Origin of the sequence: Thermococcus sp., from assembly GCF_027063845.1 — an archaeon.
In the GTDB taxonomy this organism is placed as follows: domain Archaea; phylum Methanobacteriota_B; class Thermococci; order Thermococcales; family Thermococcaceae; genus Thermococcus.
In genome coordinates, this window is sequence record NZ_JAMOQU010000098.1 from 1 (window position 1) to 56379 (window position 56379).

At 55.2% G+C, this 56379-nt stretch carries 54 protein-coding genes and 1 pseudogene (1 of these 55 only partly in view); 41 read left to right on the plus strand and 14 right to left on the minus strand.

Features of this window, described 5'->3' with window-relative positions; translation table 11 throughout:
• Positions 1–193 precede the first annotated feature (193 nt).
• Positions 194–495, minus strand: a pseudogene (locus MVO87_RS07285) (ferritin-like domain-containing protein).
• Between the two features lie 46 nt (positions 496–541).
• A complete protein-coding gene (locus tag MVO87_RS07290; protein ID WP_297515586.1) occupies positions 542–1018 on the minus strand; it encodes a ferritin-like domain-containing protein in 477 nt (158 codons plus the stop codon).
• Between the two features lie 53 nt (positions 1019–1071).
• Here MVO87_RS07290 and MVO87_RS07295 point away from each other — a divergent pair, with 53 nt between their 5' ends.
• The 15 genes from MVO87_RS07295 to MVO87_RS07365 all read left to right on the plus strand — a co-directional run bounded on the left by MVO87_RS07295 (position 1072) and on the right by MVO87_RS07365 (position 12465).
• Positions 1072–1602: a GNAT family N-acetyltransferase gene (locus MVO87_RS07295; RefSeq protein ID WP_297515584.1), complete on the plus strand. Its 531-nt coding sequence runs from the start codon at positions 1072–1074 to the stop codon at positions 1600–1602.
• 263 nt (positions 1603–1865) lie between these two features.
• Positions 1866–2747, plus strand: a complete 882-nt coding sequence (locus MVO87_RS07300) for an ATP phosphoribosyltransferase regulatory subunit (protein ID WP_297552741.1) — start codon at positions 1866–1868, stop codon at positions 2745–2747.
• Positions 2744–3361, plus strand: coding sequence for an ATP phosphoribosyltransferase (hisG, locus tag MVO87_RS07305; RefSeq protein ID WP_297515579.1), 618 nt, complete (start codon positions 2744–2746; stop codon positions 3359–3361). The genes MVO87_RS07300 and hisG overlap by 4 nt, the downstream gene beginning before the upstream one ends.
• A complete protein-coding gene (gene hisD / locus MVO87_RS07310) occupies positions 3351–4478 on the plus strand; it encodes a histidinol dehydrogenase (RefSeq protein WP_297515574.1) in 1128 nt (375 codons plus the stop codon). The genes hisG and hisD overlap by 11 nt, the downstream gene beginning before the upstream one ends.
• Complete coding sequence (hisB, locus tag MVO87_RS07315; RefSeq protein WP_297515571.1) at positions 4475–5011, plus strand: imidazoleglycerol-phosphate dehydratase HisB; 537 nt, start codon at positions 4475–4477, stop codon at positions 5009–5011. Before hisD ends, hisB begins: the two co-directional genes overlap by 4 nt.
• Complete coding sequence (hisH, locus tag MVO87_RS07320; RefSeq protein WP_297515568.1) at positions 5008–5601, plus strand: imidazole glycerol phosphate synthase subunit HisH; 594 nt, start codon at positions 5008–5010, stop codon at positions 5599–5601. The genes hisB and hisH overlap by 4 nt, the downstream gene beginning before the upstream one ends.
• 1 nt (position 5602) lies before the next feature.
• On the plus strand, positions 5603–6283 hold the full coding sequence (hisA, locus tag MVO87_RS07325; protein ID WP_297515565.1) for a 1-(5-phosphoribosyl)-5-((5-phosphoribosylamino)methylideneamino)imidazole-4-carboxamide isomerase: 681 nt from the start codon (positions 5603–5605) through the stop codon (positions 6281–6283).
• On the plus strand, positions 6283–7041 hold the full coding sequence (hisF, locus tag MVO87_RS07330; protein WP_297552743.1) for an imidazole glycerol phosphate synthase subunit HisF: 759 nt from the start codon (positions 6283–6285) through the stop codon (positions 7039–7041). Before hisA ends, hisF begins: the two co-directional genes overlap by 1 nt.
• A 9-nt stretch (positions 7042–7050) precedes the next feature.
• Entirely contained in the window at positions 7051–7680 is a 630-nt protein-coding gene (gene hisIE, locus MVO87_RS07335; protein WP_297552745.1) for a bifunctional phosphoribosyl-AMP cyclohydrolase/phosphoribosyl-ATP diphosphatase HisIE, read from the plus strand.
• The gene (hisC, locus tag MVO87_RS07340; protein WP_297552747.1) at positions 7677–8699 is read left to right on the plus strand and encodes a histidinol-phosphate transaminase; all 1023 of its coding nucleotides are present in this window, start codon (positions 7677–7679) and stop codon (positions 8697–8699) included. The genes hisIE and hisC overlap by 4 nt, the downstream gene beginning before the upstream one ends.
• Positions 8683–9408, plus strand: a complete 726-nt coding sequence (locus MVO87_RS07345) for an HAD family hydrolase (RefSeq protein ID WP_297516333.1) — start codon at positions 8683–8685, stop codon at positions 9406–9408. The genes hisC and MVO87_RS07345 overlap by 17 nt, the downstream gene beginning before the upstream one ends.
• The gene (proC, locus tag MVO87_RS07350) at positions 9405–10181 is read left to right on the plus strand and encodes a pyrroline-5-carboxylate reductase (RefSeq protein ID WP_297516331.1); all 777 of its coding nucleotides are present in this window, start codon (positions 9405–9407) and stop codon (positions 10179–10181) included. The genes MVO87_RS07345 and proC overlap by 4 nt, the downstream gene beginning before the upstream one ends.
• Positions 10182–10222: 41 nt before the next feature.
• Positions 10223–11218, plus strand: a complete 996-nt coding sequence (locus MVO87_RS07355; RefSeq protein WP_297516329.1) for a TIGR01177 family methyltransferase — start codon at positions 10223–10225, stop codon at positions 11216–11218.
• Positions 11219–11283: 65 nt separating this feature from the next.
• A complete protein-coding gene (locus tag MVO87_RS07360; protein WP_297516327.1) occupies positions 11284–11814 on the plus strand; it encodes a hypothetical protein in 531 nt (176 codons plus the stop codon).
• Between the two features lie 435 nt (positions 11815–12249).
• The gene (locus tag MVO87_RS07365) at positions 12250–12465 is read left to right on the plus strand and encodes a hypothetical protein (protein WP_297516325.1); all 216 of its coding nucleotides are present in this window, start codon (positions 12250–12252) and stop codon (positions 12463–12465) included.
• On the opposite strand, the gene MVO87_RS07370 is transcribed toward MVO87_RS07365, so the two are convergent.
• The 7 genes from MVO87_RS07370 to MVO87_RS07400 all read right to left on the minus strand — a co-directional run bounded on the left by MVO87_RS07370 (position 12462) and on the right by MVO87_RS07400 (position 21557).
• The gene (locus tag MVO87_RS07370) at positions 12462–13103 is read right to left on the minus strand and encodes an alanyl-tRNA editing protein (protein WP_297552749.1); all 642 of its coding nucleotides are present in this window, start codon (positions 13101–13103) and stop codon (positions 12462–12464) included. The genes MVO87_RS07365 and MVO87_RS07370 overlap by 4 nt on opposite strands.
• Before the next feature lie 64 nt (positions 13104–13167).
• On the minus strand, positions 13168–15171 hold the full coding sequence (locus tag MVO87_RS07375; RefSeq protein WP_297552751.1) for a CGP-CTERM sorting domain-containing protein: 2004 nt from the start codon (positions 15169–15171) through the stop codon (positions 13168–13170).
• Positions 15172–15244: 73 nt separating this feature from the next.
• Positions 15245–15823: a DUF447 domain-containing protein gene (locus tag MVO87_RS07380; RefSeq protein WP_297513157.1), complete on the minus strand. Its 579-nt coding sequence runs from the start codon at positions 15821–15823 to the stop codon at positions 15245–15247.
• 31 nt (positions 15824–15854) lie between these two features.
• Positions 15855–16919, minus strand: a complete 1065-nt coding sequence (locus tag MVO87_RS07385) for an ABC transporter ATP-binding protein (protein WP_297513168.1) — start codon at positions 16917–16919, stop codon at positions 15855–15857.
• 13 nt (positions 16920–16932) lie between these two features.
• Positions 16933–18777 carry an ABC transporter permease gene (locus MVO87_RS07390; protein ID WP_297552773.1) on the minus strand — a complete coding sequence of 615 codons (1845 nt, stop codon included), beginning with the start codon at positions 18775–18777 and terminating at the stop codon, positions 16933–16935.
• A 149-nt stretch (positions 18778–18926) separates the two neighbouring features.
• Positions 18927–20378 (minus strand): ABC transporter substrate-binding protein, encoded by a 1452-nt coding sequence (locus MVO87_RS07395; protein ID WP_297513155.1) that lies wholly within the window; start codon positions 20376–20378, stop codon positions 18927–18929.
• A gap of 81 nt (positions 20379–20459) precedes the next feature.
• Complete coding sequence (locus MVO87_RS07400) at positions 20460–21557, minus strand: CGP-CTERM sorting domain-containing protein (protein ID WP_297513153.1); 1098 nt, start codon at positions 21555–21557, stop codon at positions 20460–20462.
• 123 nt (positions 21558–21680) lie between these two features.
• Here MVO87_RS07400 and MVO87_RS07405 point away from each other — a divergent pair, with 123 nt between their 5' ends.
• From MVO87_RS07405 to MVO87_RS07415, 3 genes are read left to right on the plus strand one after another with little or no spacing between them, the layout of a single operon-like run.
• Positions 21681–22808: a tyrosine--tRNA ligase gene (locus MVO87_RS07405; protein ID WP_297513165.1), complete on the plus strand. Its 1128-nt coding sequence runs from the start codon at positions 21681–21683 to the stop codon at positions 22806–22808.
• Between the two features lie 27 nt (positions 22809–22835).
• Positions 22836–23309 (plus strand): Lrp/AsnC family transcriptional regulator, encoded by a 474-nt coding sequence (locus tag MVO87_RS07410; RefSeq protein ID WP_297513151.1) that lies wholly within the window; start codon positions 22836–22838, stop codon positions 23307–23309.
• A 36-nt stretch (positions 23310–23345) separates the two neighbouring features.
• Positions 23346–25949 (plus strand): DEAD/DEAH box helicase, encoded by a 2604-nt coding sequence (locus MVO87_RS07415; RefSeq protein WP_297513162.1) that lies wholly within the window; start codon positions 23346–23348, stop codon positions 25947–25949.
• Here the strand turns inward: MVO87_RS07415 and MVO87_RS07420 are convergent.
• Positions 25837–26631, minus strand: coding sequence for a DUF63 family protein (locus MVO87_RS07420; protein ID WP_297513161.1), 795 nt, complete (start codon positions 26629–26631; stop codon positions 25837–25839). The two genes, MVO87_RS07415 and MVO87_RS07420, sit on opposite strands and share 113 nt — an antisense overlap.
• 94 nt (positions 26632–26725) lie before the next feature.
• Between MVO87_RS07420 and MVO87_RS07425 the strand changes: the two genes are divergently transcribed.
• Together MVO87_RS07425 and MVO87_RS07430 are read left to right on the plus strand one after the other, a co-directional pair.
• A complete protein-coding gene (locus MVO87_RS07425; protein WP_297513149.1) occupies positions 26726–27136 on the plus strand; it encodes a hypothetical protein in 411 nt (136 codons plus the stop codon).
• A 39-nt stretch (positions 27137–27175) separates the two neighbouring features.
• Positions 27176–27814: a hypothetical protein gene (locus tag MVO87_RS07430; RefSeq protein ID WP_297552753.1), complete on the plus strand. Its 639-nt coding sequence runs from the start codon at positions 27176–27178 to the stop codon at positions 27812–27814.
• On the opposite strand, the gene MVO87_RS07435 is transcribed toward MVO87_RS07430, so the two are convergent.
• Both MVO87_RS07435 and MVO87_RS07440 read right to left on the minus strand, forming a co-directional pair.
• A complete protein-coding gene (locus tag MVO87_RS07435; RefSeq protein WP_297552755.1) occupies positions 27801–28562 on the minus strand; it encodes an energy-coupling factor transporter transmembrane component T family protein in 762 nt (253 codons plus the stop codon). The genes MVO87_RS07430 and MVO87_RS07435 overlap by 14 nt on opposite strands.
• The gene (locus tag MVO87_RS07440) at positions 28559–29338 is read right to left on the minus strand and encodes an energy-coupling factor ABC transporter ATP-binding protein (RefSeq protein WP_297513585.1); all 780 of its coding nucleotides are present in this window, start codon (positions 29336–29338) and stop codon (positions 28559–28561) included. The genes MVO87_RS07435 and MVO87_RS07440 overlap by 4 nt, the downstream gene beginning before the upstream one ends.
• Before the next feature lie 53 nt (positions 29339–29391).
• Here MVO87_RS07440 and MVO87_RS07445 point away from each other — a divergent pair, with 53 nt between their 5' ends.
• A complete protein-coding gene (locus MVO87_RS07445) occupies positions 29392–29910 on the plus strand; it encodes a biotin transporter BioY (RefSeq protein ID WP_297513587.1) in 519 nt (172 codons plus the stop codon).
• Here the strand turns inward: MVO87_RS07445 and MVO87_RS07450 are convergent.
• On the minus strand, positions 29885–30493 hold the full coding sequence (locus MVO87_RS07450) for a molybdenum cofactor guanylyltransferase (RefSeq protein WP_297513589.1): 609 nt from the start codon (positions 30491–30493) through the stop codon (positions 29885–29887). The genes MVO87_RS07445 and MVO87_RS07450 overlap by 26 nt on opposite strands.
• Positions 30494–30594: 101 nt before the next feature.
• Here MVO87_RS07450 and MVO87_RS07455 point away from each other — a divergent pair, with 101 nt between their 5' ends.
• The 6 genes from MVO87_RS07455 to MVO87_RS07480 all read left to right on the plus strand — a co-directional run bounded on the left by MVO87_RS07455 (position 30595) and on the right by MVO87_RS07480 (position 35616).
• Positions 30595–31056, plus strand: coding sequence for a DUF1931 family protein (locus tag MVO87_RS07455; RefSeq protein ID WP_297513593.1), 462 nt, complete (start codon positions 30595–30597; stop codon positions 31054–31056).
• 246 nt (positions 31057–31302) lie between these two features.
• Positions 31303–31482, plus strand: a complete 180-nt coding sequence (locus MVO87_RS07460; RefSeq protein ID WP_297513596.1) for a hypothetical protein — start codon at positions 31303–31305, stop codon at positions 31480–31482.
• On the plus strand, positions 31479–32624 hold the full coding sequence (locus tag MVO87_RS07465; RefSeq protein ID WP_297513599.1) for a hypothetical protein: 1146 nt from the start codon (positions 31479–31481) through the stop codon (positions 32622–32624). Before MVO87_RS07460 ends, MVO87_RS07465 begins: the two co-directional genes overlap by 4 nt.
• A gap of 197 nt (positions 32625–32821) precedes the next feature.
• On the plus strand, positions 32822–33712 hold the full coding sequence (locus tag MVO87_RS07470; protein WP_297513602.1) for a hypothetical protein: 891 nt from the start codon (positions 32822–32824) through the stop codon (positions 33710–33712).
• Between the two features lie 3 nt (positions 33713–33715).
• Positions 33716–34399, plus strand: coding sequence for a hypothetical protein (locus tag MVO87_RS07475; protein ID WP_297513606.1), 684 nt, complete (start codon positions 33716–33718; stop codon positions 34397–34399).
• Complete coding sequence (locus tag MVO87_RS07480; protein WP_297513609.1) at positions 34396–35616, plus strand: hypothetical protein; 1221 nt, start codon at positions 34396–34398, stop codon at positions 35614–35616. Before MVO87_RS07475 ends, MVO87_RS07480 begins: the two co-directional genes overlap by 4 nt.
• On the opposite strand, the gene MVO87_RS07485 is transcribed toward MVO87_RS07480, so the two are convergent.
• Positions 35613–37508, minus strand: coding sequence for a dipeptidyl-peptidase 5 (locus tag MVO87_RS07485; RefSeq protein ID WP_297552775.1), 1896 nt, complete (start codon positions 37506–37508; stop codon positions 35613–35615). The two genes, MVO87_RS07480 and MVO87_RS07485, sit on opposite strands and share 4 nt — an antisense overlap.
• A gap of 124 nt (positions 37509–37632) precedes the next feature.
• Here MVO87_RS07485 and MVO87_RS07490 point away from each other — a divergent pair, with 124 nt between their 5' ends.
• The 14 genes from MVO87_RS07490 to MVO87_RS07555 all read left to right on the plus strand — a co-directional run.
• The gene (locus MVO87_RS07490) at positions 37633–40062 is read left to right on the plus strand and encodes a tRNA(Met) cytidine acetyltransferase TmcA (protein WP_297552757.1); all 2430 of its coding nucleotides are present in this window, start codon (positions 37633–37635) and stop codon (positions 40060–40062) included.
• A 68-nt stretch (positions 40063–40130) separates the two neighbouring features.
• The gene (locus MVO87_RS07495) at positions 40131–40652 is read left to right on the plus strand and encodes a TIGR00288 family NYN domain-containing protein (protein WP_297552759.1); all 522 of its coding nucleotides are present in this window, start codon (positions 40131–40133) and stop codon (positions 40650–40652) included.
• Positions 40649–41152, plus strand: coding sequence for a TIGR00288 family NYN domain-containing protein (locus tag MVO87_RS07500; RefSeq protein WP_297514082.1), 504 nt, complete (start codon positions 40649–40651; stop codon positions 41150–41152). Before MVO87_RS07495 ends, MVO87_RS07500 begins: the two co-directional genes overlap by 4 nt.
• A gap of 94 nt (positions 41153–41246) precedes the next feature.
• Positions 41247–42413: a thiamine ABC transporter substrate-binding protein gene (locus MVO87_RS07505; protein ID WP_297514085.1), complete on the plus strand. Its 1167-nt coding sequence runs from the start codon at positions 41247–41249 to the stop codon at positions 42411–42413.
• Positions 42414–42548: 135 nt separating this feature from the next.
• Positions 42549–43073, plus strand: a complete 525-nt coding sequence (locus MVO87_RS07510) for a hypothetical protein (protein ID WP_297514088.1) — start codon at positions 42549–42551, stop codon at positions 43071–43073.
• Positions 43060–44907 carry a hypothetical protein gene (locus MVO87_RS07515; RefSeq protein ID WP_297552761.1) on the plus strand — a complete coding sequence of 616 codons (1848 nt, stop codon included), beginning with the start codon at positions 43060–43062 and terminating at the stop codon, positions 44905–44907. Before MVO87_RS07510 ends, MVO87_RS07515 begins: the two co-directional genes overlap by 14 nt.
• Before the next feature lies 1 nt (position 44908).
• Positions 44909–45493 (plus strand): chromosome assembly protein, encoded by a 585-nt coding sequence (locus MVO87_RS07520; RefSeq protein WP_297514093.1) that lies wholly within the window; start codon positions 44909–44911, stop codon positions 45491–45493.
• A 1-nt stretch (position 45494) separates the two neighbouring features.
• A complete protein-coding gene (locus MVO87_RS07525; protein ID WP_297514096.1) occupies positions 45495–46076 on the plus strand; it encodes a hypothetical protein in 582 nt (193 codons plus the stop codon).
• A complete protein-coding gene (locus tag MVO87_RS07530) occupies positions 46077–47696 on the plus strand; it encodes a serine/threonine-protein kinase (protein ID WP_297514099.1) in 1620 nt (539 codons plus the stop codon).
• A gap of 14 nt (positions 47697–47710) precedes the next feature.
• Positions 47711–48874, plus strand: coding sequence for an ATP-binding protein (locus MVO87_RS07535; RefSeq protein WP_297552763.1), 1164 nt, complete (start codon positions 47711–47713; stop codon positions 48872–48874).
• Positions 48871–51198: a serine/threonine protein kinase gene (locus MVO87_RS07540; protein ID WP_297552765.1), complete on the plus strand. Its 2328-nt coding sequence runs from the start codon at positions 48871–48873 to the stop codon at positions 51196–51198. Before MVO87_RS07535 ends, MVO87_RS07540 begins: the two co-directional genes overlap by 4 nt.
• On the plus strand, positions 51195–51959 hold the full coding sequence (locus MVO87_RS07545; protein WP_297513413.1) for a PP2C family protein-serine/threonine phosphatase: 765 nt from the start codon (positions 51195–51197) through the stop codon (positions 51957–51959). Before MVO87_RS07540 ends, MVO87_RS07545 begins: the two co-directional genes overlap by 4 nt.
• A complete protein-coding gene (locus tag MVO87_RS07550; protein ID WP_297552776.1) occupies positions 51953–56290 on the plus strand; it encodes a PEGA domain-containing protein in 4338 nt (1445 codons plus the stop codon). The genes MVO87_RS07545 and MVO87_RS07550 overlap by 7 nt, the downstream gene beginning before the upstream one ends.
• A 3-nt stretch (positions 56291–56293) precedes the next feature.
• Positions 56294–56379, plus strand: partial view of a hypothetical protein gene (locus MVO87_RS07555; RefSeq protein ID WP_297515946.1) — the 5' portion only. It continues 463 nt past the right edge of the window; only the first 86 of its 549 coding nucleotides appear in the window; it begins with the start codon at positions 56294–56296; the stop codon falls past the right edge of the window.

Below are 56379 nucleotides of genomic sequence, written 5' to 3' on the forward strand. Positions count from 1 at the left end.
TTCTCAAAGCGGAAGGATTTAACACCGTGAAGGTGTATAACGAACTTGGACTGCTTTTAGCGGAGGGATGATGTATGGTTCCGCCGAACTCGACGAGGGCCACTACTACAACCTCAAGGCAGAGTACAAGCTCCTCCTCGACTGGGCGATGTACGACCAGCATGATACACGTTGGGCTATAAAAAGAAGGAGCTCAAAGCTCCACCTTTATCCCCGTTTCTTCTTCAACCTCCTCGAAGCCCTCCTTCATGTACTTCGCGAGCTCCTCGTCAACGGCGAAGAGAACCGCCAGGAACTCCCCGAAGTGCTCCTTCTCCTCGTTTGCTACATCAAGGAAGACGTGCCTTATCTTTTCATCCTCGATGTGCTCCGCCAGCTGCTCATAGAAACTTATCGCGTCAAGCTCGGCCTCGATGGCCCAGCGTAGGGCCTGGGCGATTTCCCTTTTGCTCAACGGCCTACCTTCGGCAGCTCAAACGGGTATTTGGCCAACATGGTATCACCTCACTTCAAATCCTTAAAATCTGCCAAAAAGAAAGCGTCAATCAACCTCAAGGCTGAAGTCCTGGTAGTCCATCCAGATGCCCGTCTTCATGACCGCGTCGTACTGGGCTTTGAGTAGCTCGTAGTGGGCCTTCTCTATCCTCGCCAGCTCCTCGAAGAGCCTCCTAACGGAATCGTGCCTTGCTTCCTTCGCGGCCCTCTCGTAGAACTCCCAGGTGAGCTTTTCCTGTTCCATTCCAATCCTCACGGCATCGACTTCGCTTTCAATCTCCTCAGCCTTGACGAGAAGCTTTTCGAGGAGCTCTTCGCTCACGGCTGGCAACTTGCACTCCTCGGCAACACGCTCAAGGAACCTCTCCTCGAACTGTTCCCAGTGGTCGGCCTCCTCCCTGGCCAGGAAAAGGAACATCTTCTTAGCTTTCTCGTCCTTCGTCTTCCTCGCGAGGTCGAGGTAAAAGCGCATTTCGGCCTTCTCAACCTCCAGGGCTAAAGCTAAAGCCTCAAGCTCGTCCATAAAACCACCACAGTTATTTTAACCCCGACCCTAATAACCTTTGGGGGACGGAGATGGGTATCGAGATGGTCAAGGACCCGCTCGCCCTGAAGGAGGAGCTTTTGAGGTTCGTCTTCGATGTTTACCGCTCAACGAACGGCGCTTATCCAGCCTTGGAGTGGGTTGAGGAGAAGCCATCGCCAGACGACTTCGATGGTTTCAGGCAGGTTTACGAGCCGTTCCTCGAGTTCAGGCTCGGAGAGGAGTTCGACGAGCTCTACCTGCTGAGGGAAGGCGGAAAAATCGCCGGAACCGTGGCGCTCGTCTACAACCTCAAGGGCAAGGAAATCCACTGGGTTCCAGATGAGCTGAAGAACGAGAGGACGAGCCTCATAGAGTTCTTCATGACCGGTCCGGAATACAGGGGGAGGGGATACGGAAAGGCCCTGCTCGATTTCGCGGTGAGGAGGCTCCTTGAGCTTGGAAAGGCACCCTACGTTGTAACGTTTCCCTGGCTCGAGGCCTACGGTTACTACCTCCGGAATGGTTTCGGGAAGGTCATGGACCACGGGGAGTTCGTGGCCCTGAGATACGTCGTTCCGTGAGATTTTCCACGCGCTCCATACCCATTTTTGAACCACTGACAATTTCGCTCGGATTATTCTTCAAACTGTCGAAAAGTCTTCGGATAAGTTTATAACTCTTTTTGAAACACACCAATGCCACAGGTGGTGTGAAAGATGAGAGTGAAGAGCGTTACAACTCCAGGATTTGGGAGAAAATACACCGCTTTTCTAAGGGTTAGCCTTCATCATTGACTATTCTGCTGGACTTGTAGTTAGTCGAAAAATTTTCGGAGGTGTTTTGAGTGGTCCTTAGGGGGATTAGGGAGTACTCTCAACTGGCGCTCGTTTCAAGCTACCTGAGGAGAACCTTCGAGCTCTGGGGCTACGGCGAGGTTGTTTTACCCACAATAGAGCCCTACGATGAAACCGTGAGGAAGGGAACGAAGTTCGCGTACAACAACGGCTTTTACCTGATAAAGCCTGACGTGACGAGCAGACTGCTCAGGAACTACGACATTGACTTTGGCAAGCTTTATTACATAAGTGAAGTGCTCGACGGCGGTGTCGAGGGTAACTGGCAGGCCGGCGTTGAGTTCATCGGCGGTGAGCCGACCTTCATGACGGCCGAGGTTTTGAGCGTCCTCATAACCGCGCTTGAGAGCCTTGGCATTGATGAGTTCTACATAGACCTCGGAAGCCTCGAAGTCTGGAGGCGGGCAACCGAGGGAATCGAGGATTTCCGGGAAACCATCTACAGGGCCCTCGAGAGGAGGAACTTCGGCCTGATTGACGGCCTTCCCATTGACAGAGAAAAGAAGGAGGAGCTCTGGCGCCTCTTCAACTTCCGCGGGAGGAAAACCGACTACGACAAGCTTGCCCAGATTCTCGAGCTGGTCGACGACGAAAGGGTCTTTGTGGACCTCGGCACGGTCAGACCGCTTCCCTACTACCGCGACGTTATCTTCGAGGTGTACTCTCCCGAATTTGGAAGGCCGATAGGTGGAGGCGGGGAGTACTCCTTCAGGGGCAGGCCGGCAGTAGGTTTCGCCCTCGACTTGAGGACCCTCGTCCAGCTGGCGAACGTTGAGGGTAAGAAGAGTAGAAGGTCCCTCAGGGGCATAGGCTCGTTCAGGGAAGCGAGAAAGCTCGTCTCGATGGGAATCCCCGTGGAGGTGAGGAGATGAGGTTCGTTCTGCCGAAGGGTCGCTTGCTCAGAGACTCACTGGAAATCCTCAGAAGGGCAGGCTATAAAATCGACGAGCCGGGGGAGAGGAGGCTCATCCAAAGGTTCAACGGCCACGAGGTTCTGCTCGCGAGGGCCTTCGACGTTCCGGTTTATGTCGAGCACGGCGTTGACGTTGGCATAACAGGGAGCGACGTCGTTGAGGAGCGCGGAAGCGACGTTTTCGTGCCCCTTGACCTTCCCTTCGGGAAGTGCAGGCTGAGCCTTGCGATGCCGAGGGAAAGCGTTACCCCTCCAGAGGACATGGACGGCTACAGGATAGCGACCAAGTACGAGCGGATAACGAGGAACTACTTCTCAAGCCTCGGCGTCGAGGTCGAGGTAATAAAGCTCAGCGGAAGCGTCGAGCTTGCTCCCAAGGTCGGGATAGCAGATGCGATAGTCGACATAGTCGAAACGGGAACGACCCTCAGGGCCAACGGCCTCGTCGAGGTTGATAAGGTGATGGACGTTTCAGCTCAACTGCTCGTCAACAGGATTTCTCAGAAGACCAAGTTCGATGAAATCAACTCCCTCGTTCTGGCAATAAAGGAGGTGGTTAAGGATGGAGCTTGAGGAATACGTTGCGGGCATTTTGAGGGACATCCACGAGAGGGGGATTGAAGCCGTCCGAGAGTACTCGATGAAGTTCGACGGCTACGGTGGCCCCTTCCGCGTGACAGAGGAGGAGTTCGAAGAGGCCGAAAGGCTCGTCCCCGAAAAGGACAGGAAAATCATCGAGAGGGCCATCAAAAGAATCTGGGACTACCACGAGAGGCAAAAGCCGAGAGATGAGCTTTTCGTCAAGAACGGCTCGCTCTACGGCCTAATCTACCGCCCGATAGGGAGGATAGGAATCTACGTCCCCGGCGGGAAGCCACTGCCCTCGACGCTCATGATGGTGGCCGTTCCCGCGAGGATAGCGGGGGTCAAGGAGATAGCCGTGACGACCCCTCCAAAGGACGGCAAGGTGAACCCCTACGTGCTCTACGTGGCGAAACTGCTCGGCATAGAGGAGGTCTACAAGCTGGGTGGAGTTCAGGCGATAGGGGCGATGGCCTACGGCGTCGGCATGAAGAAGGTCGATAAGATATTCGGCCCGGGGAACCGGTTCGTCAACGAGGCCAAGAGGCAGGTGTTTGGTGTCGTCGGCATAGACAGCCTCGCCGGACCGTCCGAGATAGCAGTCATAGCGGACGAAACCGCTGACAAGGAATACGTTTTGGCCGATTTGCTCAGCCAGCTGGAGCACGGAAAGGATAGCAAAGCGTGGCTCCTCACAACCTCGGAGGAGCTGGCAAACTACTGCTCCCGCGACGGGGTGGATGTAATTCTCTGCGAAAGCCTTGCGGAGTGCGCCAAAAAAGCGAACGAGATAGCCCCGGAGCACCTAGAGATAATCACGGAAAATCCGCTCGATTTGGTTGACCTCATCGAGAACGCCGGGGCGATATACCTCGGACCATACACGCCCGTTCCTTCGGCGGATTACTTCCTTGGAGTGAACCACGTCCTCCCTACCGGCGGAGCGGCGAAGTTCAGCGGGGTTTTAACGGTGATGGACTTCCTCAAGCCGATAACCCTCGCTATGGTCTCGCGGGAGGAATTCCTGAGGGAGAGGGAGCTCGGATTAAGGCTTGCCGAGATAGAGGGAATGGAACTCCACAGGAGGAGCATGGAGGTGAGGAAATGAAGCGGGAAACAAGGGAAACCAGCGTTGAGGTAGAGCTCGACGCTCCGTTTGGCGTTGAGACCGGCGACAGAATACTCGACCACATGCTCACAGCTCTGTTCCACTACATGGGCAGGAGCGCGAGGGTTAAAGCGGACTATGACCTCAGGCACCACCTCTGGGAAGATATAGGCATAACCCTCGGCGAGGAGCTCCGCTCGAAGCTCCCCGAGAAGTTCAGGCGCTTTGGAAGCGCGATAACCCCGATGGACGACGCCTTGGTTCTAATCGCGGTGGACATCTCAGGGAGGCCCTACGTGAGCGCTGAGCTGAGCTTTGAGGAGAGCGAAGAAGGCTTTGAGAAGGCCTTGGTCAGGGAGTTCCTCTGGGGGCTGGCGCGCTCGCTGAAAGCTACTATCCACGTGAAAACTCTGAGCGGAACAAACGCGCACCACGTCATCGAGGCAACCTTCAAGGGGCTCGGCATCGCGCTGGCCCAGGCGACTCGGGAGAGCGAGAGGCTGGAGAGCACGAAGGGACTGCTGGAGGTGTGAGCGTGATAGCGGTGGTTGACCTGGGGGTTGGAAACCTCGCCAACGTGAGGAAGGCCCTTGGCGGAGTAATCACGAGCGACCCCTACGAGATTGAAAGGGCCGAGAAACTCGTCCTTCCGGGCGTGGGTAACTTTGGAGCTGTGATGGAGAGGCTCGAACCGCTGAGGAGGGTCATACTCGACGCGATAAACGAGGGGAAGCCCTTCCTCGGGATATGCCTTGGATTACAGCTCCTCTTCGAGGGGAGCGAGGAGAGTCCCGGAAAGCCCGGCCTCCGCGTGTTTAGGGGGCAGGTTGTAAGGTTTCAGGGAGTTCGAACGCCTCACATCGGCTGGAACCAGCTGTGGAAGCGGAAGGACTGTCCGCTCTTCGAGGGAATCAGGGATGGGGCGTACTTCTACTTCGTCCACTCCTACTACGCCGAGCCAGATGAGGACGTCACCGCTGGAGTTACCGACTACGAGTCAAAGGGCAGGAAGGTGGTATTCACCTCGGCCGTTTGGAGGGACAACGTCTACGCCGTCCAGTTCCATCCGGAAAAGAGCGGACGGAACGGTTTAATCCTGATGAGAAACTTCAGGAGGCTCTGAAATGGAAATCTACCCCGCCATAGACCTAATGGGAGGAAAGGCGGTGAGGCTCTACAAGGGAAAGAAAAACACCGTCAAGGTCTACGGTGACCCGGTCGAGATAGCGGGGCGCTTTGCCGAGTTAGTTGACAAAATCCACGTCGTTGACCTCGATGGTGCCTTCCAGGGCTTTCCGAGGAACTTGGACGTAGTTGAGAGGATAATCCGCGAGACCGGTCTGAGGGTTCAGTTCGGCGGCGGTTTGAGGAGCTACGAGGCCATAGAGAGGGCCTATGAAATCGGCGTTGAGAACGCCATAATCGGAACTAAAGCCTTCGATTTGGACTTCCTCAGGAAGGTGACCGAGGACTTCGAGGGGATAACCGTCAGCCTCGACTCGAAGGGCGGGAGAATAGCCGTAAAGGGCTGGCTCGAAAGCGGGATTCCTGTTAGAGATGCCTACGAGATGCTGAAAGCCTACGTGAACCGCTTCGTTTACACATCGGTCGAGAGGGACGGGACTTTGACGGGAATCGAGGAAATCGAACGCTTTTGGAAAAACGAGGAGTTCATCTACGCCGGGGGAGTTTCGAGCGCTGAGGACGTCGTGAGGCTGAAAAGAATAGGCTTCTCGGGAGTCATCGTGGGGAAAGTCCTCTACGAGGAACTTGTTAAGCTCGAAGACCTCCTGGAGGTGGTTTAATGCTTGCGAAGAGGATAATAGCGGCCCTCGACATAAAGGAAGGCCGCGTCGTGAAGGGGATTAAGTTCAAAAACATCCGGGACGCGGGCGACCCGATAGAGCTGGCGAGACGCTACGAGAAGGAGGGGATAGACGAGATAGTCTTCCTCGACATTACGGCATCGTACGAGAAGAGGGGAATCCTGCTCGACCTCGTCAAGAGAATTGCTGAGGAGATATACGTCCCCTTCACGGTTGGTGGGGGCATAAGAACCGTTGAAGAAGCTAGGGAGATAATAAAGCGTGGCGCCGACAAGGTCTTCATAAACACGGCCGCCGTTGACAGGCCAGAACTCGTTAGGGAGATAGCCCAGGTGGTTGGGACGGCGAACCTCGTCGTTGCCATAGACGCCAAGTGGAACGGCTCCTTCTGGGAAGTCTACACCCACGGAGGGAGGAAGGCAAGGGGGATTGACGCCCTTGAGTGGGCGAGAACCGTCGAGAGGCTCGGAGCTGGGGAGATACTCCTCACGAGCATGGACACTGACGGGACGAAGATGGGCTTTGACATACCACTAACCAATGCCGTTGCAGAGGCCGTTGATATTCCCGTCATAGCATCTGGTGGGGCAGGAAGGCCGGAGCACTTCTACGAGGCTTTCAAGGCGGGGGCCGAGGCGGCTCTGGCCGCTTCCATCTTCCACTACGGTGAGTACACGGTGGGGGAGCTGAAGGAGTTTCTGGCCGAGAGGGGAATTCCGGTCAGGCTGGACTACTGAGGTGGTAGTATGGGCACTGATGAGCTAATCGAGAAGGTCGACTGGGAGAAGAACGGCGGAATCGTTCCGGTCGTGGTTCAAGATACCAGGGGAGAGGTTTTAACGCTGGCCTACATGGACAGGGAAGCCCTGAGGAGAACCCTCGAGACCGGCTACGCCCACTACTACTCCCGCTCGCAGAAGAGGGTGAGAATGAAGGGTGAAGTCAGCGGGAACACGCAGAGGGTTGAGGAGATAAGAATCGACTGCGACAACGACGCGCTCCTCCTGATAGTCGAGCAGAAAGGAGTTGCGTGTCACACGGGCAACTACTCCTGCTTCTACCGGAAGCTGGGCGAGCCGGAGAGGGTTCTGCCGATGGACTACTCGCTGACGATACTCAGGGAGCTGGAGGAGCTGATAAGGGAGCGGAAGAAGAAGCCCGTCGAGGGCTCCTACACCTCGGAGCTCTTCAAAGCCGGGAGGGAGAGAATTTACAAGAAGTTCGGCGAAGAAGCCGTTGAGGTTCTCGTCGCAGAAACCAGAGAAGGCCTCATCTACGAGACGGCCGACATGCTCTACCACCTGCTCGTTCTCCTGGCTTACAACGACGTTTCCCTCGGCGAGGTGATGGCCGAGCTGAGGAGGCGGAGGAAATGATAAGCGAGCTCGTCAAGTCCTTCCAGCCCTACCGCGTCGTCGAGGGGAACTATCGGATAAGGCTCGACAAGAACGAGAGCCCCTACGACCTGCCAGGAGAGGTAAAGGAGAAAATCTTTGAGGAGCTGAGGGAGATTGCCTTCAACCGCTACCCCCACATAACCTCCATGCCAGCGAGGGAGGCGATAGCTGATTTCTACGGCGTCTCGCCGGACAACGTTGCAGTTGGCAATGGAAGCGACGAGCTTTTGAGCTACCTCGTGAGGCTCTTCGAGGGCAACCACATCGTGATTACCCCGCCGACCTTCGGGATGTACTCCTTCTACGCGAAGCTGAACAACGTTCCGGTTGTGGAAGTGCCCCTTCGGGAGGACTTCACGCTCGACGGAGAGGCCGTAGCGAAAAAGGCCAAAAACGCGAGGGTTGTCTTCATAGCGTCCCCCAACAACCCCACCGGGAACCTCCAGCCGGAGGAAGAGATAATCAGAGTCCTCGAAACCGGAAGGCCAGTGGTTCTCGACGAGGCCTACGCGGAATTCGCGGGAAAAAGCCTCTGGAAGCTCATAGAAGAGTATCCAAACCTAGTAGTGTTGAGGACGTTCTCCAAGGCCTTTGGGATGGCCGGAATCAGGGTCGGCTACATGCTGGCGGGCGAGGAAATCGTCGACGCCCTCTACCGGATAAAATCCCCCTTCAGCGTCGGAATCATGACGATGACGGCCATAAGGGTCGCCCTGAGGCACGCCGACCTTATGGAGAAAACCGTTAGGAAAATCGTTGAAGAGCGCGAGAGGATGGGGAGAAAGCTCGGGGAGTTAGCCTACCCAAGCGACGCCAACTTCCTCCTCGTCAGACTCAATGCCTACGAAGAGCTTTTGAAGAGGGGCATAGTTGTTAGAAAGCTCTCCGGAAGGCTTGAGGGTCACATAAGGGTAACGGTCGGCAGGAGATGGGAGAACGACGCGTTTCTTGAGGCGGTGGAAGAGATAGCGGGTGATTCCGATGTGGGTGGTCTTTGACGTGGACGGGACGCTGATAGACGTGGGCGAGAGCTACGACTTGGCGGTTAAACTGACGGTGGAGTACTTCCTCCGGGCCTTTGGAGTGGAGCGGAAGGTTGAGCTCGAGTGGATACGAAAGTTGCGCTCTAAAGGTAGCTTTGGAGACGACTTCAAGGTGAGCGAGGCACTGATTCTCTTCTCGCTCGCCGGTGATGTTGAGACACTGGTGGAGGAGTTCCCGGCCGGAGAGGGCATAGAGTGGGTCCGGGAGCGGTTCGGGGTTGGAATGCACCGCGGGAGCATAGAAAGGGTCTTCAACACATTCTATCTCGGGGAAGCCTATCCCGGAAGACTCTTCGACTTTCCGGGCCTCTGGAGGAGGGAGAAACCGCTCATCGAGGCCGAGCTCTTAAGGAAACTCTCAGAGGAGTTCAAGGTTGGGGTCGTCACAGGCAGGAGCGAGCTTGAGCTCAGGCTGGCTGAAAAAATCCTCGGCTTCCGCTTTGAAAGGGCCGTAACGAGGGAGCTCGGTCTCAAGCCGAACCCCGACCTGCTCTGGGAGCTGGTGAATGGTGAAAGAGGGGTTTACGTCGGCGATACGCTTAACGACGAGCTCTTCGTCGAAAACTACAGGAGGAAATACGGCGACTTCGATTTCGTCATGGTCGGGCGGGACGTTGAGGACGTTTCGGAATTCGTTGAGAACCTGCTGGAGGGAGGAAAATGAGGGTTGCCGTTCTGGGTGCCGGAACAATCGGCGGAGCAATCGCAAAAGCCCTGAAAAAGGCCGGCTACGACGTCGTTGCGACGAGGAGGAGGATTGAGAAGGCCAAAGAGCTCCTCGAGCTTGGAATAGAGGTTATTCCAAACAATAGGAAAGCCGCTGAAAGCGCCGATGTTGTGTTCATAGCTGTGAAGCCCAGCAAGGTCGGCGACGTTCTTGAGGAGATAGCCGACCTAATCGAGGGGAAGCTCGTCATTTCGGTCGTCGCCGGAGTCTCACTGAAGGAGTTAAAGCGTTTCGCAAAGGCGAAATTCGTGAGGGCGATGCCCAACATAGCGGTTCTCGTCGGCGAGTCCTTCACGGCCTACGCGACCGAGCTTGAGGGGGAGGAAGTTGAGCTGGTGGAAAGACTCCTGAGAACCTTCGGGGATTGCGTCCGCGTCGAGGAGGAGCACATGGACGCGATAACCGGGCTGAGTGGCTCTGGACCTGCTTACGTCACGGTCTTCCTTGAGGCGATGGTCTACGGCGGTCTGCGCGTCGGCCTGCCGAGGGATTTGGCAAAGAGGGCCTCCCTCCAGACGCTCCTCGGAACGGCGAAGCTCCTCATGGAGACCGAGAGGCATCCAGCGGAGGTGAGAGAGTGGGTTATAACGCCGGGAGGGACTACGATAGACGGCATCTTTGAGCTTGAGGAGGGTAAGATAAGGACGGCAATCATGAAGGCCGTCGATGCCGCGACGAAGAAGTCGAGGATTCTGTCGAAGAGAGTTTAATCCCTCAAAACCCTTAAAAACGGCCCCGAATAGTGGAGACCATGCTCTACGTTGAGATACTCGGGAACCTTCCTGAGATGGCAAGGGATGAGGTAAAGGCGATGCTCGAACTCGGGGGAGGGGAGATAGTTGGCCAGGACTACCTCTTCCTGAAGGTTGATGCCTCCGAGAAAGCCTTCCCCTTCCTTGACCGCCTCGGCCTTACCCACGAGTACGGTGACTTGCTGGTTGAAGCTGACTCCGTTGACGAGCTCCTCAGGAAGGCCAGGGAAGTGGAGTGGCCGATTGAAGGCACGTTTAAGGTTGACACCGAGACGATGGCCAACTGCAGGCACGATGTCCCCGACCTGCCGAGGAAGCTCGGGGCGGTGATTCACGCCCAAGGTTTTCGCGTGAACCTCTCAAAGCCTGACACGCTCGTCCGCGTTTACTGCGGTGAGAGGCTCTACGCGGGGATAAGGTTACGCTTCTTTGACCCCAAGGACTTCGAGAGGCGAAAGGCCCATCACAGGCCGTTTTTCCGGCCGATTTCGCTCCACCCGAGGGTTTCTCGTGCGCTGGTAAACCTGACGAAGGCTCAAAGGGAACTCCTCGACCCCATGATGGGAGCGGGAGGGATACTCATCGAGGCGGGCCTGCTCGGGCTCAAGGTTTACGGCGTTGACATAAAGCCCGAGATGGTCGAAGGTGCCGAGATTAATCTCAGGCACTACGGAGTCAGGGACTTCGAGCTAAAGCTCGGCGATGCAACGAGGCTGGAGGAGCTCTTTCCTGGAAAGGAGTTCGAGGCAGTCGCCACCGACCCGCCCTACGGAACGGCAGCAACGCTCGCGGGAAGGAGGAGGGACGAGCTCTACAGGGCGGTTTTGAGGAGCATCTACAACGTCCTTAAACCAAGCGGAAGGCTCGCGATAGCTTTTCCGACGAGCTTCGACGGAAAGGGTGAGGCTGAAAAGCTCGGCTTCAATATGCTTGGACACTACTACCAGAGGGTTCACAAGAGCCTTGAGAGATACTTCTACGTCTTTGAGAAGTGAAAGGGTGTCGTGAACTGATTACCAATCCAAAAAGTTTTTATTGTTCTTGACTACATGGGTAAATTATGAGACGCGGTGTGTTGCTCCTGGCACTCCTGCTGTCCCTTCCATGGGTTTCAGCATGGAACGCCACATTTCAGTTTCACCCGTCACCTGGCCAGGAGCTCGACGACATTCTGATTAACTACACCTCAGAGTGCTCATCTTGGGTTTTCGGAACCTTTGATGATGGGCGTCTTATTCAGGATTTTGCGTTTCCCGTAAACGGCAGTGGAAGCGTTGACCTCCAGGACTACCTGTATATGGGGGTCCCTTCCAACTCAACGCTCTACCTGGAATCAAACTGTGAGCTTAACGTCACCGTCCATCCACGCTATGGGATTTACATGCACCCCCCGAAGTTAGAGCGCTCTCAACGGAGTTTCGTCTTGTTAAGATACCCTTCAAAAAGACTTGTGAAAGCAGGTTTGAGATTGAAACGCCCTGGGAACTTGTTGCGGTTTACTTGGAGAGCCACACTATCCACGACAACGGAACCTATGTTTCCAACATACCCCTCAGGGTCAAGGTCTCTTGGGAAAACCAAAGCGTTCTAAAAACACCTGAAGGGAGGGGAACGTATTACTGGGTGGATGTAAGCGATTGGAAGCCCAGGGGGAGGGTTATCCTTAAGCTGTCGGGCAGGAGAGCGAAGTACATAGACAGTGCGTACGGATATGCCCTCGTTCCCCACAGAGAGAAAAGGCAGTGGTGGCTTATCTACAACTACAAGGAAGGTTATTATTTCGGAGACGGCAGGCCGTGGAGAGAGATTCTAATCAAGCTGGAGTTTCTGTGGAAAGGCGAAGACATCACGCTGGCCAGCTTCGTTACACAGGATGGAGAAAAGCTAAGCCTCAAAGTGGAAGATGGAAGGGTGTGCCTCGAAGGGCCCCCATCTGAAAAAATGTGGTTCCAGAATACCCACAGGTGCCCTAAAGCTCACTGTGGGCTTTCAAAGCGGATACCTGTGAGTTCTTGGCGGGGGAAGTGTGTACTTCAACGAATACACCGGAACGGAGGCTGTCGCACTCATAAACCTCCTCTGGGGAGTACCAAAAGACGACAGATACAGCGTGGAGATTCATGCAAAGGATAGCTCCTACTGGAAGCCAACGAAAAGGATGAAAATCGAATTGGCCGAGATTCTCGGCGGAAGTGCACTGGTGATATCGTTGCTGACCCTTTATCTGTCGAGGAAGCATTAGTCCTCGAGCCAGATTTCGAGCCTCTGCTTCCCCTTTCCGAGGCTGGAGCGCTTGAATTTCTTCAGGTGGCCGATTTCCTTTATGTCCCTCACGTGGGTTCCCCCGCAGGGAATGACCTCGAAGTCCCTTATCTGGGTGTAGCGGGTGTCACCTTCCCACCATATCCTCATCTCGCCACCTTCGTCAACGAGCCTGTTAAAGGTCTCAATTATCTGCTCCTTCCATTTGTTCACGTTCTCCGGGTAAACGATGTCGAGCCTACCCTTCTCGGCGCTCATTCCGCTTCCGTAGGGCTCCCACTTCTCCGGCAGGACGACGTTGAGAACGTGCTCGAGGAGGTGCATGGCGCTGTGGATTCTCATTAGCTTGTAGCGGTAGTCCCAGTCTATCTTAAGCTCAACCTCGTCACCGGGCTTGAACTTCTCCGGCTCGACAACGACGTGCCAGACGTTGCCTTCATCGTCCTTGTAGACGTCCAGAACCTCGACGCCGTTTATCGTTCCCCTGTCGTGAGGCTGGCCCCCGCCGGTCGGGTAGAAAATCGTCTGGTCGAGGAGCAGGGCGTTTTCCTTCACTTCGAGAACCTTCGCCTTGGCCTCTTTGAGGTAGGCGTCCTCGTAATAGAGTTTGCTGGTCATTCAAACCACCGTAGAAAAGAGGGCACCGAGGTTTAAATGAATATCGAAAAAGGAAGGAAGAAAATCACTTCCTCCTCCTGAGGAGGAGAGGAACAACGGCCAGCCCGACCATCGCGGCCGGTCCGCAGATTCCGCCCTTCTCTTTGGCAGTTGAAGTCGGAGTAGTCGAGCTCGCGGGTGGCTTGCTCTCAGCTATGTTGAGCTCCTTGGTGACGACGGCCTTGTTTCCGTAGAAGTCCTCGGCCACTATCTCAAGCTTGTACTTGCCGGCCTTGAGTCCCGGAAGCTCGATGATGTAAAACACGTCGCCGGGCTTTCCGCTTGACGGCTCGGCCGGGAACTTATTAACCTTGCCGTACTTGACGGGATTACCGTTGGAGTCGTAGAGAACCGCGTAGAGGTCCCTAATGCCAAGGTTGTCCTGGGCCGTGAAGTAAACGGTGAACTGTGAGTCGGGCTTGGGGTGGCTGGGCTGGAGGTAGGCAATCTGAACGACCGGCTTCTCGGTGTCCTTTCCGGTGTCAATAACGAGCTGAGAGACGCCCTTTGGAATCGTCACGTTGAGGAGCATGTAGTACTGGCCGGCTATCTCCCTCGAGGCTATAACATTGTAGGTGACGTTGGTGACGCTCGGGTCCACCTTGGCGTTGGCCGGAACCGGGATGACAATCGGGCCAGTAACGCTGTGGTCGAGTCCGTTGATGAACTTGAGGGCAGTTCCGAGGTCACTCTCATGCTTGAATATCATGAACTTCTGGGGAACGGGGATGCTCATGAAGTCGCTCCTGACCTTGTCGTTTTCGAGCTTCACGCTCACGTAGGGCATCTCCACATTGCCGTTTTCATCTATGACAACAAGGTTGCTTCCATACCACGTTGGGCTATACCCTTCGTGGGCCGGTGGGTTGGGCTCCTTGTCGGGAGCGCCGGTCGAAGTAAGGGTGAGGAAGTAGTGCTTGTTTCCGTTCTTGTCGATGTAGAGCCAGTACATGTCGTGGTGGATGTGACCGCTCATCGTGAGTGGGATGTTGTACTTAACGACGTCCTCAAGGAAGCGCTTCGCGACCTCCTGGTCGGCACCCCAATAGCGACCGACGTACTCCTTAATCTGGTCCCAATCGGTGCTCGGGTCAAGGTCCTTGATGACACCGCCAAGGTAGTTCCAGCGCGGGTTGAAGAAGTACGGGTGGTGGTAGAGGACTATTGGAATGTAATCCTTGTGCTCGTCGAGGACCTTCTCCATCCACTCAATCTCGTCCATCGTCGGGTAACCGCGGTCTCCTCCGGTGTCGAGGCCGATTATGATGAACTTACCGATGGTGACGTAGAAGTACTTGGGACCGAGAACCTGGGTGTAAACGGTCGGCGGGTCGTCGTGGTTGCCCTTGATTCCAACGACAGGAAGGCCTGAAGAGGAGGCGAGCTTGGTTATGTTGTAGAGTATCTGGTATCCTGTGACGTCACCGCTGGTGTCAACCTCGTCACCGGTGTTTATCATGAGGGTCGCACCGTTCATGGCCCAGTACTGGTAGGCGCTGTAAGTTGCCACGACGCTGTGGAGCGGAATCGGATTGGAGCACATCTCCTCAAGCCTGTAAACGTTGCTCTGGAAGTACTGGTCGCAGACGAAACCGACCTTTGCGCCGGTTGTGACGTGGGTGTCGCTCGTCCAGGCAATCTTGAGGGTCTTCGGCCACTCCTTGAAGACCTTCAGACCGTTGGGGAGAACGAGGGTTCCCTTGTCGGTCTTTATGAGGAGGAAGTAGTCATCCGGGACAATGTCATCCGGGGTCTGGAGGGTGATTGAATTGTCGTCCTTCGAGACTATCTGAAGGTCGTACGGGCCGTGAAGGATTGAAACGGCAGTCACTGACTCAACCTGGACCCCTTCCTTGGGGTAGAGCTTGAAAGTGTCCCCAGGAATGGCGAATGCCGGAACAACAGGCGCGGGAAGGTAAACGTAGTCGCTGTAGGTCGTTGAGTAGTCCTGAGCCAGCGCTGGAACCGCTCCAAGTGCAGAAAGTGCAGTCGCAAAAGCTATTAACAGAGCCAACAGCCGTCTGGCCATGGTATCACCGTTGAGAGGGGAGAAAACCCTCTTAAAATCTTTCCCGTTCGAAACCTGTCCAAAGGAACACCATTTAATGTTCCTTTTGAGTCTTCCATGTCAAAAAAGATACCATGTGGTCGGCCGTTGCGGAGCGACCACCGAGGTGTCTATAGAGGGAGTGCATCTCCAGAATTCTGGCCCTTAGAGTCTCCTCCGGTTTCACGAGGTAGCGCGTGAAGAGAACCGCCATCTCAACGAGCAGGCAGTCGGCCCTGCTGAAGGGTCGGAGTGGCGGAGTTCCCTCGATTTCGCCCTCGGGAATCAGCTCGCAGAGCAGAACCTCGGTCTCGCCGAGTTCATCTTTCCAGCGCTCAACCTTCCACTCCACCCGTCCGTAGAGGCCGGGAAGGCCCTTAATCCAGCGGTGGCCGTTCATCTCAACGAATTCCAGCTCGACAGGAAGGTTCAATGCGGTTCTGACGAGCAGTTCGGGGTCGTTGGTGAGCTGGATTGACGCCCTGCCAGTTTCCAGAACCTCACGGAAGCTTTTTCCGGGGAAGAGCTTGAACCTCAGCCTTTCTCTCTCTCGGACGACGCCGACGGGCGTAACGTTCGAGCGCGTGACGAGAAGAACCTCGTAAACCTTCCCCTCCTCGAAAACGTCGAGCATTCCGACCACCGGGTCAAATGAAGAAGAAAAATCAGAGGTTCTGCTTGGGGAGGACGATTATATCGTCCCTGTCGATGTAGAAGGTAACCGGCTGGGTCGGCCTGAGGTTGGCTATCTCCTTGTCGCTTATGGCCCTGGCTATGATTCTCGTCTCGCCGAAGAGGCCGACGACCTCGGTGAAGAAGCCGTAGTACTCGATGAGGTCAACGGTTCCCTCGAGCGAGACTGTGTTCTCGCCGGGCCTGAACTTTATGCGCTCCGGCCTTATGACGAGGACGACGTTATCGCTCTTCTCGGTGTAGTGAAGCCCATCGAGGCGGAAGCTCTCGAACTCAACGGTGACCTTATCGCCGTTCCTCTCGACGACCTTAGCGGGGATGACGTTGGTCTTGCCCATGAAGCTCGCCACGAACTCCGTTTTGGGCCTCTCGTAGATGTCCCTTGGGGTTCCGACCTGCTCAACGGTTCCGACGTTCATGACGGCAATCCTGTCGCTTATGGCCATTGCCTCTTCCTGGTCGTGGGTAACGTAGATGACGGTTATTCCGAGCTCGCGCTGGATTCTCCTGATTTCCGAACGCATCTCAAGCCTTAACTTGGCGTCAAGGTTGCTCAACGGCTCGTCAAGGAGGAGGACCTTCGGCTCGACGACGAGAGCCCTGGCTATGGCAACACGCTGCTGCTGTCCGCCGGAAAGCTGGGTAGGATAGCGGTTCTCGAAGCCCTTGAGCTTGACGAGCTCGAGCGCCCACTCGACCTTCCTCTTGATTTCCTCCTTGGGGACCTTCCTAATCTTGAGACCGTAGGCGACGTTGTCAAAGACTGTCATGTGGGGCCAGAGGGCGTAGTTCTGGAAGACGAGCACGGCACCGCGCTGGTAGGAGGGGAGGTAGGTGACCTCCTCGTCGCCGAAGTAAATGTGCCCGCTGTCGGGGTAGTCGAGGCCAGCTATAATCCTCAGCGTTGTGGACTTTCCACACCCGCTCGGGCCGAGCAGGGTGAAGAGCTCCTTGTGCTTTATGTGAAGGCTTATCCCCTTTAACGCGGTCGTTCCATCGAAGGTTTTCACGATGTTCTCAAGCTTAACGTCAACCATCTCAATCACCACCTCAGGTAAGACCGATGAACGAGTACCTCTGCTTGGTTATGATGTTGGCTATAACTATGGCCGTTATCTGCACGAGCATGAGGAAGACACCGAGGGCCGCGGCGAGGTTGGCGCTTCCAACGGCACCTATAATGAGCTCCCTCATCTTAGCGGTTATCGGGTACCAGGTTGAGTTGATTGAACCAAGGGTGATGCCGACGCTGGTTTCGCTCATACAGTAGACGAAGCTCAGCATCGCCCCGCCGAGCAGGTTGAGGGAAATCAGGGGCAGGAGTATGCTCGTGAGGGCCTTCCACCTGCCCGCTCCAAGGTTCATCGCGGCCTCTTCAAGCGAGACGTGAACCTGCTGAAGGCCGGCGGAAATCGAGCGCGCCGCGAATGGCAGACGTCTGATGGAGTACGCCAGTATGAGCGCCGCTCCCGGGAAGAAGTACAGCAGGTTGGTGGGGTCCAGTATGCTTCCCTTGAACGGCGGGACCGTCGAGAAGAAGAAGAAATAGCTCATCGCTATGACGATTCCCGGGACGGCTATAGGTATGGTGGCAAGGCTGTCGAGTATCGGGGCGAGCTTGGCCTTCTTGAACCTGCTGGAGGCGTAGGAGGCGGTAAGCGAGAGGAGGATTATAATAACTATCGCCGCAGTGGAGTAAAGAACGCTGTTGAGTATAACGTGCTCTATGTCGGGCTGGGTCACTATGGCCTTCATGTTCTCAAGGGTGAATCCGCTCGGCCAGGTGCCGTACCACGTCTTTGAGAAGGCAAGTAGGACAACACCAATCTGGGGGAAGATTGTTATCAGCAGGAGAGGAACGGCAACGAACGCAATAATGAGTGCCTGCCACCACTTTGGCTTGGCAACCCTTGGCTTCCACCTGCCACCCTTGCTGAGCATCGCGTACTGCCTAAGGCCGACGTACCAGCGGACGGCGAGGAACATTATAAGGGCGATTGTGAGCATTATCAGAGCTAAGGCCGCCATCTGCGGGTTTCCGACGGCAAAGCCGGAGACGAAGGAGCTGTAAATCTGATAGGACATGAGCTTCTTGGCTATTGCGCTTCCCTGGAAGACTATCGGCGCGGCGAGGTCCTCAAGGCTGAAGATGCCGACGAGTATTGCTCCTGAGGCTATTCCAGGGAGAGCGAGCGGAAGGGTTACCGTCCTGAAGAGGTGGAAGCCCCTGCTACCGAGGTTCTCGGCCTGCTCCTCAAGGCTGGGGTCGATGTTGATGAAGCTCGCGTAGGCGTTGAGGTAGACTATCGGGTAGTAGGTTATCGTCTGGGCGATGATGACACCAACGAGACCATCAATCCATATCGGCTTCGGGAAGAGGTGCAGGTGCTCGTAGAAAATCCAGTTGATGATTCCGTCCGGAAGGAACATCTTCTTGACAACGACGACGTTAACGAAGGGCGTAACGAGGAGCGGAATGAAGAGGAGAACGCGCATTATGTTCTTGCCCGGGAAGTCGTAGCGGGCCATTATGAAGGCGAAGAACGTTCCGAGGAGCGTCGTAAGAATCATGACGCTTATGGAGACGAGTATTGAGTTAAGGACGACACCGAAGTCCCAGCCGTAGAAGTGGTACACTTCCTTACCACCGTATTCAATCGTCTTGACGAGGTAGTCACTCGGATGGGGATTGAAGTAGTAGCTCGACCCAAAGATGCTTCTGAACCAGTAAAGCGATAGGTGGCCGTTGTACTCGAAGGCCGTTCCGAGCATCACTATTACCGGAATCACCAGAAACGCCACCAGGTAGAGCAACGGGAACAGGAATGAAGTTATGACGACCGGGTCAGGTAGGGGGGTGCCAAAGAGTCTTTCACTCCATTTGCTGACCTTCATTAGCGTTACCTCCTCGCGGTTTTTAACCACTCGCAACTACCTTAGGATTTGCGGGTTCGTTTTAAAGGTTTCTGAAAAGAGTCTGGAAAGGTTGGGGAGAGAGAGTGGCTTTTCTTGACTCTGTCCTGTCAAAATGAAGAAAAGAAAGGTCAGCCGGTTATCTTCTTGAGGTCATCCATGACCTTCTGGTATTTGGCCTGGGCGGCGTTCCTCCACTCCTGGGTGAGCTGGCTCTGGAAGCCAGCATCGGTGGCAATCCTGTCGTTTATCTTGGCCGCGTACTCCTCTGTGAAGGTAACGGTCTTGCCGGTCTCGGGGTCCTTGAACTCTATCGGCGCGGTGAGCTCGTCCCTGAGCTGGTTAAACTGCTCCTCCGTTATCTTGCCATCCTTATAGGCCTTTACAATAGCCATCCAGGCCTGGTGAAGCGGGCCGTTGACGTCAATGAGGGTGGCCTTGAAGTAGTACTGGAGGGCGTTGACGGTCTTTAGGGCCTTGCTGTCATCGAACGGAATTCCCTTGCTTGAGATTGAGAGTTTGTAGGCCTTGAGGAGGGTCGGCCTAGCCTCCGCGAACGTCTTACCAACGTACTTGCCATCGAAGAGAATCTTAGCCTCTTTCTCGGTGATGGTCCTGTTGAATATCTCGGCGTTAATCGGAAGCCTGTTGATGTTGGGACTCATCCAGACGGCCTGGCCCTCGGTGAGAACCCAGTAGATGAAGGCCTGGGCCGCCTCGGGGTGCTTGGCGTTCTTGAGGAGGGCAATCGGGTCACCGTTGATGATGCTCTCCCCGGCGGGTATGACGTACTCACAGTTCGGGTTCTGCTTCATGGCAGTGTAGCCGTAGAAGTCAATGGTGTTTCCAGCAGCAATCTCACCGTTGATGACGGCATCTCTGACGGCATCGCTCGCCTCGTAAACCTTGGAGTTGGCCGCTATAAGGGTCATAATCCTCCAGCCCTCGTCCCAGCCGAAGGCCTGGAGGATAATCTGGTAAATCCTCGTGTTAGAGGTGCTCCTGGTCGGGTCGGCTATACCGTACATCGGAGGGTCGCGGGCCCAGTCTGCGGTTGCTATGTCTTCCCACTTCTTGGGGAACGGGAGACCCTGCTTGTCGAGAACCTGCTTGTTGACCGTGAAACCGAAGGACGAGAGCGCCGCCGCAATCCAGTAAACCTTGCCGTTTTCCTCCCTAATCATTGGCATTCCGGCAAGTTCCCTGGGTATCTGCTTGCCAATTAGGTCAAGAACCTTCTGGTCGGTTATTGGGGCGAGGTAGCCCATCTTGTACATGTCGTCGAAGAGGGTCGGACCTCCACCCCAGCCGACGTCGGCGCCCTTCTTAACGTAGCTCGGCCAGAGGGACTCGGGAACGCCAATGAACTTCAGGTCAACGATGTTGTACTGCTTGGCTATGTCGCTCTGGAGAAAGAGCTGCTTGACCTTGTATTGAATAGTGGCGTCGTGTCTGGTGATGATGACGAGGGTGATTCCGCTGGTTCCGCTGCTTCCACCACTGCCCCCGCCGCCAATACATCCACTGGCCACGACGCTGAGGCCCAAAACGAGTATGAGGAGCATACCAAGCACGCGCCTCATGGCAATCCCCACCCCGTTTTCGAGCTTCCTTTAAAAAGCGTGTTGGTTCAAGGATATTAAAAAGAAGGGAAAAGGTCCCTTTCACTTCCTCCTCCTGAGGAGGAGTGGCACTATGGCAAGGCCAACGATGAAGGCTGGACCGCAGATACCGCCACCGCTTCCCTCGTTGCTCTCCTCGCTGGCCTTGGTCATCTCAAGGCTCCACTGGAGGATGTTGGAGACAACCGTCGGCCCGTCGAGCTTGACCTTGTAGTACTCGCTGGCCCACATGGGCTCGTAGCCTCCAACGGGCGTCTCACCGCTGACTATGATGACGTCGTTCTTGTCGTTGACCTTCACAATCTGGGCGGCGACAATTGGGAACTCGCCCTGCTCGCCGGCCTGGTAGGCGTTTGCAGGCGGGTCGTTGTTCTCGGTGATGTCCGAGCTGGAGTTGGAGTGAACCAAGACGTACGCGTTGTCTGGCTTAACATCAGCCTTAAGCGGGTGCCAGTCACCGCTTCCGTCCTTGCCGTCAATCCAGGCAACGACACCGGGGCCGTGGGCAAGAACTTTTCCTCCGTTCTTGAAGTTCTGGACGAGGAGCTCCCTCTTAGGAGTGTTCTCCCAGGGGTCAGCGTAGGCAACGACACGGTACGGCTTTCCGCCGGCGTTGCTGATGGCGTCCTCAACTGAAGCGAGGTCGAGGCGGAGGTTGGTTATGTTGAGCTGGTCAAGGAGGCTGTTGACGAACTGCTGGGTCTTGGCGCCGTTTCCGTAGTCGGAATCGCCGGCGACCCAGAGAACCTTTCCGCCTTCCTGGAGCCACTGCCTTATGGCGTTAATCTCCTCCGGGAGGAGCGGGCTGGTTGGCTGGCCAAGGATGAGGATGGTAACGTTGTTGTTCTTGAGAGCCTCGTAAGTGATTTTGTCACCGAGCCTCTTGATTCCAAGGTCGCTCTCGTACTTGGGGTCACCAAAGTAGACGAAGGTGTAGTCCGTCAGGGTCTTGAGCATTCCCTCTGTTAGGGTCTCGTTCTTGTAGGTAACGTCGGTGAGGCCCTTGGGGTTCTCGCCGTGCGCCAAGTCGACGGCGATAACCACCTTGCCGGTGTCAGCGGCGCTGACCGCTGGGCTGGCAACAACCCCAAAAACCGACAGCAGAACGACTGCCGCCAAGAACATTGCAACCTTCTTCATGGTATCACCGTCCCCTTTAACGATGATTCGGTTATAAATCTTATCGCCCGAAAGTTTAACAGGGCAGAAAAACTTCCGCAAAGCCCTTAAAGCCTTCTGCCGTTTCAGGCTCAGGTGGTAGTGATGGACGTTGAGAAAAAGATTGAGCTCATAAAGCGCAAGCCGACGGAGGAGCTCCTCACCGAGGAGAACCTGAGGCACCTCTTCGAGGTTGGAATCCCGATGCAGCACTACATCGGCTTCGAAATCAGCGGTTACATTCACCTTGGTACCGGACTCATGGCGGGAGCGAAGATAGCCGACCTCCAGAAGGCTGGGATAAAGACGAGAATCTTCCTCGCCGACTGGCACAGCTGGATAAACGACAAGCTCGGCGGCGACCTTGAGACCATCCAGAAGGTCGCGCTCACCTACTTCAAGGAGGGCATGAAGCAGAGCATAAAGGTTATGGGCGGAGACCCCGACAAGGTTGAGTTTGTCCTCGCAAGCGAGATACTGGAGAAGGGCGACTACTGGCAGACGGTAATAGACATCTCCAAGAACGTCACCCTCGCGAGAATGATGCGTTCGATAACGATAATGGGGCGCCAGATGGGTGAGTCAATAGACTTCGCCAAGCTCATCTACCCGGCCATGCAGGTTGCTGACATCTTCTACCAGGGCGTTACTATAGCCCACGCAGGAATGGACCAGAGGAAGGCCCACGTCATAGCGATTGAAGTTGCTCAGAAGCTGAAGTACCACCCGCTTGAGTGGAAGGGCGAGAAGCTCAAGCCGGTCGCTTTACACCACCACCTACTCCTCGGCCTTCAGGAACCGCCCGTCTGGCCGATAGAGAGCGAGGAGCAGTTCAAAGAACTGAAGACCCAGATGAAGATGAGCAAGAGCAAGCCCTACTCCGCCGTATTCATCCACGACAGCCCAGAGGAGATAAGGCAGAAGCTCAGGAAGGCCTTCTGCCCCGCGAGGGAAGTCAGGTACAACCCCGTCCTCGACTGGGCTGAGTACATAATCTTCCGCGAGGAGCCGACTGAGTTCACAATCCACCGCCCGGCCAAGTTCGGCGGCGACGTCACCTACACCACCTTCGAGGAGCTCAAGAGGGACTTCGCGGAAGGAAAGCTCCACCCGCTCGACCTCAAGAACGCGGTGGCAGAATACCTCATCGAGCTCCTCAAGCCGGTTCGCGAGTACTTCGAGAAGCACCCGGAGCCGCTTGAGCTCATGAGACAGGTCAAGATTACCCGCTGATTTTCCTTTCCCTTTGCCGGTGATAAGATGCCCGGAATTGACGAGAAGGACAGGGAAATTCTGAGAATCCTCCGCTCAAACGGCAGGATTACACTGACCGAGCTCGGAAAAAAGGTCAACCTCTCCCCCGCGAGCGTGAAGAGCAGGCTTGAGAAGCTCGAAAGGCTTGGGGCGGTTAAGGGCTACTCGGCGGTAATTGACCCAGCTTTCCTCGGGAATCTCGTTACGGCCCTAATCTTCATCAGGCTCAAGGACGTTGACCCCTACACGAGGAGCATGCTCCGCGAGCTCGCCTCGCTCGACAACGTCGAGTTCCTCTACTTAAAAACCGGAGACCACAACGTACTGCTGAAGGGAGAATTCAGGGACATGGATGAGCTCAGGGAGTTCCTGAAGAGTCTGAAAAAGACCTTCGGCGTAAACGCGCTCTCAATCGAGGCGAACCTCGTCGTCGAGGAGCTTAAAAGGGGCTTCGCCGATGAGGACGCCTCCCGACTCTGAGGTGTGATGAGTGGACGGCTGGCCGAGGCGGTGAAGATGCTCTTCGTTATCAGGCCCGGAAGGAAGAAGAACGAGCTTGAGGCCTTTTTCATCGAGAACGAGCCGGAAAAGCTGAGCGAGATGAAGAACCTGAAGGCTGACAGGATATTCCGCCTCATAATGCGGGAGGGAAGGCTCTTCAAGGTTCTGGAAGGAAGCCAGTACCGCAACCCAAAGGAGATTGAAAAGCTCCTCCGCCAGGCGAGAATCGTTCTCGTCAACGCGGACGAGTGGGAGGACTACTTCAAGAGAAGGCTCCAGAACAAAAGGGTGGAAAAGGCCGAGCTGTGCCGTCTCTGCCTCCTTGAGGGTAGGATAACAGTCCTAACGCCAGGCAACAGGATAAAGTACCGCAACGAGTACATCTGCGAGCGCTGTGCGGAAGACGAGCTGAAGAGAGAGCTCCGCTTTAGGTTCAACAGCATAGCGATGTTCGAGCAGGCGAAGAAGCTCCTCGACAGGTTTAGGGACCTCGATAAGGTTTTGTATGCCTTCGACCCGCGCTTTGACCCGACCAAACATCCAGAAGTTACCAAGTGGGACGAGCTGAAGGCCAAGCACGTCAAGGTCGAGAGGGTCAAAGTTGATGAGCTCCCTGTCCCGGAGAAGTTCAAGGAAGTTCTGAAGGCTGAGGGGGTAAAGGAGCTCCTCCCCGTTCAGAGTTTGGCCGTTAAGAACGGCCTCCTTGAGGGTGAGAACTTACTCGTTGTTTCCGCAACGGCGAGCGGTAAAACGCTAATAGGCGAATTAGCTGGAGTTCCCAAGGCGATGGAGGGCAAAAAGCTCCTCTTTCTGGTTCCTCTCGTTGCCCTTGCCAACCAGAAGTACGAGGACTTCAAAAGGCGCTACTCCAAGCTCGGCCTCCGCGTGGCGATAAGGGTCGGCATGAGCAGGATTAAGACAAAAGATGAACTCGTCGTTGTTGACACCGGCATAGACGCGGACATCATAGTGGGAACCTACGAGGGAATAGACTACCTCCTGAGGGCCGGTCGGAAGATAGGCAACGTTGGAACCATCGTGATAGACGAGATACACACCCTCGACGACGAGGAGCGCGGGCCCCGCCTTGACGGCCTTATAGCGAGGCTGAGGAAGCTCTACCCGAAGGCTCAGTTCATAGGCCTGAGCGCGACCGTCGGGAACCCCGAGGAGCTCGCCAAAGAGCTCGGCCTCAAGCTGGTGCTCTACGACGAGAGGCCGGTTGACCTGGAGAGGCACATTATCATAGCGCGCAACGAGTCAGAAAAGTGGCGCCACATAGCAAACCTCTGCAGGGCGGAAGCGATGAGGAAGTCGAAGCAGGGCTACAAGGGGCAGACGATAGTGTTCACATTCTCGCGCAAGAGGACACACGAGCTTGCCGCTTATCTAACGAGCAAGGGCCTTCGAGCGAAACCCTACCACTCCGGTTTGCCATACAAGCAGAGAAAGTTCACCGAGATGGAGTTTTTAGCTCAAAGGCTGGACGTGGTAGTTACAACAGCTGCACTCGGAGCGGGCGTTGACTTCCCAGCGAGCCAGGTCATCTTTGAAAGCCTCGCCATGGGCAACAAATGGCTAACCGTCCGCGAGTTCCACCAGATGCTCGGAAGGGCAGGGAGACCCCTCTACCATGAGAAGGGCAGGGTCTACCTCATAGTCGAGCCCGGGAGAAAGTATTCTGCCCAGATGGAAGGGACTGAGGAGGAAGTTGCCTTTAAGCTCCTGACTGCACCGATAGAGCCCGTCCAAGTCGAGTGGAGCGACGAACTTGAGGAGGACAACGTCTTAGCGCACTCCTGCGTCTTCAAGGGGCTTGACGTCATTGAGGAAGTCCAGGCCAAATGCCTCGGCGCCAACCAGAGCGCCGAGAAAGTTCTTGAAAAGCTGGAGGAGTTTGACCTCGTGAGGCTCAAAAAGCCCATCGTCGAAGTCACTCCCTACGGAAGGGCCGTCAGCATGAGCTTCCTCCTGCCCAAGGAGGCGGAGTTCATAAGGAAGAACCTTCGGGAGAAGCCCGCTCGCTGGATTGCGCTCAAGCTTCATCCCTTCGAGAACCTATATCTAAGCGGAACGCTCCAGCGGGAGCTTGAGGGGGCTGTGAGGGGCAGGATAAGCGCCAACATCTTCTCGCCGAGCTTCGCCTCCATCTTGGAAGAGCTTGACAAGGTGATTCCCGAGCTCAGCCCCAACTCCGCGGAGAGGCTGTTCACGATTTACCAGGAGTTCTTCATGTGCGGTGAGGAAGACTGCACCGAGTACGCGATGGAGCGCGTTGGAAATCTCATAATAGAGCTCCGCAGGAGCGGGAAGCATCCGACCCAGATAGCGGAGCACTTCAGGAAGGTCTACGGCCTAATCGTTTACCCGGGCGACGTCTTCACGTGGTTAGATGGCATCGTCAGGAAGCTCGAAGCGATAGAGAGAATCGCGAGGGTCTTCCGCGTGAGGAAGGCCGAGGAAGAGGCAAAGCTCCTTAGAAGGGAAATAGAGGAGGGCAGAATCCTCACACCTGAAGGACCATCTGAGCGGGGTCGCGAATCGCGGGGCCAAGACCGAGGACGTAAATCGCCAGGTACCAGAAACGTCTCTCCTCCTCGTCGGGGACGAGGTATTTGAGGGCGTAGTAGACAGCTATGAGGATTACCGTTATCCAGGGGTAGTAGATGTAGGCCCCGAACCAGCTTACGAGATGACTTTCAATCCAGTGGACCTCCCTGTAGCCGTAGAAGTGGATTCCAACAACGGTCGAGGCTATGTCAAAGTAGTGGGCCAGGACAGGATAGAGGTAGAGCCTGTCGAAGGGCTTCCACCTGTAGAAGGCGAGAACCACCGCCCAGCTGACGGCGGTGTGGATTAAAGTCAGCTCGTAGGGGCGCCAGTCCCTGGCGTGGGTAACGAGCACGTAGTTCGCCCAGAGAGCTAAAACCGTTCCCCAGGCTATCGTTATCTTTGGATAAGTCTTAAGCTTTGCATCGACCACTATCGCCGGAACTATGAGGACGAACGCCGTGAAGAAGATTCCGGGGGTTAAGATTAGCGGGTTCTTCGGCAGAATCCCACCGTCCACGAGCGCCCTGACCGTTGCCCCAAAGACCACCATCGGCGTTACCGCCCAGAACAGCCTCTCGTCAACCTTGATTTTCAGGGGCTTGATTATGTAGCGGTAGGAGTAGATGACGCCGAGACCGAAGAGCAGTGCGTAGACAAAGGTGTTGACGGCGTTATAGCCGCTCCTCGTGAACATGGGCTCCCAGAAGTACCGGTTGAAGAAGTCCCACAGAGACTGCTCGATGCCCATTTTAACCACCGGCTCCCGTTGGAGTCGAACCTTATAGGCCTTTTGGGACACAACTTATTAAAGCAAACCACCGTAGGTTAACCGAGGTGGTAGCATGTACGGTCATCCCGTTGAGCCCGCGCTTACCGGGCTTGGAACCCTTGCCCTCTTCGGATTTCTCTTCGCGCTCTTCGTCGCCGGACTAATCCTGGCCTTCAGCGCGAAGCTCGTCGGCATAAAGGACGCGTCCATAGTGGGTGCAATGGTGGCCATCGTCGGCGGTGGAATCCTCGGCGCGATAGTGGGCGGAATAGTTGCGCTGGTCTTTTCAATCGCGGGCCCGATGGGAATAGCGCTCGGCTGGCTCGCCTTCGTGGTGACGTACGTCTGGGTCATCAAGGTGGTGTTCCACACCGACTGGCTCAGGGCGTTCCTGGCGTGGCTGATAGCGATAGTGGTTGAGCTCATCATGGCCGGACTCCTTAGCGTTGCTGGGGTTGCATCACCGGGGATGCTCCACCCCTGAGTGGAAAAAGATAAATAGAACCTCCGCGAAGGATGAACGATGCCGGGCTTTTTCCAGCCAGTTGAAGAAATCAGCGGGATAAAACCCTTTGAAGGATTCCCGGTTGAATTCAGCCGGGGCTCGCTGTCAGCCCTCGTTTCGACGGACGAGTTAGCGGGTTCTATACTCGTTCACACCTTCCTCAGCGAGGCGCTCAAAGCTGGAAAGGCCTACCACGTCGGGCCCAAGAGGGCATTTTCTCCCTCAATCCTGAGGGCCCTTGAAGTCGAGCCGTCCACCCTATTATCGGCCAGCGTTTACAGCGCCGATGAACTCCTTCAGGCCCTTGATTACGTTGAAGACGGCTCAACGGTCCTCGTTTCCCAGTTTTCTGCACTAAGGGGCGTCTCCGGGGAAACCATTCTTGAGCTGAGGAGAAAAGCTGATGAGGGCTCGCTTACACTTGTCCTCCACCACGAAACCCTGACCTTCAACGAGCTCGACCTTCCAGGAGAGTTCGCCCGGCTCTTCCTCCTGCCGGAGCTCTTTGATTCCCTCCTCGTCCTGAGAACCAGCTCCTACCGCGGGCACTACAAGCTGAACACCACCGTTCTCAAGACCCCGCCCGAGCAGATAGCGAGCCTTGGAGACCACTCAATTCCCGTTGACTCGCTCGTCAAGGTTATCACCGGTAGATGACGACATGCCCGAAGCCGAGGACAAAGCGAAGGTAGAAGAGGGAGGCGAAGCAGGTCAGCAGGATTCCAAGGGCCAGGTAGTCCCTTCTCTTCATTGAGATGTCCCGGTAGAAGGTTCTCCTCCTGCTCGCCCCAAAGGCCCTGCTCTCAAGGGCTATGCTGAGCTCATGGGCAGTTTTGAGCGAGGCCACGATGAGGGGAATCAGGATTGGAACAGTCTTCCGGATTCTCTCCAAAAGGTTTCCCCTGTCAAGCTCAAGCCCCCTGCTCCTCTGGGCGTCCATTATCGTGCTCGCAATGCCGTAGAGCGTCGGAATGTAGCGGAGCGCTATCGTCAAAGTCAGTCCGAGCTCATAGGGGAGGCCGAGCCTGACGAAGCCGAGTATCAGCTCCCTCTGTCTCGTCGTCATCAGGAGCTGGAAGGTTATCAGTCCAAAGCCGAGCAGGCGGAGCGAAAACGAGACGCCAAGCAGAAGGCCGATGAGCCTCGGCTTGTAGACGAGTGGCCAGATTAGGACAGTTAGGAGGACGATGAAGAGGAGTGGCTTTAGGAGCCTCAACTGTTCCCCTATTCCAAGCTTTCCAAGCACTCTGCCCGAGAGCAGGATGAACAGGAACAGAGGGATGAGAGCCTTCGGGTCGTTGAAAAGCATCAGCGAGGTTATCCCGATGAGCATCCCGATTATCTTGACGCGGGGGTCGAGCGAGTGCAGGAGCGAGTCCCTTTCGACGTAGAACTGGTAAATCACTGCTTAACCCTCCCCGCAAGCTCCTCAACGCTTCTCACGAAGCCGGCGCCAAGTTTTTCCGCAAGGACGAGCAGTTCGGGCCTCTCAAGCCCGTAGCTCTCAAGGTCGAGGCTGAAGAACTCCTCAACCGGGCCGTCGAAGGCCTTCTTCCCGTCTTCAAGGAGAACCACGCGCTCGGCTAACTCAAGCACCAAATCCATATCGTGGGTTATGAGCAGAATCCCGTGGCCATCCTCGCGGAGCGATTTAATCGTCTCAACAACGCTTCTCTCAGCCTTCCAGTCAAGTCCCGTCGTCGGCTCGTCAAGGATTAGGTACTTCGGCCTCATCGCCAGAACGCAGGCTATAGCCAACCTCTGCTTCTCCCCACCGCTCAGGGAGTAGGGCGTTCTCTCCTCAAATCCCCCAAGGCCGACCGCCCCGAGAGCCCAGCGAACCCGCTCCTCGACTTCCGACTCGTCCAGCCCGAGGTTCTTCGGCCCAAAGGCGACCTCCTTGAAGACCGTCTCCTCAAAGAACATGTGCTCGGGGTTCTGAAAGACGTAGCCGACCTTTCTGCTCAGCTCCGCTACCGTGTGTTCCCTCGTGTCCATCCCGTCAACGAGAACCCTTCCCCGGGTTGGCTTGAGGAGCCCGTTTAGGTGCTTGGCCAGCGTCGTCTTCCCGCTCCCGTTTGGGCCGACTAGGGCGAGGATTTCTTCCCCAAAGACAAGGTCTATTCCCCTGAGGACTTCTCGCCCGTCGTAGGCGAAGTGAAGGCTCTCTACCCGTATCATCCCACACCTACGGGAGCGCTAAGGCTTTTAAAGATAAGCCCCATCCCGTCAACATGAACGCGAGAGAAGTCGCTCTGGCAGGACTGTTCGTGGCCTTAACGGCGGTAAGCGCCCAGGTTCAAATCCCCCTTGGGCCCGTTCCCTTCACGCTCCAGGTCTTCGGGGTCATACTCTCGGGCCTCTTACTCGGTTCGAGGCTCGGCTTCATAAGCCAGGCCCTCTACATCCTGGCCGGCGCCATCGGGCTCCCTGTCTTCGCGGGCTTTACCGGCGGTTTCGCGCACCTCTACGGACCAACCGGCGGTTACCTGCTCGCCTTCCCCATCGCTTCCCTCCTGGCTGGACTCTTCGCCGAGCGCTCAGAGAGGGTGGAGGCGTGGCTCCTCGGGTCAATCCTCGGAATCGGCGTGATTTACCTCCTTGGCTGGCTCAGGCTGGGCCTCTACCTAAACGGTGACTTTGGAAAGGCCCTCACCGTTGGAGTGCTTCCATTCGTTCCCTTCGACATAGCGAAGGCGGTCCTGGCCGTTGGGGTTGCAAAGGCCGTTAAAAGGGCTCTCCCCTGGCTTTGAGCTCTTCAATCGTTTTCTCCGCGAAGGCCACGTCGAGGGAGTTCCTGACGCGGAAGAAGCTGAGGGTAACTTTGGGGTTCCTCTTCGCCAGCTCTTCTATCGAGACCGGCTCGTAGTCAAGGAACTCGGTAACCCTTGAAAAGCTCCCGTAACCCTCCGCGAGGGCCGATTCTATCGCATCCCTCAGCGCGTCCGGCTCGTAGACCGCGTGAAATACCTCGGCGCTCCCGTCGTTCCAGACGGGGATTAGCGCCTCAGGCTCGCTCTCGTAGAAGAGACCGACGAGATAGTTCACGAGGAAGGGCATTATCAGTGGCATGTTGCCCTCGACCAGGAAGAATGGTTCGTCGGGGAGGGCTTTAAGGAGCGCCTCCATCTTGCTCCTTGCCGTTATGGGGACGGGGTTTGAAACGTGGAGCGAGTAAGTCTTCAGCTTGTCCTTTCTAACGATTGTAAGCGTTTTGTTTATTCTTTTGGCGGTTAAGAGCCTCCTCTCCGTGAGCCTGACGACGGGCTCTCCGTTCACGGGCAGGGTGTAGTTTTCCCACCTCTTCTCCGGAAACGCCAGTATAACGCCGAGCATGGTGCGAACTAAAGGGCCCGCTTTAAAAATCTCCCGCCCCGAAAGTTTTATATACCCTGGGTTACTAAAAAATCACGGCAAGAACACGGAGGTGATGAGAAATGGCCGAGATGATAATACCCTATCCACAGCTCCAGAAGATTCTGGAGAGGACTTGCGAGCTCGCGGTCATCAAGCCGAGAGCGGAGGAGATGATGGACATCGTTGAGAAGAAACTGGCCGACCTCTTCGAGGTCGCCTACGAGAACGCCAAGGCCGAGCGCTCCAGCACGATAAAGATGCGTCACATACCGATTACCAAGGGCTTCAAGAACAGCCTGAACCTCTTTAGAGCGGTCATCGAGGACGAGAAGGTCCAGATTGAGCCCATCAGAAAGTACGTCCTCAAGAAGATACCGGGCGACATTCCGCTCGAGGAGGACGTCGTCAACGAGCTCCCGATTATCGCGGGAACCCTCTTCGTGCTCGTTGGAAGGGTCATCAAAGCTCTCCACCCCGAGATTAAGAACGTCTACCCCGAGCACATCGAGGAGGCCAAGAAGGTTCTGGATTATACGCTCTGATGCCTCTATTCTACTTTAAAGTTACTTTTCTTTACGCTTCCAAGAGGAAACACTTATAAGCGCTGGGCCGTATTCTGAGCGGTGGTTGGGTGAAGAGGGGCATCGTTGCGGTCATCGTTTCACTCCTCCTGCTCCTTCCGCTCGTTGCGGGTGCAACTCTGAACTGTCCCTCCAAAGCCCCGGCCGATAAGGTAGTCTGCAGGTTAGAGGGCAACGGGACGGGAAAGCTCTACCTAAAGGGCGTTGATGGTATTCCTCGCGCTCAAATACCGCCCCGATTTCGCGTTCATGGCCTTCCTCCTCATCCTCCTCTTTGTGGTGTACATTATCCAGAAAAAGTGCTTCAAGCGCTTCACGGCGGAAAAAGAACGCCTGATTGCGGAGATTGAGAAGAGGGTTGCAAAAATCGAGGGGGCAGGAAGATGAAGAAGCTCGCCGTCCTGCTCATTGTCCTGGCCCTGGTTATACCCCACGTTTCGGCCATCGAGCTGACCTGCCAGAAAACCCTTCCACCTGAACCGAGCCGGATGTACTGCAACCTGACTGGACAGGGGAACATAAGTGTGAGGGTTGTCGCCTTCGACGGCGTGCCCGTTAGAGACTACAACAACTACGGCTACTGGAGGAGGGTTGATGGTAGGAGTATGGATTTAACCAAACTAACCAAAACCGTGCTCCTAAAGCAGAACTCAACTGCCGTGATGGAAGTTAATATTTGGAACGTTATGGTCGATGCAGTCCACGGGATAGGCCTCGATGGCTCGGACACTTGGATTTTCAACGGAAAACGAAACTACATCACCTTTGAAATCGTCCATGCGAACGGGACAGTTGAGAGGAAGACTATCGAGGTCTTCATAGGGGGAGGACCCTACGTTCCGGTTAAGCTCGATGAGAAAACTAAGGGACTCTTTGCGTTTTTCTTTCTGACCCTTGTAGCGGGTTTCATAACGTGGCTCAGAAGGCGTTCCAGAGAGACAGCGAACGAAAGGAAAAAGCTTCCCAAGTACAAGCCATCAAGATGGAATTACATCTCAGTACTATTCACAGCATTCTGGCTGGCGTTATTGGTGGCTCCCTGGGTGCTCTATTATCTGGGAACACCCACGAACTACTACGGCGATTTAAGACTCTATCTATCGGCCATACCAATCGCCGTGTTCACGTTCTGGTTTCTGGTGGACTGGAGCGAGCTGAAACTCAGGGACACACTTTATCTCTTAAAAAATCCGCCCGTGACTGGCATGGAGTGGATACCGTTTTCAGCGTTTGTCATTGACATTGACAGATTTTACCTATGGTGGGCTATGGGCTTGATGGCGTTCTACCTGAACCGCCACGAAAAACTCAACAGATTAATGCGCCTTGCCGGCCTTGCATCGCCCCTCTGGGCACTCTACCTCGCTGAGACGTTCGGCGGAGACGCGGTTTTCTGGTACTCACTCATTGCCCTGGCCGTCCTTCACGTCGTGCTGATTAACTTCGTCGTCATAAACGCTCCAGAAAAGACAGAGAGAAGCCCAGAGGTCGAAGAGATTCTCAGAAAGCTGGAGGGTGTGGCAAGATGAGGGCAAAAGCAGGTGTGTTAATAGGACTTATGCTCGCGTTCTCGCTGTTTGCCCATGGAGCTTTTGCAGTCACCGTTTCGTGCGATGATACCGCGAAATATAACGCTGGTAGTGGTTTTTGGACTGTGGAATGTAGCGTCAACGGTTCTGAGCCCCGTTTATACTACAAAACCGTTGTTGGATTGAGGGGCTCCTCGATGCTTGCCCCTGTGGGAGGACATAAAATAAGGGTGGCAATCTATCAGGAGGAAATAACAAATTTCTCCACTGATGTTCTCTTCGATGGTGCCCTTGCGGGAATTAAGGTCCCCGTGACAGTAACCCTTTACAAGTTGAACACAAGCTCGGGAGACTTCCAGGAAATTGGGGAGAAGCACGTAGTAGTCAGACTTGGAATGTCCCTTTGGGGATACTTGTACTCGTTCATATGGGGCCTTTTAGGATTGTTTCTTCTGTTCCTGGCGGGCTATGCCGAGTGGGACAGCAGAAAGGGCCTCGTGGGTGAACTAATGTTTATATACCTTGTTTTCAGAGGAATCCACGTGCCTTCCCTCTCAGCTCTTCTGATGATGCCCTTCACGACGTTTTCGATGATGTCGAACGGGAGAAGCGAGATGTCTGCCCTCGTTCTTTCTGGGATCTCGGCGCTTTTGCTGTTTGAGAGTGCGTACGCCCTTGGAGTCGCGAAGTCAGGGTACCCGAAGATATCCTTTTACACCGGCCTCGGCTGGCTTGCGGGCCTTCCGCTCGCGTTCAGCTTCCGTTGGAGCGACTACGTTTACCCGTTTATGCTTCCCATTCTCTTGGCCGTCCCCCTTATGATAATCCTCTGGAAATATGCCGAACTGCCGTATTCAAAGTGTCACAAAGCCCTCTCACTCTTCAAAACTTACTCCGTACCCCTGAGTGCTGGCGTTGCGCTCGTTCTCGCGCTCCAGTACACGACCAAGGAAACGATTTCACTGTTCGCGGTGTTCCTCGTTTCCCTGGTTATCTATGTATTCACCTCAAGGCTCGCCTTCGAGAAGTTGGAGTGGGCAAAGAGAAAGTTCGACGAGGACATTGGAAGAATCGGAAAGAGGTGTTAGAGCATGGGCACTCCTGAAATTATTAAAACTTTAGAACACGTTGCAGTTGCATTTTTCACAGGACTTCTTAAGACAACAATCGAAAACCTGACGTGGATAATTGCAATCATCTTCTTTTTGATTGCAAGCTGGACCCTCGAAACGTCGAGGCTTGTGATGGGTAAAGCGCCGAAGCCAAAGAATAACAGAGAGAATAACAAAGGGACGATGGGAACGCTCGATTTGGTACTGGTAATGTTATTCCTGCCGGGTCTCATATCTTCCTTAATCGGATATCCTCTTTTGTGGGTTGCTGGCTCCAGTGTCATTGATAGGTACACTCCAGCAATTCTCACGTTCTCGGTTATTACTGTCCTGATAATTTTTGAGCTGGCGGAGGCAAAAGATGGGAAGTACGTCTCAACTGGACTGGAGTGGATTCTACTCTCGGCCATGGGATACCCTGACGAACTGAAATACCTTATTCTGGGGTTTCCCCTCGTTGTGCTCTTAGGACGATTTGACCGACCGAGAAATGCCCTGAGAAAAGTTTCGCCTGTTGTATCAGCTCTATGGTTGGGCCTCGGCTTCGTGATGGGGGTGTTCCCGCCAATGGCCATTCTCTGGCTCGGGTCGGCATGTTTGCTCCTGTGTGCAACGGTTGCTGGCAGGGACTTCTTAGGAAGGGATAAGGGGTGGGAGGCATGAAGAAAGGAAACTGGTGGAAGCTTGTCGTAACGCTAATCGTCATAATGGTAGCAGTCCCATCTGCTAAACCTGTGTTTGGAGCGGATATTGTGTGCTCTCAAATGATAAACGCAACCTACCCCGTCTTAGAATGCGCAATCCCGGGAAGTCCAATAGAGAATGTTAAGGTTAAATTAAAGTCCTTCAACGGTGTTCCAGTTCACGTCAAACTCTCAGGAACAAAACTTGTAAATGGCCAGGAAGTTCAAGTTAACCCCGAAAAAGAATTCGTAGAAGTGCCCTTTAGTATCTCGCTGGGTTTAAACTCCCCCATAGAGCAGTTCATGGACTATCTCTATCTTAATTCAAGCAATAAGTGGATTCTCTACAACAAGGTTAGCACGCTGACCTTTGAGCTCAGCTATCCGAACGGAACGGCCAAAGAAACACAGGTTGGAGTTTATATTTCCGGGAAGGTGCCCTCTCCCCTCAGCGACAGGGAAACAAGAGATTTTTTCTCTCATTTAGCTTTTCCATACATTCTGCTGTTGCTCATAGTTCTTGCATATCAGGTCTACAGGTTTATTCGATGGAATCCCCTTGAAAGCGGGGAGCGTGAGGAAAAGGAAGACGAGGAAATACCGAAGCTTAGGAATTTGAGAAAGTCCTTTGCGTTTTCTGGTCTTATAGGGATTGGTTTCGGACTTTCCCTGCTCCCATGGGTACTGTACCTTTTTGCAACCCCACCAAAGATGGTGAGCGATGTCGTTCTTTACATCCCAATCACGGCTATGCTTGGTCTTGTCATTGAATGGGAGGCATTTACAAGCGTAGTCGAGAATAGTGGCAAGGATTATCTGCTCAGGACTCCACCTGTTACGGGAATTGAATGGATACCTCTTGTGCTCCTTTCATTTAGGGGCTGGGTTGTCCTCGCTGGATTTTTTGGGTATCTCGCCACCTTTGCACTCAGCATGAACAGAAAGCTCAGCAGGCAACTCATTAAGATAGCCGTAATAATATCCCCGATTGCTGCCCTGCTGATTATCGTCTGCTTTACAGGGGATTTCACGTTCATCGCTGGAATTCTCCTGCTCTCTTACCTCTATCCATACCTGATTAAGTCGAAAGCAGAAACTGCTCCCAGTTTAGAAGAGGTTCAGCCCGTCTTCAGAAGTCCTGAAGTCCAAGAAATACTTGAGACCTTTGATAAGGTGCTGAGGGAAAGAGAAGATTAATCCCTCAGCCACCTCTCCATCCACCCAACAATCAGCTCAAGCCTCTTAACCCTGTGCTTCGGCTTGCCACTCCTGCTCAGGTCGTGGTTCTCGCCCGGGAAGAGCGCCAGCTCAACAGTCTTACCAAGGTATTTCAGAGCGGTGAAGAACTGCAACGCCTCCGGAAGCCAGCAACGGTAGTCTTCCATCGAGTGGATTATGAGGAGTGGCGTTTCAACGTTCGGCGCATATTTAAGCGGGCTCTTCTCCCAGTAGCCGTCGGTGTTGCTCCAGGGGTCGCCTCCTATCTGGTCCGGCGCGAAGAAGTAGCCGATGTCAGTCGTGCCGAAGAAGCTCACCCAGTTGGAGATTGAGCGCTGAGTAACTGCAGCCTTGAAGCGCTTGGTGTGGCCAACTATCCAGTTGGTCATGAAGCCGCCGTAGGAACCGCCCGTAACACCGAGCCTCTCCCCGTCGATGAAGTCAAAGCGCTTCAGAGCTTCGTCAACGACCTCCATGAGGTCCTGGTAGTCCCTCTCCCCGTAGTGCTCCCTTACGTCGGCGAACTCCTCACCGTAGCCGTCGCTGCCGCGCGGGTTGGAGAATATTACCACGAAGCCCTTGGCCGTCAAAACGTGAAACTCGTGCATGAAGGCGTAGCCGTAGGCCGTCTTCGGCCCGCCGTGGATTTCGAGAACTGCTGGATATTTCTTTCCAGGCTCGAAGTCAACGGGCTTCATAATCCAGGCGTCTATTTCAACGCCGTCGCTGGCCTCGACCTTGAAGTGCTCCGGCCTGGAGAGCCTGTAATCCTTAATCCAGCCGTTGAAGTCCGTGATTTTCTTCTCATTGCCGTCGCGGAGGACGTAAAGCTCCAGTGGAGTGACCGCGTCCTGGGCGGTGAAGGCTATGTAGTCACCGATTGCGAAACTCTCAACGCTTCTATCTCCTCCGATGACGCGCTCTATCTTCCCCTCAAGGTTCACCCTGAAGAGGTTCGCCCTCGGGCCGTCGGTTGCGACGTAGTAGACCCAGCCGTCCCTGAAGACCAGCTCGGCCCTCTGTGCCCCACGAACGTCACTGTTGAGGGAGTTGTAGGCTGAGCGGTCAAGCTTAGCTGTGAGATTCCTCAGCTCGCCCGTCTCAGGGTTGTAGTGGTAGATGTGCGTATTTGTCGGAATCCCGCGCTCGCGCGTGTTGGCCTTGAGGATAAACGTCCCGTCGTCGAGCGGAATGAAGTCGCTCACGCTCCATTTTCCGGGAGTCAAACGCTTCGCCTTCCTGCCTTCAAGGAGGTAGAGGTCGCTCACCATCGGCTTCCGCTCGCGGTCTTCTTGAGCTATAAAGTAGAGCTTCCCGTTGTGGAAGCGGACCCCCAAGACGTCGAGGTTCTTAGGCGTTACACGCTTTTTCCTGCCGGTTTCAACGTCCACCAGATAGACAACGCTCCTCTTCCCGTAGACCCAGCCCACGCCGTTGAACCAGAAGGGGATCTCCTTGATGAGGTGAACGTCATCTTTGGGCTTCTTCTCGATGTCTATCGGCGTTATAACAGCTATGCCCTTACCGTCCTCGGTGAAGCGGAGGTTCTTAATCCCATACTTGAACTTCGCTAAGAGTCTCGCCTCACCGCCGTCGGTTGGGATAACGTAGAGCTCGGACTCTTTGCTCTCCTTATCGCGCTTGGAGGTGAAGGCTATCAGCTTCCCGTCCGGGGAGAAGCGCGGGTTTGAGTCCTTCTTTCCGGAGGTGAAGGGCTTAACCCTTCTGCCGTCGTAGAGGTAGAGCCTTGAGAAGTAATCGTCCTTCTCGACGCTTATCTCGGTAACCTGGAAGACGACCTTCCGCCTGAAGGCGTCGAGGTTGCCGACGAGCTTGAACTTTCCGAGGTCCTTCTCGGTCAGACCCTTCATAGAAACCACCGGGATAAGTGGGTGTTTTTCGTATAAAAGCTTAGCGTTTCGATGGATATCGAGACATCTCGAAAGCTCCGAAGGTTTTTAAATTCCCCTTCTCCCCTTTAGCGGGGGAGGAGAGATGACCGTGAAGGTCCGCTTTGACAAGGAAGTGAGAGACTACGCGAAGGGCGAGAAGGTTAAGGACTCGGTTCTCAAGCTCACCGAGACGGCTTTAGCCCAGGCCCTTGAGAACTTTCACAGGAGAATGATTGTAATCGAGGGCGACACGCTGAGGAAGGCCGAATTAGCGGGAATACTCGCGGGGGCCTCCGCGAGGGTTCTGAGCGGAGTTCTCGACGAACTGATGAAGAAGCGCCTCCGCGACGAGAGCGAGGACAAAATAGAGGTTCTCTACGCCACCGACGCGCTCGGCGAGGAGACCTTTGGAAGGAAGCGCTACGAGGCCTTCAGGAAGCACTTCGACGTCTTAGCTGGCTCAAACGTCGAGGTAAAGGCCGTTACCTTCAAGCACACCCGTGACATCCTCGGAAGGACCTACGACTTGCTCGTCCTCGACATGAGCTACGACTACTCGCCGAACGACCTCGGAAGGATTATCGAGACCGTCCGCGGTGGAGGGCTGATTTTCATCCTCGCTCACCCCTTCGAGAAGTGGAAGGACATGTGGACGGGCTTCCACAAGAGCCTCGTAACGCCACCCTACACCATAGACGACGTCAAGAAGCGCTTCAATCGACGCCTTATCAGGAAGTTCACTAAGCACGAGGGAATTTACATCATCACCGAGGGCGGAAAGGCCAGGAAGAAGCCGAAGAGGAGCAAGAGTCAGGCGAGGATTAAAGCGAGAAAGGGCGTTCCCATACCAGAGGGGACACTCTTCCCGAGGGAGCTCTACGAGATGGCCTTAACCGAGGGCCAGGTTGAGGTTTTAAAGGCCTTTGAAGAGCTCGTCGAGGGTGGAATGCTCGTTTTAACGGCAGATAGGGGAAGGGGTAAGAGTGTTTCCGTCGGAATCGGCGCGATAGGCCTGGCCTTAGCTCTAAAGAAAAGGACGAGGATTGTTGTCACAGCCCCCGAGCTTGAGAACGTTCAGGCCCTCTTCCGCTTCGCAAAGAGGGCCCTTGAAAGGCTCGGCTTCAAGCCCTACGTCGTTGAAGAGCGCGGGCTGATAAAGGAGCTCTACGCGAGGAAAATCGGCCTCCGCTATTATCCACCCGCCGAGGGTTACAAGAAGAGCGCGGACCTCTACATCCTTGACGAAGCGGCAGGAATTCATGTCCCGATACTCCACAAGTACCTCAACAAGGAGCGCGTCGTTTACTCATCAACGATTCACGGCTACGAGGGAGCGGGAAGGGGCTTCTCCGTCAAGTTCCTGAAGAGGGCGAGGGAGAAGAGGGAGTTTAAGGAGCTCCACATGGACGAGCCGATTAGGTATGCGGAAAACGACCCGATTGAGAGGTGGCTATTCGACGTTCTCCTGCTCGACGCCGAGCCAGTAGAGCTCACCGATGAGGACTTCGAGCTGATTGAGAAGAAGGAGGTCTATCTGGAAGAGCCTGACCTCGACGACTGGTTCGAGAACGACAGGCCCGATTTGAGGCACTTCGTCGGAATCTATATCTTGGCGCACTACCGCAACAGGCCGAGCGACGTGGCGCTCTTAGCCGACGCGCCCCACCACGAGGCTCGCGTGCTCAGGCTCAAGAACGGCAAGATAGTGACGGCGATACAGATTGCCAAGGAGGGCGGAATTCCAAAGAAGGTAATAGACAAGATGGCCAAGGGCTACAAGCCGCGCGGGAACATAATCCCCGACATGATGGTCAAGCACCATTATTTGAAGGAGTTCGCGAAGCTGAAGGGCTACCGCATAGTGAGGATTGCAACCCACCCTGACGCGATGGACAGAGGTCTCGGAAGCAAGGCACTGGAGCTCCTCGAAAAGGAGGCTCGTGAAAAGGGCCTCGACTGGATTGGTTCGGGCTTTGGAGCCAGTGAGGAACTCGTCCGCTTCTGGGTCAGGAACGGCTTCGCGGTGGTTCACCTCAGCCCCGCGAGGAACCCGGTCAGCGGTGAGTTTACGGCAATAGTCCTCAAGCCGATAAGCGAGAGGGCGAAGAAGCTCATCAAGAAGGCCAACGACGAGTTCAGGATAAGGTTTACGGAGTGGCTCGGCGACACCCACAGGGAGCTTGAGCCAGAAATAGCCCGCTGGCTCTTCGAGACGCCCTTCGGCGAGGCCGTCGATTACCCGGTTCACCTCACGGAGATTCAGAAGAAGCGCCTCGATGCATTCACGGGCAAGGTCCTGACCTACGATACCGTGGTTGACGCAGTGAAGCCGATAGTGAAGCTCTACTTCCTCGACGGCTGGATGAAGCCGTATCTCGACGAGAGACAGATAAAGCTCCTCATCTATCGCGTCCTGCAGGCCCACAGCTGGGAGGAGACGGCGAAGCTCATAGACAGAACGGAGACTTTCACGATGATCGAGGTAAGGGATATCATAAGGGGCCTCTGGTACTACTACAAGAGGCTCCTCTGACGAAGGTTTTTATATTATTGGCCCGTAAAAGGCCGTGTTGGGTTTCAGTGATTTCAACGGTGACACCGATGCCAGGCGGAAGCTGGGAAAAGATAATCTCAATGACGAAGGATGGAATCAAGAGTATAGGCATGATTAAGCGAAAAGCCAAGCGCGGGAAAAAGATAGCCCTTCTCATTGATGGACCGAACATCCTGAGGAAGGAGTTTGGCATAAAGCTCGAGGACATCGTTGACGTTCTCGAAAGCATCGGGGACATCCGCGTTGCGAAGGTCATCCTCAACCAGTACGCCCCCCAGGGGCTCATAGAGGCGGTCTCGAACCAGGGGTTCGAGGCGGTTGTCGTTTCCGGCGAGACCGGGGTAAAGCTTGCCGTTGAGGCCATGCGCGAGATTTACAACCCCAACATAGATGTAATCGCCATCGCGACGCGGAACGCGGAGTTTCTGCCGGTTATCCTTAAGGCCAAGGAGAAGGGGAAGGAAACGGTAGTCATCGGCGTCGAGCCCGGCTTTTCGGTTGCCCTCAAGCACGCGGCCGATTACACAATAGTTCTTGAGCCCAAGAGGGAGGGGAGGGAAGAGGAGTGAAAGAGAGCTTAATCAGGGTTTTCAGGCGTGAAAAGGAGCACCATGAAAAGGAACATCCTGGGCCAGAGGAGATAAGCGGTAAGAGCATCGGGCTCATAATAGACGGGCCGAACATCCTGAGGAAGGAGTTCGGAATAAAGCTCGAAGACATAGTCGAGGCCCTTGAAAGGCTCGGTCGGATAAGGGTCGCGAAGGTCGTCCTGAACCAGTACGCTCCCCAGGGACTCATTGAGGCGGTCGTCAACCAAGGGCTTGAGCCGGTTATAGTAGCCGGTGACACCGACGTGAGGATAGCGATAGAGGCCATGGAGCTCATCTACAACTCCGATGTTGACGTTATAGCTCTGGCCACAAGGGACGCGGATTTTCTGCCCATAATCCAGGAGGCGAAGCGGAAGGGGAAGGAAACAATAGTCATAGGCACCCAACCCGGCTTTTCTGTGGCCCTTCAAAACGCGGCAGACTACGTCATCAAAATGGTTAGCAAGGTAGAGGAGTGAACTCACCACTAACCAGAACTGGGAAGCAAACCTTTTTTAATCTCCCAATTATCGGGTTATGAAATAGAACAACCTGCTAATTGGGGGTGGTTCAATGAGGAAGGTTCTGGCATTGCTCGTGGCGACCCTTTTCGTCGCCTCGCTCCTGTGGGTGAAGCCTGCAAAGGCCGAGGAGACACTGACCGTGTACTCTTACGAGAGCATCGAGCCCTGGATGAAGGAAATCATTCCGATATTCGAGAAGGAGTACGGCGTCAAGGTCCGTCTCGTGACGTTCGGCGACGCCGGAGAAGTGCTCAGCAAGCTGATAATCGAAAAGAACAACCCGCAGGCCGATGTCGTCGTCGGAATCGACAACAGTTACCTTCAGAAGGCACTTCAAGCAGACATTCTAATCCCCTACAAGCCGGAGAACGCGAAGTACATTCCGGAGTGGATTATAAAGGACTTCGACCCAACCTTCCATCTCACGCCCTACGACTATGGTGCTATAGCGATAGTCTACAAGAAGGACGTCGTGAAGAACCCGCCGAAGACCTTTGAGGACCTGACGAAGCCCGAGTGGAAGGGCAAGCTTATCGTCGAGAACCCGCTGACGAGTTCAACTGGGATGGCCTTTTTCCTCTGGACGATTGGCGTTTACGGCGACAAGTGGCCCTACTACTGGGAGAAGCTCAAGCAGAACGACGTGATAATTGTCAAGGGTTGGGGCGCCGGCTGGGAGATGTGGGACAAGAACCAGGCCCCGCTGTTCGTCAGCTACGCCACCGACCCGGCTTACTCGGCCTGCAACTACAACGACACGAGCATAGGGGCAATCTTCCTTAACAACACTGCCTACGTCCAGATTGAGGGAGCGGGAATCGTCAAGGGCACCAAGAACCTTGAACTCGCCAAGAAGTTCATAAACTTCCTGATAAGCAAAACCGCCCAGGAGAAGCTCCCGCTCAACCAGTGGATGTACCCGGTGAACAAGGAGGTCAAGCTCCCGGCCTGCTTCAGCTACGCCCTCAACGTCAGCTCGGCGAAGGTCATCACAATCCCCTCCGAAGAGCTCGCTAAGAACACAGACAAATGGCTCAAAGAGTGGAGAGCTCTGATGGTTGAGGGCAAGAAGCCCGAGGAAATCTCACCAACGCTGACTTCCACCGCCAACGCGAACAAAACCGAGAGCTCAAGCAGTACAGGTTCGAGTATCTGCGGTCCTGGTTTGATAGTCGGACTTGCCATAGTGCCTCTCCTTCTCAGGAGAAGACTCTGATTCTCCATTCCCTTTTTACTCAGCCCCAGTTTCACCAAAGTCGCCCATTCCTCTTTTTCTCCAAAATGGAGAAAACTTTAAATAGGCAACGACGCCAAATCTTAACGTTTGAGAGAACCCAGGTAGTGATGACGTATGAAGTACTTCGTCGTTGTTTCATACGATGACGATGCCGAGCGAAAGCGCGTTGATTACCTGCTCTCCAAGTGGGCGGAAAGGGCGGACGTTGAGAAGCCCAGGGGAATGACTTTCATAATCGAAACAGAACAGGAGAAAGAGTTCTTCGAGGAGCTGTTCTCCAGGATAGAGGGCAACCCTTCAGAGAAAGTCAGGATTTACCGCGTAACCGAGGAATGGCCCGAACTCAGGGAGCGGAGCGCGACGAGGGAATACCTGCTCGCGGAGGAAGAGGGCTTCGTTCGAAGGTTTCTAGCGTACCTGTGCTCCAAGCTCGGAGGAACGTTCAGTCCAGGAGAAGAAACTTGCGAGGTCTACACAAGGAAAGGAAGGGGTGTAATCCAGTTTTCCCTTAGAGGAACACCGAGGGGAACCGTTGTCAGGGTCACGGTCTCGGGCTACGGCGAGGTCGTTGAGTACCTCCTTTCGCGTGTGGATGAAGAGCTAAAACCTCTGGCGGGTGATTCCTATGGGACTCTTTGAGGAGGGAGACGCGAACTGCGTTAAGACACTCCTCCGCCCCGCTGAGCGCGTTCTGAGGCTCGGAACCGACGTTTGGCGGGAGAGCTACGGAACCCGGGCAGACCTCTGGGGAAGAATCGTCGAAGCCTACAACCGTTACCAGGAAGGCGAGTGCGGGGACTTTCTGCGCGACCTCGACAGACGCTTCAGGGCCAAGTTTGAGGGAGCCCTTGCGTTGCTCGCCTGGTCCTTTGAGAGGAACGGAGAAGACTTCGAACCAGCTAAAAAGAGGTTCACCCCCGAGGAGCTGACCGCAATAGAGAGGCTCTTCCGCTACAACGTCTTCGAGATTTACTCTAAGGACGACGTCATGAAGCTGATAATGCACAGGGACAACGAAGTTCTCTCACTCCTAAGGGAGTACTACTCCTTTGACAGATGGCTCCAGGAGTTCCTTCAGAGCCCAAGGCACGGCCTTGCCCTCAGGGACTTCCTGAAATCGACGTGGGACTCGTACAAGGAGAAGATAAACCTCGCGATAGCCGAAGCCACCGCACGTTTCGACTGGTTCAGAGACTTCCTCGAAGAGGCCAAAAAGGAAACAGAAGCCGTTGAGAGGATTTACAGGAAGAAGCTCGACGAGAAGGAGAAGGAAGTTGAGAAACTCAAGAAAGCGATGGAGCTCATCCGCGAGCGCTGGTACGAGGAGATAGAGAAGGCAAAAGCAGAAATCGAGTCCGCCAAGAAAGAGGAAATAGAGGCCCTCCGGAGGAAAAACGAAGAGCTCAGAAGGCGCTTTGAGGAGGAAAAGGCCAAGCTCATCGAGGAAATCGCCAGAATGAAGGACGAGGAGATGAAAGCCAGACTCGAAGAGGAGCTCAGGAAGGCCGAGGAAAGAATGAAGGCAGAGGTCAGGGCCCTTGAGGAGAGGCTGAGGAGACGGGAGCTTGAGTTAAGGCAGAGGGAAATGGAGCTCAGGAGGAGAGAGCTTGAGCTGTCCAAGGCAGAAGAGGAAGTCCGGAAACAAATAGAGGAAGCCATGAAGATTGTCGAGAAAGCGGAGAAGGGCTCACGCTTTATCAGGAGCGATGAAGCGAGGATAATGGAGATGAACTTCGCCGGCAGGATTAGGAGCAAGCTGAGCGGCGAGCTGAAACTCCTCGGAAAGACCTTCAAGGTCGAGTCCGTTGAGGAGAGGGAAACCTTTGACCGCTCCAAGTACGCTGGAAAGCTCGACGAGGTAGCTCTCAAGAACGTTCCAACCAACGTCGTTATCGAAGCAACGCTGAAGGAGAAGAAGCTCCTCGGAAAGAAGGAGAACATAATCCTGAGGGCAGTTTACCTCTCAAGGCCAGAGCGCTACGCGGAGTACGGCTTTGATACCGACCCTGTCGAGCTTGCCGAGCTGAACGCGCTCCTCGACGACGCGAGGAGAGAAGAAAGGAGAACCGTCCTGCTCGTTGCATCACCAACCGGTTTCGAGAAGAGGATTCTCAGCTACGTTGCCTCCGATGACTTCCACAGGAACTTCGTGGCCGATAGGGTCTCTCTGCTCCTCCTCGACCTCGGTTCGGGTGAGATGATTCACAACCCCAACGACCCCTACGCGAAGGCCTTTGCCCCGCTCCTCAGGCTGGAGTTCGACGAAGAACTGCTTGAGAAGGCCAGGAGGTTCCTTCTCAACAGGCTAACCTATAAGCACTACGTCCGCTTTGACGAGGCCATCAGCGAACTCGACCTGCCGGTTGAAATCGTGAGAAAAGCCTTCCTGTCCCTCGGGAAGGAGGGCTACGTTGCCAAGTATGTGGAGGGCGTTGGATACGTCCTCGTTTCGAAGGAGTTTGGAGGTGAATGAGATGGGAATACGCGACGTTTTTGGAAGGAAGAGCACCGTCGAGAAGCTCTCACTTAGAGAGCTCCAAGAGGAGGAAATTAGGCTCAGGAACAGGCTTGAGAGGCTGAAGAAGGACATAAACGCCATAGAGAAGAAGAAAAAGGAGCTCTTCCAGCAGGGCATAGGCGCGGACAAGCTCAAGAAGAAGATGCTCGCTCAAGAAATCAAAAGCCTCGACATGGAGGAGAAGCTCAAGCTCAAGGAGTTCACGACGGCCCAGAAGCAGTACACCCTCATAAAGAACCTAATCGTCGTCAAGAAGTACGAGAAGGAGCTCCGCGAGGTGGGGGTCTGGGACAAGCTCAAGAAAGTCGAGCCCGGGGAGCTTGAGAAGGCCCTCATACGAATAAACCTCGACGGCAAGGAGTTCAACGAGATGGTGGAGAGCCTCAACAGGGTCTTTGAGATGGAGATAGCCGAGTTCGAGGAGGGCGAAGACGAGACCGAGAGGGAGCTCTTTGAGGCCTGGGCCCAGGTCGAGAGCGGTGAAGCGGAGCCGGACGAGGTTGTGGAGAAAGTTCTGAAGGCTGAGACGGAGGAGGAGTGACATGGGGCTCCTCTCAAAGTTTTTTGGACCGAAGAACCCGCTCGACGTTCCCCTCAAGGACCTGCTTGAGAACCAGATGAAGCTCGAAGCCCAGATTGAGAAAATCGAGCGCGAGCTCAGAGCGATAGAGGCCGAGATAGCGGAGCTCTTTGAGAGGGCAAAGAGAGCCAAGAGCAGGAGCGAGGAGCTCACGATAGCGACAAAGATAAAGACCCTCAACAAGCGCAAGAAGAACCTCCAGGCGACGCACGCCCAGCTGAACAAGCAACTGATGCTCGTCAGCAACCTGCTCATAATCAAGGAGAACGAGGAGCTCCTGAAGGGAACGCCAACCTGGGAGATGCTCAGGAAAATGTCTCCGAAGGAGCTTGAGGAGAAACTAATCGAGATGGAGCTCGACGCCAGGAACTTCAACGAGAGCCTTGAGAAAATGCTCGGCATGACCGACAGAACGATAGGGGTTGAGGACTTTGAGGCCGACGAGGAGCTTGAGGAGATACTGAGCACAATAAGGGCGGTCAAAGAGGGCGAGCTTGAACCGGAAGAGGCCACGAAGAAGGTCGTCGAGGAGGAGAAGGAGTGAATGCCGAGAAGGAGCCTTGAAGAGGACTTCGTTCGGAGGCTCATCATCTCGATTTTCCTGATTGCCCTCCTTCACGGCTTCGGGTTACTCATATCGCTCTTCATATTCCTTCCGTGGATTGAGAGGTTCCTGAGAGAGACGGGCTCCTCGAAGCCCTATCCCGGGCCCAAACCTGTTCCGAGGCCGGTGCCTGAAAAACCGCACAGAAGGGAGCTGAATACTGGAAAATCCCTCAGTGAGGGGCTAATCTTTGAAGCGCCGAAAAAGCTAATCCAGGGAGCTGAGGCGCTGATAAAGGTCGGTTTCAGGAACAGGACAGGGAAAAGCCTTCGCGTCTCAATAGACCTGTCGGAGCTGGCCCTCTACGGAAAGCTGGAGAGGAGGACCCTCGACCTGTACCTCCTCCCTGGCGAGGAGAGGAGCGAGTACGTGCGCTTCGTGCCCTCGAAGGTTGGGAAGCACGCGCTTACCGTCCGCGTCCGCTCCGGGCCGTTTATGGGGAAGAAGGCCATTGAAATCGAGATTGCCGGGGAAAAAGCCGAGGGCAACGGGTTGGAGGCCCTTCTGTCGAGATACGAGAGGGTCGAGCTAATTGGAGAGGGCGGCTTTGGCAGGGTCTACCGCGCCCTGAGGGACGGCCGGTGGGTCGCGCTCAAGGTCCCCCACGTCCTCAACGAGAGAACCGGAAAGCTCTTCCTGCGCGAGGTTTCCATATGGCGCGAGCTGAGGCACGGCAACATAGTGAAGCTCCACGACGCAAATCTGACGCCTTACCCCTACATAGAGATGGAGCTCTGCGACCGGTCGCTCGAAGACCTCGAGAAGCCCCTCCCGGCGGAGCGCGTGGCCGAGATAGCTTTTGAGGTAGCGGAAGGCCTGAAGTACGCCCATTCGAAGGGTATAATCCACCGCGACCTGAAGCCGAGCAACGTCCTCCTCAAGGGCTCCAAGCCGAAGATAAGCGACTGGGGGCTTGCGAAGGTTCTGTTCGAGAGCGGAACCACGACGGTAACGGCGATGACGCCCTACTACGCCTCGCCCGAGCAGATAAGTCCGTCGCGCTTCGGAGGGGTTGACGAGAGAACCGACGTATGGCAACTGGGCGTTCTCATGTACGAGCTCGCGACGGGGAAGAGGCCCTTCGAGGGAAGCGACTTCGTCGAGGTTGCCGGGAGGATAATCATGGAGGAGCCGCAGAGGCCGAGCGAGCTCAATCCGGAGGCGGAGCCCCTCGACGGGATAATCCTCCGCTGTCTGAGCAAGGAGAAGGAGAGGCGCTACGGAAGCGTTGAAGAGCTCCAGCGGGATTTGTCGGGAATCCTCGGCGGGAAGTACCGGGAAGAGCTCAAGAAGAGCGTCGAGCCATCGCGCTCGGCCTACTATGCGGGCCAGCTGTTCCTCCTCCACCTGAGGCTCGGGGACGCGAAGGAGGCCCTGAAGTACGCGAGGGACCTGCTGAGGTACGCGAGGGGGAGGGAGAGGGAAGAGCTGGAGAAGCTCATCGAACAGATTGAGCTGAGGGTTGAGGAGGGGCTCCCCGTTCCGAGGGAGCTCGTTGAGAAGGGTGAGGTTGTTGTTCACGGGGTTGGAGGCAATCCGTCCAATTATTCTCATTCTTGAAGGAGGTGTATCGAATGCCCGTTGATTTGACAGGTCCGCTTATGGCGTCCTTCAGAAGGGCCAAGAAGGCCTATGAAAAGGCCCTGGCCGAGGGCGATTACGAGACCGCCAGGAGAAAGGCCCTTGAGTGCGCGAGGATTCTCAAACAGCTCGCCAAGCACGACCCCTACGGTAGGAGTTCCTACCTGGCAAAGGCAAGAAAGTGGGAAGACCTTGCCAAGGGTCTCGAAGAAGGAAGGATTCCGAAGAGGGAGGTCAAGGTAACCTCAGAGGGAAGCGACGAGGATGAGCTAAGAACCTACGTCATGGGACTCATGGCAAGGTCAAACGTCAAATGGAGCGACATTGGAGGCCTTGAGGACGTTAAACGACTCCTCATGGAAACGGTGGTCGTCTCGGCACTCCAGAGGCCGGAAGCGGTTCAGCCCTGGAAGGGTATTCTCCTCTTCGGCCCCCCGGGAACCGGAAAGACCCTGCTCGCTTCTGCTGCCGCCGGAAGTTTAAACGCAACCTTCTTCTCGGTCAAAGCCAGCAACGTCCTGAGCAAGTACTTCGGCGAGTCCGCGAAGATAATCTCGGCCCTCTACGAGGTTGCCCGCGAGAAGGCCCCGAGCATAGTCTTCGTGGATGAGGTAGATGCCCTCACAACCCGGCGCTCCGGCGAGACGAGCGAGGCCAGCAGGAGGATGCTCTCGACGTTTCTAGCGGAGCTTGACGGCTTTCAGGATAAAGGTAGCGACGTGCTCGTTCTAACCCTCGCGGCAACCAACACCCCCTGGGATTTGGACGAGGCGGTTCTCTCGCGCTTCCCGAGGAGGATTTACGTCCCTCTACCGGACGAGAAGGCCACGAAGGAGATAATCAAAATCAACACGCGCGGGCTCGACATAAGCAGGCTCGACTTGGATGCAATAGCTGAGGAGAGCGTCAGGCGCCTGTACTCGGGAAGGGACATCAAGAACCTCTGCCAGGAGGCGGTATGGAACATGATTCGCGAGGAGAACAGAGACCTCCACAAGCTCGCCGAGCTCCCATACGAGGAGCTCAAAAAGAGGTCGCTCAGGACAAGACCGCTTGAGATGAGGGACTTCGAGGAGGCCTTCAAGAAAATTAGGAGCCCGCTGACGAGGCGAGATGTCGAGAGGTACGAGAAGTGGGCGGAGGAGTTTGGGGGATGAGACGACTTACGGTCGTGATGGTCTTTCTTCTCCTCTTAAAGCCTGCCCTGGCCGTTACAATCGGGATAGACCTCTCCCACGGCGAGAACCCAAACGGCCTCACACCAGTGACCTATGAGAATCAGACGCTCGCCCCGGGAATCCTCGAAACGCTCAGCCAGTACACCTTCGTCTACTTTGGAAACGAGAGCTATCAGGAAGAGCTGGGAATCCGCTGGCTGGGCAGGTCAATAACTCCGGGCCTGCTGGAAAACGTTGACGTCCTTATAATCGGCCAGCCGACTGCCAACTTCTCAAACACCGAAATCTTGGCCATAAGGGAGTGGTTCTACTCCGGAGGAAAAGTTCTCTGGGTCGCCGGCGATTCCGACTATGGAAACGGCGTAAAGACTCAGAGGATAGTGAACGGCCTGCTTGAAGCCCTCGGGGCACCCCTGCGCCTTGACCTCTGCTCCGTTGAAGACCCGGTGAGCAACGCGGGAAGGTCCTACCGTATCATAGCCTACAACAGGCCAAGCAACGATACCCCTTACAGGTTGCTCTTAATTCAAGGGGTAACCCATGGTGTCCTCGCGCACGGGCCCGGGCCGGTGGCACTCTTCGTGAACGGCACTTGGAAGCCCCTGAGGGATGGAAACAAGCCTTCGGGGGTTTACATAATCCTCCGGACGAGCAAAGATGCCCAAATCGTTGAGAACAATGACCCCCTTGGGAAAGCGTACAGGGCGGGAGAAACCGGGGAATTCCCAATAGCCGCGGCATGGGTGTGGAGTTCAGGCAACAAACGGAGTGTTCTGATAGTCAGCGGTGAGACGCCCGTTGGAGGCTACACCCCCATGTGGGTCAGCCAGTACTACGGTATCAAGCTCGACGGGCCAACCTTTGTCTCGAACGTAATCCACTGGGGCGTTACCGTTGCCTCACGTTCCCCGGAAAACCGGAGCTCACCATCAACAACGTTCACGACGACCGCATCTCCAAAGAACAGCCAGATTGTCCAGCCGTCGAGTTCCCGGCCTAAATCAACAACGGGTTTAGACGACGTAGAAAAGAGCTCGAAGGTACCAGTCCTCCCTCTCGCGCTCGGAGGCATTCTGGTGCTCCTTGTCATTGGGCTTGCCCTCCTGAAGGGCAGGAGCGGGGGTGAAAAAAGGGCCAACCTCAACGTCCCCGGATTTCCGCCGGAGCTCTTGGACAGGTACGAGCCTCTTGAGTTCCTCGGGGAGGGCGGTTTTGCCAAGGTCTTCAAGGTCAAACGCAAAAAGGACGGCAAAACAGTCGCCCTAAAAATCCCGCACCTAACTGAGAAGTCCAGGAAATCCTTCACCAGAGAAGTTCGGGCCTGGAGCCTGCTGGAGCATCCGAACATAGTAAAGCTCTACCGTGCGGAGGAGAAGCCGATACCATACCTCGAGATGGAGTTCGTTGAGGGTGCTGAGGTTGATGGAAAGCTCGTTAGAACGCTCGAGGAACTACCAAAGCCCGTTGATGAGGAAACTGCCCTAGAACTCATCAGAGGCATCGCAGAGGGATTGAAGCACGCGCACTCGAAGGGCATAATCCACAGGGACTTAAAGCCCGGAAACATCCTCCTGAAGGCCAACTTAACGCCAAAGATAACCGATTGGGGATTAGCCAAAATCGGAACACATTCAACGACCACCACCTCGGGGGTAACGGTTCTCTACGCCGCGCCGGAGCAACTTGACCCTGAAACCTACGGGCGCACCGACCACAGGACGGACGTCTACCAGCTCGGCCTAATCTTCTATGAACTCCTGACAGGAAAACTGCCCTACGGGGGGAACAGCCCCGCAAGTGTAATCGCAAAGATTCTCAACCCAGAAACCAAGCCAAAACCGCCGAGTGCCGTTAGGCCAGAGCTTGCGAAGTACGACGGGCTCTTCGAGAAGTTGCTGGCGAAGAGGAAGGAAGACCGCTACGGAAGCGTTGAGGAGTTCCTGGAGGACCTCAAGCTCTTGAGGAGGCTTGAAGGAGAAAGGACGGACCTCAAGGGCCAGATTGAGGAGCTCAAGAAAACCATCCAAGTAACGACGGACCGGTCGGAGGTTCAAAGGCTCGTCAGGAAACTCGTTGAAGGACTCGGAAGGAACGCGGTCCTTTCGGCGAGGCTCAACGACAAGGCAGGCCTGATTAGTGCGCTTGAGGAGCTCAAGGAGTTCACACGGGAAGAAAGGGGAGAGGTTGAGCGGGCGATTGAAACCGTCGAGCTCCTCCTAAGGGAGGGTCTGCCGATTTCCCCGGAACTCGTTGAGAGGGTGGAGGTTCTCGTTGACAGGATTAAACGGGAGGTGGAGAGATGAGGCTAATACTGCCCGAAAGCCCACACATGGAGTCCAGCGGGGCCGGAACTGACTTCGTTTACGGGATAACCCACGTTGGGGGACGGAAACACAACGAGGACGGCCTGCTCATCATGAAGCTCCCCGACGGCTACCTGCTCGCAGTCGCGGACGGACTGGGCGGTCACAACGCCGGGGAAGTCGCTTCTAGGCTGGCCCTGGAAACCCTTGCGGGGGTCTTTGAAAGGGAGTACGTTGAAGGCCTTGAAGAAGACCTTCTCGCGATTCTCCTGAAGAAGGCCCACGAGGTTGCCCACTCCATTGTTAGAGAACGGGCAAGGGGACCACTTGAGGGAATGGGGACGACCCTCGTCTCGGCTGTAGTTAGGAGAAGGACCGTTATCGTTGCCAACACCGGCGACAGCAGGGCGTACCTGGTTTCCGGGGGGAAACTCGTCGCGAGGACGCTCGACCACTCACCACTTCAGGAGCTCGTTCTCATAGGGCAGGTCAGCGAGGAGGAGGTCATGTACCACCCGCTCAGGAACAGGGTGAGCTCAGCCATTGGAAGGCACCTAATGGTTGACCTCTACCGCTGGGAAGCCGGACCCGGCCACATCCTCCTTCTCAGCACGGACGGTCTTCACGACTATGTCTCAAAGGAAGAAATCCTGCGGGCGCTCATCCCTGGGAAAACGGCACGTGACCTCGCCAAAACCCTCATGGAAAGGGCCCTGACTGTCACTGAAGACAACGTAACGGTGGTGGTGTGGAGATGGTGAATGCAAAGGCTATGCTCGTTATCGTATTGCTATTATCTTCCCTCTTTCCGCTAAGTCCAACCCTTGCTCAACCTATCCAGGGGGATGAGCTTAAAATCGTGTACCTTGCTGCCCAGGGTAGTCTCTTTATGGGTGTCTTCAACCCGTCCCCGAGCGGAATGACCGACGTTTACACCCACCGCATCTGGTACTTCCTCAACGACCCGCCCTACGTGATGGGACCCGACGGAAGCTATCACAGCTACCGCTGTCAGCTTGTCAGTGTCAATTACAACGTTCAGGTTCCGGACGATGCCGTAATCTGGAACGACACCCTCGGCGAGTGGACCTCCCCATACGCCGGCAGAACAGCCAAGAGTGCCGTCACCTGGAAGTGCGGTCTCGGAACCTGGGTTGACGGTCAGAAGATAACCCTCGCCGACTACTTATTCGCCTACGCAATGGACTGGGAATGGAGCCATGAAGGGGGAGCGTACTACGACCAGAGCTGGAGCGCCAGCGTGGCCGGCAAGCTCCAAGGAATCTACGGTCTCGAGGTGAAAGCCGTCACATCTGATTACGTTGAATTCACGGTCTACCAGGATTATGCAGTTCCATACAGCAGGTGGGCCACCGCCGTTAACTACGTTCCATACCCTGGGTTCCCCTGGCAACTCTATTATGCAACCTCCGAGCTCGTGGCAAGGGGATACGGCGGCAAGATGTTCTCGTGGAGCTCGAATCCCACCAATGGGTACCAGCTCAACCTGATAGACGAGGAACAGATGGAGTACATTTCGGGCATGCTCTCAAGGCTAAAGGATGAAGCTCCTATTCCGGGCCCCCTGTCGGAGCTTTCAAGCGTTCTCGGAAAATGGGGTCTGGACTACTACCACTCCGGCCTTCAGGATGCAGAAAGCGGGTACTCGGCCCTGATAGGCTGGATTTCAAACCACAAAAATGCCCTCGTGACCAATGGACCGTACTACGTTGATGACTACGACGCTGAGGATATGAAGCTCGTCCTCAAGCTCGCGAACAACAGAAGGGTCGGGTTCCCGGACACCGTTAACGGTAAGACCCTTCCCTGGGAGCCGTACTGGAGAGAGATTGACGTTTACGGCGTTCTCAACGACTATACGGCTATTCTCTCCGTTGCTAAAGGCGAGTACGACCTGTACTGGTTCACCAGGCCGTATAGTACTTTGTCCAGTGTGGTTCAGGAATACGGCAAGAACATCAACCTGATTAAGGCTATCTTCACCTGGTGGAGCATCAACCTCAACCTTGCAGGAGACTCCACGACAGGCCTCGTGGAAACCTCCAACGGAACCTGCTTTAACCCGTTCGCGCTCCGTGAGGTCAGGTTCGCCCTTAACTGGCTCATCAACAGGCAGTACATCGTCAGCCAGGTCCTCCAGGGAAGCGGTGCTCCAATCTACGGCCCAAATCCAACGGGCCAAGTTAACGCACACGAGAATTACGTAACCGTTGCGAAGGCTATGGGAATAACCTCTCAGGGTGACGAGGCCTACGCCATCAAGATGATTGACGAGGCCATGACTAGGGCATCCTCGGAACTCTCAGACTTAGGACACACCCTTGAGAAAAGGGACGGTGTCTGGTACTTCGACGGTCAGCCGGTTACCGTGAAGATTATTGCTCGTATCGAGGACGAGAGACTTGATGAGGGCAAGTACGTTGCTCAGGTACTCCAGAAGGCCGGCTTTAAGGTTGACCTCCTCCAGTGGCAGAGGAGCCAGGCCAGCAGGATGGTTTACAGTAGCGACCCCAAGGAGCTTCAGTGGCACGTTTATACAGAGGGTTGGGTCGTCAGCGGAATTCAAGACATCACGGACCTCGCCTGGGACTTCTGGTACTACGGCAGTTACGTCGCTCCAAATTGGGGTTCCAACTACCACAACCCAGTAACGGTCAGAGACGTTCTCAACGTTATCGCCAGCGGTGACGTTGCCAGGTTCATCAGCGAACTAAACCTCAAGTACTACAACACTCCGAATAAGCTCAAGCCTCTCCTCGACTGGACAGGCTACGACCTTGCTAACTTACTCGCCTACGCTAAGTGGACAAAAAACGGATGGACAGTGAGCGTATGGAGCCTTGACCAGTTCTGGGACCTCTACAAGCTCGCCTACGCACTCCACCTCTACAACGCCCCCAGAATCTACACGGCCGAGGTGTGGAACTTCTACATCACCAACAAAAGGGTGAAAGTTGGAATCCCCGACCCAGTTACAGGACTTGGAAGCTTCCTTGCCGTCCGTTCGCTTGAGCCCGCTGAAACATCGGTGTCAGGGGGAACAACAGGAACAGAAACAACGACTTCAGCATCTCCACAGGTGCAGAATGATAGGGGAACAATCGAAGTAGTCTCCACACCTGCAGGCGCTGAGGTTTACGTTGACGGAGGCTACCAGGGAATAGCACCAATAAACGTCAGTGTATCCCCCGGAACTCACAGGGTTCAAGTGAAGATGCCTGGCTATGAGGAGTACTCGACGACGGTCACGGTAGATGCCGGAAAAACCGTTGTTCTAAACGTAAACCTGGAACCCAAATCCGGAACCCTCGTAGTTGACTCAACACCCTCGGGAGCCAGCGTTTATGTGGACGGTACCTACCGCGGGACTACTCCCCTGACCGTTGAGCTACACCCGGGCCAGCACACGATAAACGTGACTCTCGAAGGCTACAAGCCATACTTGGCAACGGTCAATGTTCCTCCAGGTGAAACCGTAAAGATAACGGCGAAGCTTGAGAAGAAAATCGCGACGGGGACGGTTTGGATAAATTCTCAGCCCACAGGAGCGGACGTCTACGTTGACGGCACGTGGCGTGGGACAACACCGCTGACGCTCACCCTTCCACCGGGTACCCACACGATAGAAATCCGGAAGGAGGGCTATCAACCGACCAGAAAAACGGTTGAGGTTGCCCCAGGAGAAGAAAAGAAAATAACCCTAACCCTCGCGGTGGTGACCTCTCAGGATACCCAACCGAAAACAACCAGCGAATCCACGCCGGCCAACGCAGTTCCAAGGAAGGCCATCGCAGTGGTTCTGGCCGTGTTCATCCTTGTTGGGGCAGTGCTCCTCCTCAAGCGCTCGCGCTCTGGAGGAAAGACCCAAAATGAGCCCTCCAAGGGTTCAATTGAGGGCTTCCCGGCCGAGCTCTTGGACAGGTACGAGCCCCTTGAGTTCCTCGGGGAGGGCGGTTTTGCCAAGGTCTTCAAGGTCAAACGCAAAAAGGACGGCAAAACAGTCGCCCTAAAAATCCCGAGGATTGACGAGAAAACCAGCAAGACCTTCCTCCGTGAGGTTTCAACGTGGTTCCAGCTCAACCACCCCAACGTCGTCAAGCTCTACGACGCGGACATTTTACCCGTTCCCCACCTCGAGATGGAGTTCGTTGAGGGTGCTGAGGTTGATGGAAAGCTCGTTAGAACGCTCGAGGAACTACCAAAGCCCGTTGATGAGAAAACCGCACTGGGACTCATAAAGGGCATTGCGGAAGGCCTAAAACATGCCCACTCAAAAGGCATTGTTCACCGCGACTTAAAGCCCGGAAACATCCTCCTGAAGGCCAACTTAACGCCAAAGATAACCGATTGGGGATTAGCCAAAATCGGAACGATGAGCTCGGGAAGGAGCGTGATGGGCTACACCCCCCTCTACGCCGCGCCGGAGCACCTGATGCCGAGCAAGTTCGGAAACACCGACCACCGGACAGACGTATGGCAGTTGGGGACGATTTTCTACGAGCTACTGACCGGCAGGGTTCCGTTTGAGGGCTACACATACGAGGAGGTCTTTGGCAAGATAACCGACGAGAACTACCGCCATAAGCCGCCCTCCGATTTCAACCCGGCACTGGCAAAGTACGATGGGCTCTTCGAGAAGTTGCTGGCGAAGAGGAAGGAGGACCGCTACAGAAGCGTTGAGGAGTTTCTGGAAGACCTCGAGAAGCTCAGGGAGAGCGAGATAAGGAAGCGGGAGCTCGAGTTTCGGGTTGAGGAGCTGAAGAAAACCCTCGCAAGAAGCGTAGAGGCTCTGAAGAGGAGCAAGACCGCCGAGGAAATCAGGGAGAACAGCAGGCTCGTAGTCCAAACTCTCTCGAAGCTCGCTTTAGCCTACGCGGAGCTCAACAGGAAGGCAGAGCTTCTCAACACCCTGAGCGACCTGAAATTCTATACAACCCAGCACAGAGAGGAGCTTGGGAGGGCAATTGAAGCCCTTGAGCTCATGATTAAAGAAAACCTGCCCGTAAGAGAGGACTTCGTTGAAAGGCTCAAGGTGCTCCTTCACGAAATAGAGCGTGAAAACGGGGTGTGAACCATGAAGTTCTGGAAATCCAAAGAGGAGAAAGAGATAGAAAGGAGGATACGGGCCAAAAAGGCCAAGATGGCCCTGAAACAGTACAT

Excerpts from the sequence above, each read along its gene's own strand:
- MVO87_RS07290 (WP_297515586.1), bottom strand. The coding sequence starts at position 1,018 with ATGGACGAGCTTGAGGCTTTAGCTTTAGCCCTGGAGGTTGAGAAGGCC.
- MVO87_RS07295 (WP_297515584.1), top strand. The coding sequence starts at position 1,072 with ATGGGTATCGAGATGGTCAAGGACCCGCTCGCCCTGAAGGAGGAGCTT.
- hisG (WP_297515579.1), top strand. The coding sequence starts at position 2,744 with ATGAGGTTCGTTCTGCCGAAGGGTCGCTTGCTCAGAGACTCACTGGAA.
- hisD (WP_297515574.1), top strand. The coding sequence starts at position 3,351 with ATGGAGCTTGAGGAATACGTTGCGGGCATTTTGAGGGACATCCACGAG.
- hisB (WP_297515571.1), top strand. The coding sequence starts at position 4,475 with ATGAAGCGGGAAACAAGGGAAACCAGCGTTGAGGTAGAGCTCGACGCT.
- hisA (WP_297515565.1), top strand. The coding sequence starts at position 5,603 with ATGGAAATCTACCCCGCCATAGACCTAATGGGAGGAAAGGCGGTGAGG.
- hisF (WP_297552743.1), top strand. The coding sequence starts at position 6,283 with ATGCTTGCGAAGAGGATAATAGCGGCCCTCGACATAAAGGAAGGCCGC.
- hisIE (WP_297552745.1), top strand. The coding sequence starts at position 7,051 with ATGGGCACTGATGAGCTAATCGAGAAGGTCGACTGGGAGAAGAACGGC.
- hisC (WP_297552747.1), top strand. The coding sequence starts at position 7,677 with ATGATAAGCGAGCTCGTCAAGTCCTTCCAGCCCTACCGCGTCGTCGAG.
- MVO87_RS07345 (WP_297516333.1), top strand. The coding sequence starts at position 8,683 with ATGTGGGTGGTCTTTGACGTGGACGGGACGCTGATAGACGTGGGCGAG.
- proC (WP_297516331.1), top strand. The coding sequence starts at position 9,405 with ATGAGGGTTGCCGTTCTGGGTGCCGGAACAATCGGCGGAGCAATCGCA.
- MVO87_RS07355 (WP_297516329.1), top strand. The coding sequence starts at position 10,223 with ATGCTCTACGTTGAGATACTCGGGAACCTTCCTGAGATGGCAAGGGAT.
- MVO87_RS07360 (WP_297516327.1), top strand. The coding sequence starts at position 11,284 with ATGAGACGCGGTGTGTTGCTCCTGGCACTCCTGCTGTCCCTTCCATGG.
- MVO87_RS07370 (WP_297552749.1), bottom strand. The coding sequence starts at position 13,103 with ATGACCAGCAAACTCTATTACGAGGACGCCTACCTCAAAGAGGCCAAG.
- MVO87_RS07375 (WP_297552751.1), bottom strand. The coding sequence starts at position 15,171 with ATGGCCAGACGGCTGTTGGCTCTGTTAATAGCTTTTGCGACTGCACTT.
- MVO87_RS07380 (WP_297513157.1), bottom strand. The coding sequence starts at position 15,823 with ATGCTCGACGTTTTCGAGGAGGGGAAGGTTTACGAGGTTCTTCTCGTC.
- MVO87_RS07385 (WP_297513168.1), bottom strand. The coding sequence starts at position 16,919 with ATGGTTGACGTTAAGCTTGAGAACATCGTGAAAACCTTCGATGGAACG.
- MVO87_RS07390 (WP_297552773.1), bottom strand. The coding sequence starts at position 18,777 with ATGAAGGTCAGCAAATGGAGTGAAAGACTCTTTGGCACCCCCCTACCT.
- MVO87_RS07395 (WP_297513155.1), bottom strand. The coding sequence starts at position 20,378 with ATGAGGCGCGTGCTTGGTATGCTCCTCATACTCGTTTTGGGCCTCAGC.
- MVO87_RS07400 (WP_297513153.1), bottom strand. The coding sequence starts at position 21,557 with ATGAAGAAGGTTGCAATGTTCTTGGCGGCAGTCGTTCTGCTGTCGGTT.
- MVO87_RS07405 (WP_297513165.1), top strand. The coding sequence starts at position 21,681 with ATGGACGTTGAGAAAAAGATTGAGCTCATAAAGCGCAAGCCGACGGAG.
- MVO87_RS07410 (WP_297513151.1), top strand. The coding sequence starts at position 22,836 with ATGCCCGGAATTGACGAGAAGGACAGGGAAATTCTGAGAATCCTCCGC.
- MVO87_RS07415 (WP_297513162.1), top strand. The coding sequence starts at position 23,346 with ATGCTCTTCGTTATCAGGCCCGGAAGGAAGAAGAACGAGCTTGAGGCC.
- MVO87_RS07420 (WP_297513161.1), bottom strand. The coding sequence starts at position 26,631 with ATGGGCATCGAGCAGTCTCTGTGGGACTTCTTCAACCGGTACTTCTGG.
- MVO87_RS07425 (WP_297513149.1), top strand. The coding sequence starts at position 26,726 with ATGTACGGTCATCCCGTTGAGCCCGCGCTTACCGGGCTTGGAACCCTT.
- MVO87_RS07430 (WP_297552753.1), top strand. The coding sequence starts at position 27,176 with ATGCCGGGCTTTTTCCAGCCAGTTGAAGAAATCAGCGGGATAAAACCC.
- MVO87_RS07440 (WP_297513585.1), bottom strand. The coding sequence starts at position 29,338 with ATGATACGGGTAGAGAGCCTTCACTTCGCCTACGACGGGCGAGAAGTC.
- MVO87_RS07445 (WP_297513587.1), top strand. The coding sequence starts at position 29,392 with ATGAACGCGAGAGAAGTCGCTCTGGCAGGACTGTTCGTGGCCTTAACG.
- MVO87_RS07450 (WP_297513589.1), bottom strand. The coding sequence starts at position 30,493 with ATGCTCGGCGTTATACTGGCGTTTCCGGAGAAGAGGTGGGAAAACTAC.
- MVO87_RS07455 (WP_297513593.1), top strand. The coding sequence starts at position 30,595 with ATGGCCGAGATGATAATACCCTATCCACAGCTCCAGAAGATTCTGGAG.
- MVO87_RS07460 (WP_297513596.1), top strand. The coding sequence starts at position 31,303 with ATGGTATTCCTCGCGCTCAAATACCGCCCCGATTTCGCGTTCATGGCC.
- MVO87_RS07465 (WP_297513599.1), top strand. The coding sequence starts at position 31,479 with ATGAAGAAGCTCGCCGTCCTGCTCATTGTCCTGGCCCTGGTTATACCC.
- MVO87_RS07470 (WP_297513602.1), top strand. The coding sequence starts at position 32,822 with ATGCTTGCCCCTGTGGGAGGACATAAAATAAGGGTGGCAATCTATCAG.
- MVO87_RS07475 (WP_297513606.1), top strand. The coding sequence starts at position 33,716 with ATGGGCACTCCTGAAATTATTAAAACTTTAGAACACGTTGCAGTTGCA.
- MVO87_RS07480 (WP_297513609.1), top strand. The coding sequence starts at position 34,396 with ATGAAGAAAGGAAACTGGTGGAAGCTTGTCGTAACGCTAATCGTCATA.
- MVO87_RS07485 (WP_297552775.1), bottom strand. The coding sequence starts at position 37,508 with ATGAAGGGTCTGACCGAGAAGGACCTCGGAAAGTTCAAGCTCGTCGGC.
- MVO87_RS07490 (WP_297552757.1), top strand. The coding sequence starts at position 37,633 with ATGACCGTGAAGGTCCGCTTTGACAAGGAAGTGAGAGACTACGCGAAG.
- MVO87_RS07495 (WP_297552759.1), top strand. The coding sequence starts at position 40,131 with ATGCCAGGCGGAAGCTGGGAAAAGATAATCTCAATGACGAAGGATGGA.
- MVO87_RS07505 (WP_297514085.1), top strand. The coding sequence starts at position 41,247 with ATGAGGAAGGTTCTGGCATTGCTCGTGGCGACCCTTTTCGTCGCCTCG.
- MVO87_RS07510 (WP_297514088.1), top strand. The coding sequence starts at position 42,549 with ATGAAGTACTTCGTCGTTGTTTCATACGATGACGATGCCGAGCGAAAG.
- MVO87_RS07515 (WP_297552761.1), top strand. The coding sequence starts at position 43,060 with ATGGGACTCTTTGAGGAGGGAGACGCGAACTGCGTTAAGACACTCCTC.
- MVO87_RS07520 (WP_297514093.1), top strand. The coding sequence starts at position 44,909 with ATGGGAATACGCGACGTTTTTGGAAGGAAGAGCACCGTCGAGAAGCTC.
- MVO87_RS07525 (WP_297514096.1), top strand. The coding sequence starts at position 45,495 with ATGGGGCTCCTCTCAAAGTTTTTTGGACCGAAGAACCCGCTCGACGTT.
- MVO87_RS07530 (WP_297514099.1), top strand. The coding sequence starts at position 46,077 with ATGCCGAGAAGGAGCCTTGAAGAGGACTTCGTTCGGAGGCTCATCATC.
- MVO87_RS07535 (WP_297552763.1), top strand. The coding sequence starts at position 47,711 with ATGCCCGTTGATTTGACAGGTCCGCTTATGGCGTCCTTCAGAAGGGCC.
- MVO87_RS07540 (WP_297552765.1), top strand. The coding sequence starts at position 48,871 with ATGAGACGACTTACGGTCGTGATGGTCTTTCTTCTCCTCTTAAAGCCT.
- MVO87_RS07545 (WP_297513413.1), top strand. The coding sequence starts at position 51,195 with ATGAGGCTAATACTGCCCGAAAGCCCACACATGGAGTCCAGCGGGGCC.
- MVO87_RS07550 (WP_297552776.1), top strand. The coding sequence starts at position 51,953 with ATGGTGAATGCAAAGGCTATGCTCGTTATCGTATTGCTATTATCTTCC.